Below are 40,650 nucleotides of genomic sequence, written 5' to 3'. Positions count from 1 at the left end.
CAACAGAATGAAATATTTTATAGTTTTACAATACAAAATGAGGGTATAATTCTGTCCAACGTTTGGGGAGACTTACAATTAAGCAAATTATTTAAACAAATCTTTAACTTAATAGCATGTATCACAAATCAAATTACTTAAAATAACTATAAAGCATTAATTCTGTTAGTCATATTAGAGTTAGTTTTAGAAACCAAAATAATTCAAAAATTAAAATCATAATATAATTCAACAAAAAAATCCGACTTCGAAAGAAGTCGGATTGTAGTATTTAAGAACCAATTAAATTAGTCTTTAATTACCTTATTAGAAGTTGTTGTACCGTCATTCATTTTGATAGTTACAACATAAACACCTTTTTTAAGATCTCCTAACTGTAATTCTTCTGCTGCAGCTAATGTTTTAACAGTTCTACCTGAAAGATCTGTAACAGTAACAGAATTTACATTCTTAACATCAGAAATTTTCAATACATCTTTGAATGGATTAGGATAAACAGATACTTTAGACTTGTTAACATCATTAACAGCTAATTCCCCGAAAGCAATCATATAATCCTCAGCTTGTCCATTACCCATCTCACTACAAGCACTAACTAATGCTGGATGCATAGAAGTAGAAGATCCAGACATAAAGTTATACTTTACTCTCATTGTTTTATAACCTGCTGAAGTTCCTGGAGGTACTGTAATATTACCTGTTAAAATCATTGGATTATCTGCAACGTTAAACTTATGTACTTTCGTAGCTATTGTATTGAAGTAAGACTCACCTGCATCAGTGAAGTCACCATCGTTATTCCAGTCAATAAACACAGTTGTAGCCCAGCCATTACCAGGATTACCATTTGTTGCTCCTTGTACTGTAATTGGTAATGAAGTTGTACCAGCAGGAACTGGAATAATCGTACTTCTAAAGTCTTCATAAGGCGTTACCGCTCCAGCAGTTGGTGATGAAGTTTTCGTAACCCCAGCAAATGTAACGGAAGAAATCGGGAATACATTAGTAGGCTGATTAGTTGTAAGTGGTCCACATACATTAACTCCAGAGTTTGTAGTAAATGTAATCTCTTGACATCCTGTAGCCTCTCCAATAGGATTAACAGGTACTACTTTCGCATAATAAGTTTTGTTTGCTAACAATGATACGTTAACCGTATTACCAGCAGCCGATACATTTTGATTATAAACATCCACTCCTCCAGGCGTAGTACCAACTGTAACCTTATAAGAAGCAGTGTTGGCTGTCGGTGTCCATTTTAATGTATTTGTTCCAGAAGGAATTACTGCTCCAGATGTAGGAGAAACAAAAGTAGTACAGCTTGGAACTGTTGTCGCAACCTCTTGTACAATTTTAATATCATCCACAAAAAAATTACCAGCACCTGATGTTCTTTGTACCCATACTCCCACTGCATTAATACCATCTGGTGCTAAAACACCTGATGGAATAGTAGCAGTAACAGTTGTACATGATGTCATAGCATCTGTTGCTAAGGCAATAGGATCACCAATATACGAGATATTCCATAAACCACTATCAACATCTTGAACAAAATATGCTAAACGAGCTGTACCAACTAGGCCTGCAGACTTTTTATAGCTAAAGCTTAAAGTGCCGCCCATTCCATTACTTATTTGGCCAGTCTCATCCAACTGTACCATCCATCCAGTACTAGTTCGAGCAGCAGACAATGCCAACTGACCTCCAAAATCGCCATTACAAGCTGCAGCAGCCGTAACAGTACCATCACCGAATTGGCCATAATAACCATCAGCTGCATCTTCGAACGTTCCTGTGAAGTTGTATTGAGCATTTGCGCCAATACCTAATGCCAAAAGGCAAGGAAATAGAATTTTTTTCATATTAATATAATATTTATCAGTTCAACAAAACTATATATTTAATTTCAATCAAGCAAACAATATTTTATTTTATTCTTAAATAATAGGCATATATATAATTATATTTAATAAAAAAGTATTTGATACACACCCTTATAAAACAATAAAAAGCCGACTTCTTTCGAAATCGGCTCATAATATTTAAGTCTTACAAAATTATTCTTTAATAACTTTAGTTGCTTTCACTTCACCATTAGAATACTTAATGTTAACAATATAAACACCTTTATTCAAATGTGATAAGTTAAGCTCTGTTGCTGGCTTAAGCTCTGCAACCGTTCTTCCTGAGATATCGGAAACGATTACAGAAGTCGCATCTTTAACATCAGAAATTTTCAACACATCTTTGAATGGATTAGGATACACTGAAACATTTAACTTGTTGATATCATTAACTGCCATTGTAGGAGACTTGTAGTTGATAGTATAATCTTCAACTTGACCATTTGACATATCAGCACAAGCAGTAGTTAAAGGACTATTTATAGTTATTCCAGAAAAATTATACTTGACTCTCATTCTCTTAGTACCCAACGAAGTACCACTTGGAATCGCAATATTTCCTGTCAACGTAACTATTCCATTAGCATCAGGTGTGGTCGATCTTATCATGGTAGACGTTGTATTAAAGTAAGATTCTCCAGCATCTCCAAAATCACCATCATTGTTCCAATCTATAAACACAGACATCGCCCAACCATTTGTAGTACCTCCATTTGTCATACCACGAACTGTTATTGGCAATGCTGTAACAGTATTTTCCACAGGAATAATAACACTGGTAAAATCTTCATTCACCGCAAAAGATCCAATGTTAGTTGCTGATGCATCAGAAGCATTATTTACAGTACTTAGAGCAACAGATTTAATAGGTGCTATTGCAGTTGGTGAATTAGAAAAAAATGGTCCACAATAAGGAGCATAAGGATTTGCCCCAGTTGTAAACATAGTCTCTGTACAACCTGTCGCAGACCCAACATCATTTAGAGGCACAATTTTAAGATAATAAGGCGTATTAGCATTTAATGGTGGATTGTTCCCTAACGAAGCGCCAGAGTTAGCCGTAACACCGTTCAATATGTCATATGATCCACTAGATGTACCTAAATATACCTTATAACCAGACGCACCAGCGGCATCAGGCCATGTAAAAGTAGGTCGCACAGAATATCCTGTTGCACCATCTGCTGGTGTTGTTGCTGTAACACAATTTGGAACGGTAGTTGGTGCAGTATCATTAACAATCGTATCGAACATCAAGTACCATTGATTAGTATCCGTAGCTCTAAACCCAACATATATCGTCTGTCCAACGTAAGGTGTTAAGTCCAAAGTCACTTTTGTCCATGCACTAGTCGCCTTGGATGTCGCTTTCAAAGTTGTGGTAAATGCTGCTGCTGTTGCGGTAGTATTAGACAGCATTACGCTGTAATCTTCTGTAAAAGCAGACGAAAAACTTGCAACATAATAACTAATCCTATCATTAACACCTGCCTGTACCGTAATAGCTGGTGTAACCAAATAATCATCGTGCGCAGTAGAACCATATGTTATTCGTGCAACATTGCTTCCAGATTGTGCAGCAGTAACATTTCCACCTGCAGGAACTGCTCCTATAACAAAACCATTAGCATCACCACCATTAATAACAGTCCATCCTGAAGGTAAAGTAGCGCTATTATCAAAATTCTGAATCCATTGTGCATTTGCCCCAAGTCCTAAAACAAGTAAGCTAGAAAGTAAAATTTTTTTCATAATTATTTAATTTAAATTGTCATTTCAAAAATATTACTTTACACAACAAAAACAATATTTAACTAATAAAAAAACATATTAAATATTAAAAAATTCAACACAAACCAATGATACTCGCATTTTAACACTTATTAAAAAAAAATTAAATAATATAAAATCTACAACAAAAATATATAACAGATAAATAATTCTTAAAAAATACAATATTATACAAAAAATATCTCACTCATTTTCAGAACTTAATATCCAAAAACACCTTTAAGAAGATTTCGTGATTCAAAAAAAACACCATCCAACCCGAATTTACCCTTCTATGATCTATTTTTTCAACAAATACACACAACAAAGCAATTATAAAATGTGATACAAGACATTACAAATCGACAACACATTTTCCCCAAAAATAAAGCCAATACATGTAACAATTAAGAGACGGTCAAACCCACATCAAAGACTTTAAAAATGAAGAAAATCCTAACAAATACACCGCCAATACGATCAAAATAAAGAAAACAAATCTCGATTCTAAAACCTAGAAGACAAATATCATCAACAAAAAAAGCCGACTTCCAAGGAAGTCAGCTCATAACATTTAAGTCTTATAAAATTATTCTTTAATAACTTTAGTAGATTTTACTTCACCATGAGAATACTTAACGTTTACAATATAAACACCTTTATTCAAATGTGATAAGTTAAGCTCTGCAGCTGGCTTAAGCTCTGCAACCATTCTTCCTGAAAGATCAGAAACAATTACAGATACTGCATCTTTAACATCAGAAATCTTTAAAACATCTTTGAAAGGATTAGGATATACTGACAGATTAGCTTTGTTAATGTCGTTAACAGCCAAAGTACCTGGCTGTACAACTTTAATAGTATAATCTTCCGCTTGTCCATAAGTCACACCTGTATTACCACAAGCATTTGACATGTTAGCTAAAGCCGAAGCTGATGGCGCCGAAGCAGAACCATATACCGCCTTTATTCTCATACGCGTATTACCTAAAGCAGCGTTAGCAGGCACAACAAAATTTGTCGTGACAATCTTAGATGCATCTATTCCGTTACTACCTGGATTAGCAAAGTAAGGAGCTGCTGTAAAATATTTTTCTCCAGCATCATCAAAATCTCCATCTTGATTCCAATCTACAAATACAGTATAATAATGCTTAAGACCCGTAGAATTTGAGTTTACACTAATAGTAGATGTAGCACCTTGTTCTACTAAGAATACTTTCGATACAAAATTCTCATGTCCTTGTGCTGTTGTTGCAGCTGTTGAGCTGTTTTCTGTATTATATTTAAAGTTCACATATGTAATAGGCTCCACTGTGTAACCTCCAACAGCACCACAATATGGATTAAGAGATGCCATAGTTTTAAATGATCTCACTTCACAATTAGCAGCAGAACCATCAGTATTCTTTGGTACAATCTTCCAATAATAAGTTGTGTCAGCAGTAGTGCCAGTAATATTAATACTTGTTGCAGTTGCCGTAGCAGTACCTAAAAGTTGTAAACTACTTGCACTAGCTCCTAAATATACATCATAACCAGTTACGGTACCAGCTGGCTTAGTCCACTTAATCGGTGTCGTGCCGTAAATGATATCTGTAGCTTCATTAATTGGACTAACCAAAGGTGCACAATCTAGCATTACTGGTGCTTTCGTGGTAAACGAAAACTCTGTACAAGCTGTAGCCTCTCCAATTGCATTCTTAGAAACAACTCTCCAATAATAAGTCGTTAATGGCGTTAAACCAGTAAGAGCTACCGAGGTTGACGTAACATTCTTATATAAAGTAGTCGGATTAGGCGTAGTACCCATATAAACATCATAACTATCAGCAGAAGCACCAACTCCAGCCGTCCAAGATAATGTAGGATTAACTGCAACACCAGTACTAGCATTAGCAGGCGCTGTAAGTGTCGGACAATTAGGTGCCACAGTATCAGGTGATTTAACAACAACATCATCAATCAAGATAAAATCCATGTCTGTTGAATTATGGTGTCTAAACGCAACATAAACAACCTGACCAGCTAAACTACTAAGATCCAATGTTCGAGTATATTGAGTTCCTAGATTGGCAGGATCATCATAGGTCTCAGAAAACGTAACTGGTGATGCACTTAATGCGGCAATCGTTTTATCGGTCGCAGCATATACTGAGTAATGCTCTTTATCCCAACTTTCTGCAGCTGCTCTAACAGTCCACTTTAAGGTTACTGTACCTGTTACATTAGTTAAGTCAATCGCCGGTGTAACAGCCCAGTTATCTGGTGTTAAAGGATTTGTTTGCCAAGATCTAGAAATTAACCCATAAGGTGTCGCAGGATTACCAGAACTATCATTAATCACAAATGTATCACCCCAATTTTTGCCGTCGCCGTCAGCATCATAACGCGTCCAGTCAGTAATATTTGAGTTGTTAAAATCGGCAGAGAAGTACGTTTGCGCGTTCGCTCCCAGTCCTAGCGCTAGAAAACTCGAAAGTAAAATTTTCTTCATAAAATATAAATTAAGTTATCGCCCCTAAAATATCATTTTAATAACAAAAACCAAATATTTATTAATTGAAAAACCTCCACACAACACAAAAAACAATCTTACAACAACTTAAAATAAAGATATTAACAATTTTATAAAAATAAAGCAATAATATTAAATCTATATAATTAAAACATTATTAGTGAAAATATCTCAAAAACAGGACATACAAAGTGAAACAATCTGCTGATTTTATGGCTTAATTTTTAAATTTTACCAAAAATTCAAGGCAAAAGCTATACTTTTAAAAATTTCGAAAGTTTTTATTCAGAATTTGGATAAAAAACACCCATCCTAAAATTTGGATTAGTAATTGACTTTCTGCGCGGAATCTCGCGTGAGGGATCGACGTGGAAATCCTTTGGCTTGGAGTGAGGCGGCGGAGCGTAGCGGAGCCGTCCGAGCGACAAGCTCAAAGATTGCAACAAAGAGCCCGACCCGAGGATTTTGAGAAAAGAAAAAGCCTCATAGGTTTCTAAGAACCTATGAGGCTTTAGTCAAGGCAAAATACGAGGGGCACGCCCAAATATTTTTAACCGAGATTTATGCTTTAGTTTAGGAAAACTTCGTAATTGTTGACATCGTGGATAATGCTGAGCAATTCGTCGTTAATCTTGATGCGATGCTGCATAGACACCAATTCTATAACGCTATTATCTTCGGGATTTTTGACACAGAAGCTTAACTTTTGGTCACCATAATCGTGTCCCAAAAACGAATTTTTGAAAAAGTCTATATCAGTCTGACGAAGACTGTCGAGACTCACAACCACAGACATACTTTTTGCAAACTTGTCGAAAGCTTCCTTCAATTCGATAACATCATTAACATTGACGAAAACTCGACCGTCTTTAACTTGCGCAAATTTTATCTTTAAAATGACAAAACGTTGAACTTCTAACTTCTCTTTTAACTTCATATAATCGCGGTCGCCCAAACGGAAAGAATACGATCCGGTGTAATCTTCCAACGTGACAAACGCAACCTTCTCACCACTTCTAAAACCTTCCTGCACACGATATTCGGTGATTAATCCAGCAACTGAATATTCTTTACCAGTATCTTTATCACGGTTGCGCCAATCTTTTTTGTCTTGTTCTGGCTTTGCTAGTTTTGGAAAAACATTGTCTTTAAAATAATCCAACTCATCCAGATTAAAGAAGTTAAAACTTCCTTTTGGTTCGGCATTTTTAGTTGAAGCTTCAACCAATTCGGATTCGCCATCGTGATCTTCAACATCGATTTCAAAATCGATTTCTTCAACCTCATCTTTGTCATCTTCTGCAGCCAACAAAGCTGGATTCTCTTGCGGAACATCGTCATTTTGACTTTCCAACACTGCTTTTTTCGACAACACACCTTTGATAAACTGAAACTGATATTTGAATTCGTCCAAAGGATGCGCCGACAGATAGAATCCAATACTTTCTTTTTCCTTATTCAGCGTGTGCATATTTGGCCACTCCGCACAAGGAAGAAGCTTTGGTTGTTCTATTTTAACCTCATCTGCAAAATCCGCAAATAAGGAATTTTCCATTTCGTTTTGACTTTCTTGGAAGCTTTGTCCATAACGCAATAACTTTTCAAGATTTGTTTTTCCTGCTTGGTCAATATCAAAATATTGTCCACGATGATAATTGTCAACACCATCAAAAGCACCTGCAATTACCAAACTTTCTGCCACTCTTTTGTTAATTTGTGACGCTGGTACACGCTCGAAAAAGTCATATATATTTTTGAATTTTCCTTCTTGTCGCGTTGCACAAATAGCTTCACTTGGCCCTTCTCCAATTCCTTTAATAGCACCTAGACCAAAACGAATTTGCCCCTTTTCGTTTACCGCAAATTTGTATTGCGATTCGTTAACATCTGGTCCCAAAACATCAACACCCATCGCCTTACAATCTTCCATGAACATCGTGATTTGCTCGGTATTGTTAATGTTATTACTCATTACACTCGCCATATATTCAGCGGGATAATTAGCTTTAAGATAAGCCGTTTGATAAGCGATAAAGGCATAACAAGTTGAGTGCGATTTGTTAAAAGCATACTCAGCAAAGGCTTTCCAGTCATTCCATATTTTCTCCAAACGTCCTTCATCAAGATTATTCTTGCGTCCACCTTCGATAAATTTTGGATACATCTTATTAAGAACATCGATTTGTTTTTTACCCATCGCCTTTCTCAAAGTATCAGCTTCACCTTTAGTAAAATTCGCCAACTTCTGTGACAGCAACATTACCTGTTCTTGGTAAACAGTAATTCCGTAGGTTTCCTTTAAGTATTCTTCGGTTTCGGGTAAATCATAAACAATCTCCTCAATACCGTGTTTACGGTTTATAAAGTTTGGGATGTATTTAATAGGACCTGGACGATACAAGGCGTTCATTGCGATAAGATCGGCAAAAACTGTAGGTTTCAGCTCGCGCATATATTTTTGCATCCCTGGACTTTCGTATTGGAAAATCCCAATCGTTCGACCTTCCTTAAATAGTTGATAAGTTTTGGCATCATCCAACGGAATCAAATCTGGATCGATATCGATATCATAACGTTGTTTCACCAACTTAAGGGCATCTTTAATAATCGTCAAGGTTCGAAGTCCTAAGAAGTCCATCTTCAAAAGTCCTGCACTTTCCGCAACGGAGTTGTCAAACTGAGATACCAAAATATCAGCGTCTTTCGCGGCAATGGTCACTGGCACAAGGTTACTAACATCTTCTGGCGTAATAATTACCCCACAAGCGTGAATTCCCGTGTTACGAACGCAACCTTCCATCTTTTTGGCACTCGCTAAAACTTGGTAACGATCATCATTAGGATCATCCAAAACCATTTTCATCTCGTCCACCAAAAGTTGTTCTTCTGGTTTCAGTTTATCATATTTTGAAAGGGCTTTTGCAATGTTCATCCCTGGTATTGACGGAATTAATTTTGCAATATTATTGGTATCTGGAATTGGTAAATCCAAAACTCTTCCAGCATCTTTAATCGCAGACTTCCCTCCCAAAATGGAATACGTGATAATCTGTGCAACCTGCGTTTTACCATATTTTTCAACAACCCATTTGATAATTTTATCTCGACCTTCATCATCAAAGTCAATATCAATATCGGGCATCGAAACCCTTTCTGGATTTAGGAAACGCTCAAAAAGCAAATCATATTTAATCGGGTCAACATTGGTGATTCCAATACAATAAGCTACTGCTGAACCTGCTGCTGAACCACGACCAGGACCAACCCAAACGCCCATATTTCGAGCTTCGTTACAGAAATCTTGTACAATCAAAAAGTAACCTGGATAACCCGTATTTGCAATAACATCCAATTCAAAATCGAGACGTTCTTTAATCTCGTCGGTAATGCCTGTTTCGACATAACGTTTTTTAGCCCCTTCATAAGTTAAATGCGTCAAATACGCCATCTCACCACGTTTGCCGCCATCTACATCATCTTCAGCATGGATAAACTGCTCAGGAATATCAAACTTCGGAAGCAAAACATCACGCTTCAATCGATAAGGTTTGAACTTAGCTAAAAACTCTTCATAAGCTTCAAAAGCATCAGGATAGGCCATAAATGCCTTCTTAACATCATCGCTATTTTTGATGTAATATTCTTGTGTACTAAGACCTTTTCTTTTTCCAAAACCCTTACCAACAGGCGTTGACAACTTTTCGCCATCTTTGATACACATCAAAATATCTTGAATATTTGCATCTTCTTTGTTAGTGTAATAGGTTTCGTTTTGAGCTAAAATTTTAACCTCATATTTTTCTGCTAATTGTAAAAGGACTTCGTTAAGATGCTCTTCTTCTGGCAATTCGTGGTTCTGGAGCTGAACATAAAAATCATCTCCAAATTCTTCTTTCCACCATTTGAAAAGCTCCTCCCCTTTCTGCTCACCGATGTTAAGAATCGCATCAGGAATATCACCATTAATGCCCGAAGTTAATGCGATAACACCTTCTTTGTATTGCGAAATCAACTCGCGGCTAATTCTAGGAACACCAAAATAAAAACCTTTAATAAAACCAATACTCGATAGTTTTGCTAAATTTTTATAACCTTCAAAATCCTTTGCTAGAAGCACAACTTGTGTTCTTTTATCAGGATCATCTTTAGTAAATTGTTTTTGCTCGTAACGGTCAGAGATAAAAAACTCACAACCCAAAACTGGTATCAACGGTTCTTTCGGAGGCTCAGCTTCATTAAATTCCTCACCTTTTTCTTCCGCCTCTTGTTTCTTTTCAAGATAAGATTTATAAGCTTTTTCGCGAGCGCTGTTAACATCTTCCATTGCCGAAACAAATTTGAAAGCGCCCATCATGTTCCCGATATCTACCATCCCAACGGCCGGAAAATCGTTATCCACCGCTTTTTTAATCAAATCATTAATACTTGACGACGCTTGCAATATCGAGTAAACACTGTGGTTATTAAAATGGAAATACTTGCCAAGGTCGATCTCGTCAAGACTTCCAAAATCTTTTTTCTTGTTTTTATTATTAAATCCAGCAACCTGACGACGGATAACAATGTCGAAAGGTGCAATTGGATTAGGATGTAATTCTTGATAAAGTCGAAGTTGGTCTTCAGAAATTTTAAGTAAATCCGCAGGAATAATGCCGATTCTCATCATTTCGAAAAAGACTTGCGCCGTCGCATTAACGTCCGCCGCCGCATTATGCGCTTCATCGAAACTTGTACCGTATAATTTCTCATACAGTTCACCAAGTTTTGGTGATTTGTAACGACCATTTCGTCCACCGCCTAACTTACAAAAATCGGTTCCCAAATGCATTGTATCAGCCTTTGGAAGCGCCTGCAATTTGTCCTCGATTTCTTTACGATAAAACTCCGCGCCAACAATATTGTAATCGAACTCCACATTATGTCCAGCACCCACTTTCGACCTTTCTAAAACCGCTTTGAATTCTTCTAAAACTTCCTTCAAATCCCGACCTTCTTCTTGCGCCATTTTGGTAGAAATCCCGTGAATTCTTGTTGCATTAAACGGAATATCATAACCTTCTGGCTTTATAATATAGTCTTGATTTTCAATAAGATTACCTTCTTCATCATGCAACTGCCAAGCAATCTGCACCATACGCGGCCAGTTGTCCGAGTCTGATAAAGGGGCATTAAAGTTCTTTGGTAAACCAGTGGTTTCGGTATCGAAAACTAAGTACATTAATTTGAAATTTTTGCGCTAATTGAGTGTAAAGTTAAGACATAATTCGTCAGAAAAAAAGTAGCAAAAATTTGATTTTATAAAAAAAATATAAAAGTGTTAATGTCGGTTAAATATCACTTAAGTTTTAGTTTTAAATTTAATTTTAACAAAAAATATTGCGTGAAAAAAATTCTACTTTTTTGTTTATTACTAAGTTTTATAATTCACAAAGCACAAAACATTTTCGGAACTATTAAGCTCAATAATTATCCAGTTGCTGGTGCTTTAATCATTAATCTGTCGGACGAGCGACGCACAACATCGACTGCAGTTGGTTTTTACAGTATAAATGCTAAAATTGGTGATAAAATAAGAATTGTTCGCGAAGGTTATGAGAATATAAATTTCTCTGTGCAGGAGCTTAATTCATCTTATGATTTTAATCTAATCCCAGTACCAAAAGAAATTGAAGAAGTCGTGGTTACCGCTACGCCAACTGGTGATTTAACCAAAGACAGCGAAGCTTTTGGACGTAGTTTAAAAGATAGACGTGTGAATGACGGTATCCGAAAAACTGTGAAACTTAGATCCGAATTCTATGTTGAAAGCCTAAGAAAACCTGGCGATTTTGTACAACCAGTTGGTCCTGGATTTAGTATGGGAAGTATTAATAATAAATGGACTAAAGTCGAAAGCATTGAATGGCTCCATAATGAACTAACCGACGAATACTTTGCAGAATTCGGTCTCGAAAGTCAAGACGTTAATCGTTTTATCTCATTTTCATTAATGACTATGGACAAAAAAACTTATGCTGAAATCCTAAAATATGGTTATATAAGTCCTTTTAACATGGGACAAATAAAGCAAATTTTCGAAAAAACAATTTTAACTTTTAAGAAAAATCCAACACAAAAAAAGCCTTAGACCCCGCCAATACTCAGAGAATCTTGTCTCTTCTTTTCAGCTTTTTCTATTAAAACCTGAGCCGCAACCTTATCGCGATTATCTTGTTCTTTAAGAATTTTGTCAAGTTCTGGCTGGATAACTTTAGTAATATCATCTACCGACATATCGTTAGCCTTTGGGTCGTCCATCAAGTTATACCAAGGCTTTCTACCGCCCCATTTGTAATCGCCGTAGACATAGACTGGCGTCCCATTAGCACGAACTGTCGCACCTCCTTTGTTGAGAATCCATGTATCCGCAAAGCTGTACATCCACTTGGCATCTTCCTCTAACATCCTAAGACAAGAGTGCGACGCTGGATAACCTGGCATTTCGTATTGATGCCAACCAATACCTTTGAAGTTGCTGATATTAAAATTCCATCTTAGTTTCCACTCATCGCTAACTGTTGAAATCGAAACTTCCTTTTTCCAATTAGCAAAATGTAAACCTCTATCCGTTTGAGAGGCTTTTTTCCCCATCGATGTTGGTCCCCATTTAACAAGGTTTCCGTATTCGTAAACACCAAAAGCTTGGATAGGATATGAGAAAAACACGAACTTTTTAACATCCTGTAAAACAGGAACATTTCCTGGAAAAGGCGAATATTTTAGAAAATCTTTTTCAATAACACTAGGCACAACTAAGGTATCGGGACGCGTCATATTTTTACGATCCAGTCTATTAATTGCCAAAATCGTATAAAGTTCGTCCGCCGAATATTTCTTTTTAAACTCTTTAACCAAAGAATCGTTTTTCTTCATGGCTAAAGCTGTATAATGAAAATCTTTGTTCGGAATAACAGTTTTAGGAATTTCTTTTTTAACCTCAACTGGCTTTCCATCGATAACAGTATCGACTTTTACGACCTGTTTGTTAGGATCGGTTGTAGTTGCTGTGTGTTTATTCGAATAATTATCTGTCGGGACTTGGTCTTTTTTACATTGGATCAATACAAAAATTGGTACTAAAAGCCATAATTTTCCATTAAAACTGAATTTCATAACGTATTTTTTAACGCTTTTTTAACTTTCAAAAACTAGACCAAATTTTCTAAAAACTACTTTGTATTAAGGATTTGTAATATGTTCTAGAATTTTTCTAGCATGAATTCTCGAATTCTCTATAAACCACAAATGTGTATTGCGACCACCACAAACAACCCCCGCTAAATAAAGACCTTTTACATTGGTTTCCATCGTTTCGGGATTATGAAGTGGAATTTCGGCGTCGCCTTCTAAAATAATTCCTGTATTTTTTAAAAATTGAAAATCTGGCAGATAGCCTGTTAATGCCAAAACAAAATCATTTTCGATTTGATGGATTTCATTTTTAGTTTTAAACAAAACATCAGAAGTTGTGATTTCTGTAATTTCAGCATTAAAATAAGCTTTGATACTACCTTCGGCAATTCTGTTTTCGATGTCAGGTTTCACCCAATATTTAACACGATTTCCTATTTCGGAACCGCGGATAATCATTGTAACATCGCCACCTTTTCTATAAATTTCTAAAGCCGCATCCACCGACGAATTGCTCGCGCCGACCACGACAACTTTTTGTTGCGCATAGGGATAAGGCTCGGTGTAATAATGATGGACTTTCGGGAGATTTTCGCCTTTAACATTCATCAAATTCGGAATATCATAAAATCCGGTAGCTATAATCACTTGTTTGGCCATATAACCCGCTTTCGAAGTGGTCACCGAAAATTCATTTTTATTTTTCTGAATCATCAAAACTTCCTCATACAAGCGAATATTGACTTGCCGTTGGCGCGTGATGCCTTGATAATATTCCAAAGCATCTTGACGACCCGGTTTGGGAGCGGTCGTTATAAACGGAATTTCGTCAATCTCCAAACGTTCTGCCGTGGAGAAAAACCGCATGTACAAAGGATAATTGTAAAGACTATTTGCAATCGTTCCTTTTTCTAAAATAACATAAGAAAGTTGGTGTTTTTCCGCTTCTATCGCACACGCAATACCAATCGGACCTCCACCAACTATGATTAAATCAAACATTTTTAGACTTTAGTTTAAAAAATTTAAAGAATCTCGTCACTTTCTTCCCAATCGAAACGTTTCACTTGGAGACGTTGCATTAGGTTTCTGTTTTGTGTTTGTAAATGTCGAACTTTTCGCAGCATATCATTGATAATTTCTATGCCTTGCAAGTTGACTTCCAAGTCGTAATGCCAATTCATAAATTTTTCAAAATCCGACAACTCGTCATGGATAATGTATCGAACGCTGTTCTCGGTCTGCGGATGCAACAACTCAGAGTCGATAAGCGCATTCACAAAACTTAAATCAACTTTATATATTCTAATGATTTCTTCTATGGATATTCTTTCGTTCATCTTAGCTGTTTTTTAATTGTTCTACCAATTCTTTTTGTTTGTCATTAAGCTCTTTCGGGAATTCCACTTTATAAGTCACAAATAAATCGCCGAATCGTCCTTCTTTTTTGTAAACAGGAAATCCTTTTCCTTTCAAACGAACTCTCGTATTGGGTTGTGTCACAGATTTCACCTTAAGTTTAACCTGACTATTAAGTGTTGGGATCATAACTTCTCCTCCCAAAAGTGCTGTATACAAATCGATAGTAACTTCTGTTTCGAGATCGTCGCCATTTCTTTTGAAAATAGCATCTTCTGCAATATTAAAGGTGATAAACAAATCACCATTTGGACCTCCATTCATTCCGGCATTTCCGTGACCTTTAAGCTTGATTTGTTGGCCATCGTAAACCCCAGCAGGAATTGTTATTCTTACTTTTCTGCCATTAATTTCAAAAATTTGTTGATGCGTTTCAGAAGCTTGTTTTAAAGTCAAACTAAGTTCTGCCGAGACATCTTGTCCCTTGAACTTACCAGAAGAACTTCCTCGACTGCTGCGACCAAATCCGCCAGCAGAACCGCCAAACATCGACTGAAAGAAATCTGAAAAATCTTCACCTTCCCCAAAATCAGCGCCCGAGAATCCCCCACCGCCGCCGTAATTTTGAGAATATGATCTTTGTTGCTGTTGAGCTTTCTCGTACTCTTCGCCATGCTTCCAATTTTCTCCATATTTATCGTATTTAGCACGATTTTCCGTGTTGGATAAGACTTCGTTGGCTTCATTCAATTCTTTGAATTTCTTTTCCGCTTCCTTGTCGTTAGGATTAAGGTCTGGATGGAGTTTTCGAGCGAGTTTTCGGTAAGCTTTTTTAATATCATCTTGGCTAGCATTTTTGTCGACACCAAGTATTTTATAGTAATCTATATAGGCCATATTGTTCTATAATTTTCTTAGATTTTAATAGCTATTGACGTGCAATAATTGTTCCTTACAAATCTTTTTCGATTATAAATTTAGTTAACATAGCTCAATTTTCAAAAACATATTTAACTTTACTTTTACAAAAAATTTGACTATGCCATTTTTTCAATCCACTTTTTGGAATAGCTATTCTAACATTATCCTTTTGTTAATCGGCATTAGCGTCGGTAGTTGTATTGGTATTTTCTTTCCGCAGACGATACATTTTCTAAAGCCTGTTGGCGATATTTTTCTCAACTTATTATTTGTGACGGTTATACCGTTGGTGTTTTTTGCCATTGTGACTGCCGTATCATCCATCGAACAAGAAAGTAAACTTGGGAAAATCTTATTCGCCATGATGTTTACTTTTTTAACATTTGTGCTAATTGCAGCGGTTTTTAGCTTGGTTGCAGTTTATCTTTTCCCGACCGAAAGACCAACCGGAACTACGGCTACAAAAGCGGTTGAAAATATTACAAACACCGAATCTTGGGGCGACAGAATTGTCCGCTTCTTCACCGTTGGCGAGTTTTATATGTTGTTATCACGTCAAAATATGTTGGCACTTTTAATATTTTCATTTTTATTAGGAATATCGATTCGAAAAAGTGATCCAAGCAAGGTTAAAACTTTTAAAAGCTTTGTTGAAGGTGGCAACGACATCATGAAAAACCTTCTACTTCTGGTTATGAAAGCCGCACCAATCGGACTTGGCGCTTATATTGCTTACCAAGTTGGGACTTTAGGTCCACAATTGGTTGGCTTTTACGCTAAACCTTTGGCTGTCTATTACGGTGCTGGCATCGTATATTTCTTTGTATTTTTTAGTCTTTTTGCTTTTATTGGTCGCGGTCCGCAAGGCGTTAAACTTTTTTGGAAAAACAACATTCTCCCAAGTTTTATTGCAATAAGTACTTGTAGCAGTCTTGCAACGATGCCTGTTAATTTAGAAGCAGCAAGAAAAATCGGAATACCAGCTTCGGTGGCGAACGTAGTAATCCCGATTGGGACAACGATTCATAAAAATGGTTCGTCTATCTCCTCGATTGTGAAAATATATGTTGCGTTTTTACTTTTAGGTTGGGACTTTTTTACGTTTAATAATATTATCATTGCGCTCGGCATCACAGTTTTCGTAAGTGTTGTTGCAGGTGGAATCCCCAATGGCGGTTATATTGGCGAAATGTTAATGATTTCGGCTTATCAATTACCACAAGAAGCCATCCCAGCGGTCATGATTATTGGGACTTTGGTAGATCCGCTGGCGACAGTTCTTAACTCCACTGGCGACACAGTTGCAGCAATGGTAACTGCTAGACTTATTGGCGAAAAGTATAATCTACCTCCCGAAGAATAGCGTTTATTTTTAAATTTAAATAAAAAAAATCCTTAAGATTAAAGTAAGCTGGTTAAGATTTTAATTCAAAAATTAAGTTGTCCTCGTTATTATCGTCTTTTCTGGCTTCGTGCAATCCAAAATTAAATCCCCATAGCAAAGCCATAGATGGCTTGTTTTTAAAACTTGTGAAAGCTTCAATTTGATTTATTTTTAAAACATTAAAAACATAATCCATCTCCGTTTTCATTGCTTCGGACATCAAACCTTTGCCATGCAATTCGTGTCTAAGATCATAGCCAACTTCTGCCGTTTTTCGATCTTCAGAAAACTGCCAAAGACAAATAGAACCCAACAATTCGCCAACGTCTTCATAAGGCAAAGCCCAAGTTATCGATTGATCATTTTGGAATTGTTCAAAGTTCATATTAATAAAGTCAACAGCTTGTGAAACATCGCTATAAGGCGCTCTTTAGATATATTGCATCACTTCATGGCTCGAACGCTGCAAAAAAACAATGGGCGCGTCGTCTAAAGTGTAGGGCGACATTATTAATCAATCAGTTTTTAAAACAGGAAAAATTTTCATATCCAAGAAAAATATTCGTTAAAAATACAAATTCATTTAAAATAAAAAGCAATCGTTACAAACTTTGTAAGCTCACTTTATATCCTTAACTTGAAAGCTTAAATGTATAAAAGAAAAGTGTATGAAACTTAACATGAAAATGACACTTGCGGCTCTGCTTCTTTCTTCACAAGTTGTAGTAGCACAGCAAAGTAATGCAACGGAAAAACTTGATCCAATTGTCCAAAGTATCGTTAACGAAACCAACAACAATTCGCAATTAGAAAACCTTGCTTTTGAGTTACTTGACGTTATTGGACCACGATTGGTCGGTACGCCAGAAATGGAACAAGCTAATGATTGGACGATCGACAAATTCAAATCTTGGGGCATCGATGCTAAAAAACAACAATTCGGAGAATGGGCATCTTGGCAACGTGGCATCACGCAAGTGGAAATGACTTCTCCTCGTGTAAAAAGCCTAGAATCTATGCAACTGGCTTGGTCACCCGCAACTAAAAAAGCCATAGAGGCAGAAGTAGTCGTTCTTCCAAACGTTAATAATCCTGCCGAATTCACCAATTGGTTAAAAAGCATTAAAGGAAAAATCGTACTGATGTCGCAATACCAACGTACAGGTCGACCAGATTATCAGGTTAAAGAATTTGCACTTCCCGAAAATTACGAAGCTTATAAAAAACAAAAAGAAGAAGATACTGAAGCTTTCAAAACGTTAGTAAAAAATACAGGTTATGATAACACAACGCTTCCCGAAGCTTTAGAAAAGGCTGGCGCAGCTGGTATTGCTATTTCTAACTGGACTGGCATTATGGGTGCTAACAGAATTTTTGGAGCTAAAACCAAAAACATCCCGATGATCGACATCGCTTTAGAAGATTATGGCATGCTTTACAGATTGGCTAAAAATGGGAAAGCCCCAAAAGTGAAAATCAACACACAATCTAAATCTCTAGGGACAGCGAAATCATTTAACACCATTGCAACAATTCCTGGAAAAGAAAAACCAAATGAGTATGTGATTCTTTCGGCACATCTAGATTCTTGGGACGGCGCACAAGGTGCAACAGATAACGGAACAGGGACTATTACAATGATGGAAGCTGCTCGTATCCTCAAAAAATACTATCCAAACAATAAAAGAACAATCATTATTGGACTTTGGGGAAGTGAAGAACAAGGTCTTAATGGTTCGCGCAGTTTCGTATATGACAATCCCGAAATCATCAAAAATACACAAGCTGCTTTCAACCAAGATAACGGAACTGGTCGTGTTGTAAGCATCCAAGGTCAAGGTTTTGTAGATTCTTACGATTACTTGACAAGATGGATGGCAGCACTTCCGAAAAAGGTTTCAAAAAATATTGAAACGTCCTTCCCTGGAATGCCTGGCGGTGGTGGATCCGATCATGCTTCTTTTGTAGCTGCAGGAATACCGGGTATTTCTTTAAGTTCAAACAGCTGGGGTTATGGTGGTTACACTTGGCACACCAACAGAGATACTTATGACAAAATTATGTTTGACGAAGTTAGAAACAATGTTATCGCAGCAGCTGTAATGGCGTACATGGCTTCGGAAGATCCCGAATTGGTAAGTCGTAAAAAACGTGTTCTTCCTGATGGACAAAATTGGCCAGAGGTGAAAGAACCAAAACGTAAAGGAACTAACTAAACAATACGCAATGCAAATCTTCGGGTTTGCATTGTTTGTTTCTAAATATTTTTAAAATTAAATTAGCTTAATAAAACCCCAAAAAGTGAAAAAGGAAATCCTAATTGACGGATCAAAAATTGTGGACAAAACCAGCTTGTATACAGAATTAAACAACAAACTAATGCCAAACGAAAACTGGAAACTAGGAGAAAGTCTTGATGCTTTGAATGACCTATTATATGGTGGTTTTGGAGAAATAAATGGCAATGAGCCCATTCGGTTAATTTGGAAAGATTTCCTTAGAATGAAAGAACTTTTCGGACATGACTTTACATTAAATTTTTATCACGAAAAACTAAAATACCCTAATAGTTACAATAAAAATCTTATTAAAAATTCAATTAAAGAGTTAAATGCAGGAACAGGAAAAACTTACTTTGAAATTATTTTAGAAATCATCGCAGACCATCCTAATATTGAATTGGTTGAAGAGTAAATTAAACTTTTAGAAATTCAAAATGTACGAGTGGATAAGGTTTTCCCATACCATCAAGTTGACTACGTCCAACTTTCTTATATCCCACTTTCTCATAAAAACCTATGGCTTGAGGATTTTGCTCGTTAACATCTACTTTCAAAATTATCAAAATATAGACAACATAAGTCACAGCTTGCTTGCCTAGGCCTTTTCCACGCACTTTATCATGAACAAAAAGCATTTCTAAATTATCATCAGAAACACTAAAAAAAGCATCGATTTGTCTATTTTGCTCCAAAACAAAAACTTGTAAATGTGGTAAAAACTCCGATGGAATTAATTGTTTAAACAACTCAAAATCTTGCTTTTTCAAAAAATCATGTGTTGCCAAAACCGCACTTTCCCAAATTTCCATAATTCGTGGATAGTCATGCAGAGTTGCTCGTTTTATATTATACATTTTTTATTGGTATAACTTGCTATTTTACTAACTTCCTTGCAATAAAAAATAAAACGGAACGCCAGAAAAATCGGGATGATCCTCCTTCCATAATTCTAAACCTTCAAAAAAAATATGATCATCATTAACAAGACTTTCACAAACTTCGTTATGAATTTTGAAAAGCAACTCGCCTGTCGTAAAATTAGACGCATTATTCGCTTCCACAAGAAAATCAGGCTCGATATCATCATCTTCCTCCTCATCCCAATAAGAATATTGAACCACAATTTTAGGACAATTAAGCATAATTTCCGACAAATCTATATTCTCTTTTTCTTTTGAAATCAATTCGTTATAATTGACCAATTCGTTCTCAAAATCCTGTTGAGATGAAAATTTATCTTGATTAAAATTCCAAAAAAGATTTTTTAAAAGTTGTTGCGGTGGATTCATTTTTTTAATTTCTAATTTGGCTTAAATATAAAAATTATTTCATAAAACTGTCCGTGAAGGATGTTGTTTTCAATTAACTTTAAAAAGGAAATATGATTTCTAAAAAGCTTAATTTTGCAACTTAAAATAGTCGTTAAATAATAATGAAATCAAAGTTTGATCATCTTAATCAAATAAAAACTGTATCGTCTTTTCCAGAGTTGGTGGACACAAAATTTTCTGGTAAAAATAATGCACTTTGTTGGCAAAGACCTATGGATGGTGATTTTGAGGAAATTGTCGATCTATTGGAATTAAAAGAAAATATAACAGTGGTTTCGGAAGCTGATTTATTAAACTTAAACCTATCAAAGCAAGGTCTTCTTGCTCGAGAAATTATCTTAAACGACATTAAATTATTAAAAGAATTCGGCGCTTCGCCGACGCTCAACCTTCTGAAATGTTATGAGCGAGATGATGAATTTGTTTACATCTCAACCGACGTTTATTCGTTTCATGTAGACCGCTCTCCTATTGCAACAGACACGTTTTTGTGTACTTATTTTGGAGCCTCTAGCGATATTGTTGCTAATGAAGAGGTCACTCAAAAAATCCAAATTCCTGAAGTTAGAGAAAAGTTAAAAGCGCTGCACGATCCTCGAGACGGTAATTTTGAAAGCTTTCTGGAAGATAATTTTTTTGATCTTCATTATCAACCCAACGCGGATGCAAAACCCATCAATCTAGAAAATGGATACCTTTGGCGATTAGCCGTTGACCATCCCAAGCAGCAAGTCCTGCCCTGTGTTCATCGTGCTCCAGAAGAAAATGGACAATTACGCCTTTTATTAATTTGTTGATTTTTTAAAATTAAATATTGAGAGTTTTAACCGCACCTGTAAACAAAAATTTTTCACGTGCGGCTTTATCATATTTTTTCTTCAAAAATAATGTTTTTAAAATATATTAATCTTACCCGTTGTGCATTTTGAAACATTTTAATATTTGATTCGTCAATTCGAGTGTTTTTTCGTAACAGAGTGGAGAAAAAATGTATCGAGAATAGATTTATCTTCAAAATTACAAACTTCTCGATACGATTTTTTTAAAAAAATCTACTCGAAGTGACGAAAACACCTCAAAATGCACAACGGGTATTAATCTTATTTAAAACAAAAACTGTATGCAAACTTTCTAGGCTAGTATATTGATTTTTTCAAAAAATTATTTCATTTGATAAGTATACACATTATACGGAAGTAGCTTCCCAGCAAAATACCTTGAAATAAAACTCGCCATTAAAAGTGGAAAAAAAAGAACATAGGCATTCGGTGCTAAATTACAAACCAAAAAAAAAGCTGTTAATGGAGCGTAAATAGAGGCTGATAAAGTTGCCACAGCGCCAACCAACATAAAGTTATGGTAGATTAAAGAAGTTCCTAAATAATTATTGCAAACATAAGCAAACAAAAAGCCCAAAAAGCCACCTACCACAATACTTGGAGCGAAAACACCACCATCTCCTCCTGCTCCCAAAGTTAGTGCGGATGCTAAAGGTTTTAGAACCACCAATGACAATAAAAACAACATCGAATATCGTGTAGGATGCTGCAACAATGGTGCTAAGGCGTGGTAACTATCGCCATACAAAAACGGAAACTCCAATATCATCAAGCCTACAGTAATTGCACCAAGGTTAACACGGAAAAAATTGTTATTAATACCCGAAAAAAAGTTTTTTAGTCGTGTCACCAACAAGGTGAAGTAGACCGACAAAGTACCACCTAACAAACTTAATACAATAAAAAATGGAAAGGACGACCATTTCCAATCTGTAATTCGATAGTCAAGAAAAATATCTGGCTTCATTACTAATAAAAATCCCCACGCCACCATCGCCGACATCGTGCAACTCACAAAAATACTTTTGTTAAGCTTTTTTGCAATGACTTCAACCGCAAATAACCAACCGACAATAGGACTTCCAAAAAGAATTGAAACGCCCGCCACAACGCCTGCACAAACCAATTCCACTTTATAAAGATTTGGTGAAAATCGATTTTGATAAATATCGTTCCCGATTGTTGCGCTCGCCACCACAGTAGAAACTTCGATACCCGTGGAACCACCAAAAATTACAGTCAAAAAACCATTAATAAAATGCGATGGAATTTTAAACAAAGGTAAATGATCTTTTCTTTGATCGACAGTTTTGTAGATTTCGGTGATACCTTTATTTTTTCTATTTTTAAAAAAGTACTTTCTTAAAAAGTAAATACCCGTTATCCCAATCGTTGGAAAAATGACAAACAGAAAATTCTTTTCAAGCGCTTTTTCGTATAAAAAGTCTTGACAAAATATGGTAATCGTTTTTAATAACAAAGCCAGTATTGACGCTAATCCACCAACAAACGCACTTGCGATTATTAATCTAATATAGAAATGTCGTTTTACTTTTTGTCTATTCATTATTCATTTTCCTACAACAAATTTAGTTGATTGCCAGTACTTTTCATAATTTTTATTTTAAAAAATGAAAACACCAAAATCTGTACACGATATTTTTTTTAAGATACAACACAACTTAATTCTTAGAAAAGCCACGCAGAACAGAGTTGTGAATTGCTTTCAAACTTTACTATCTTTGGGATACAACACAACATTAATGTAGTAGGGTCAATACTAAAACCAGTTGTGAATTGCTTTCAAACTTTAGTATCTTTGGGATACAACACAACCCAACCGTAGCGCCAGCGAATGCATCAATCGTTGTGAATTGCTTTCAAACTTTAGTATCTTTGGGATACAACACAACACTAACATCCAATATATTTTCGGCAGTTACGTTGTGAATTGCTTTCAAACTTTAGTATCTTTGGGATACAACACAACTTTGGAGAGTAATAAACGGGGGAAATACCTGTTGTGAATTGCTTTCAAACTTTAGTATCTTTGGGATACAACACAACTAACAATGCTGCATTAATCCATTCGACTCAGTTGTGAATTGCTTTCAAACTTTAGTATCTTTGGGATACAACACAACAAAAAGCATTTTTGGGACGCATAATATCTAGTTGTGAATTGCTTTCAAACTTTAGTATCTTTGGGATACAACACAACTACAACGGCGTAGATGTAGATAATTTGTATGTTGTGAATTGCTTTCAAACTTTAGTATCTTTGGGATACAACACAACCCACCCTAAAGATGAGCTTTATCTTTCGGTGTTGTGAATTGCTTTCAAACTTTAGTATCTTTGGGATACAACACAACATTGCAAATCCAAACTTACAACTAGCTTTCGTTGTGAATTGCTTTCAAACTTTAGTATCTTTGGGATACAACACAACGAAGTGATTGAATTTACTGATGAAAAAGTGGTTGTGAATTGCTTTCAAACTTTAGTATCTTTGGGATACAACACAACAATGCTTGAGGATATTTTCTCCTATCTACCGTTGTGAATTGCTTTCAAACTTTAGTATCTTTGGGATACAACACAACGAACGACAAAAAGAAGAAGTAAAGGTAATTGTTGTGAATTGCTTTCAAACTTTAGTATCTTTGGGATACAACACAACAGTGAACACCAACGCCAACAGAAGTTTGTTGTTGTGAATTGCTTTCAAACTTTAGTATCTTTGGGATACAACACAACGATTCGCATTGATTTTAGATTAGGATTCCGGTTGTGAATTGCTTTCAAACTTTAGTATCTTTGGGATACAACACAACCCTTCAGCAAAACTGGTGCTGATGATTTCTGTTGTGAATTGCTTTCAAACTTTAGTATCTTTGGGATACAACACAACGTCACCGCTGCCAGCCAGGCTGATTGCGCCGTTGTGAATTGCTTTCAAACTTTAGTATCTTTGGGATACAACACAACTTATCCTTTTCGCCCCTTTCCTTTTCGTATGTTGTGAATTGCTTTCAAACTTTAGTATCTTTGGGATACAACACAACTGGTCAAATGTATCTTTGCTAATTTTATAAGTTGTGAATTGCTTTCAAACTTTAGTATCTTTGGGATACAACACAACAAATAGCACTTCTAATTATCGGATTCTTTGGTTGTGAATTGCTTTCAAACTTTAGTATCTTTGGGATACAACACAACAAGATGGAGTTTATTCCAGTTTTTGTTGATGTTGTGAATTGCTTTCAAACTTTAGTATCTTTGGGATACAACACAACCAAGCGATAAGAAAATAACCAAGTGCCAATGTTGTGAATTGCTTTCAAACTTTAGTATCTTTGGGATACAACACAACCCACAGCGCATGACATTGCGGAAAGTGGCGGTTGTGAATTGCTTTCAAACTTTAGTATCTTTGGGATACAACACAACTATGATCCAAAACAGACTGTGATGCAGATTGTTGTGAATTGCTTTCAAACTTTAGTATCTTTGGGATACAACACAACTGGGTTAGGTAATGGTTATAGTTTATTATCGTTGTGAATTGCTTTCAAACTTTAGTATCTTTGGGATACAACACAACCCAGTATAATAATAATGCTGCGCTTCAGCTGTTGTGAATTGCTTTCAAACTTTAGTATCTTTGGGATACAACACAACGCGCCAGCTTCAAAGCCTGCCACTTTTAGCGTTGTGAATTGCTTTCAAACTTTAGTATCTTTGGGATACAACACAACTCAGGGCATTGCAGCGCAGCGCTGCGTCCTGTTGTGAATTGCTTTCAAACTTTAGTATCTTTGGGATACAACACAACCGCCCAGTTTCCCATCTTATAATCTGGTCTGTTGTGAATTGCTTTCAAACTTTAGTATCTTTGGGATACAACACAACCGCCGCGGTCCTCATGTGCTATGAAAAAGAGTTGTGAATTGCTTTCAAACTTTAGTATCTTTGGGATACAACACAACCTTTCTTGTCGTTTTTAATTCCAATATGCTGTTGTGAATTGCTTTCAAACTTTAGTATCTTTGGGATACAACACAACGATGGCACAAGAAGTCCAAAACAAGGTTATGTTGTGAATTGCTTTCAAACTTTAGTATCTTTGGGATACAACACAACAATGCAGATTTCTTAAATGCTTCTTGTGCTGTTGTGAATTGCTTTCAAACTTTAGTATCTTTGGGATACAACACAACCCTGTATTTAACTTTTCGTTATCTCTTTTAGTTGTGAATTGCTTTCAAACTTTAGTATCTTTGGGATACAACACAACCAACCTTCTTAATGGAAGCATTAGCCCATTGTTGTGAATTGCTTTCAAACTTTAGTATCTTTGGGATACAACACAACGCGAAAAGACGTTGAAATGTTTACCGCATAGTTGTGAATTGCTTTCAAACTTTAGTATCTTTGGGATACAACACAACTTTCATAATTAAGAGTTTTGAAGTTGGTTTGTTGTGAATTGCTTTCAAACTTTAGTATCTTTGGGATACAACACAACCTTAACGGTTATGAGACTATTGATTATATTGTTGTGAATTGCTTTCAAACTTTAGTATCTTTGGGATACAACACAACGAAATTACATTTGTTTGTTTATATTCTTTGGTTGTGAATTGCTTTCAAACTTTAGTATCTTTGGGATACAACACAACATGCAATACATGGATATTGACGTAGCTATGGTTGTGAATTGCTTTCAAACTTTAGTATCTTTGGGATACAACACAACCATAAAAAAAGTATTTCTCCGTCGCCACCTGTTGTGAATTGCTTTCAAACTTTAGTATCTTTGGGATACAACACAACTTAATAATTCTTGTAGCTCGTTTAATTCCTGTTGTGAATTGCTTTCAAACTTTAGTATCTTTGGGATACAACACAACGTGTGTCTTACTGTTTGAGTTGCTGTTTCAGTTGTGAATTGCTTTCAAACTTTAGTATCTTTGGGATACAACACAACCATCGTAAAAGAATATAGGAAATGTTAAAAGTTGTGAATTGCTTTCAAACTTTAGTATCTTTGGGATACAACACAACAAAATATGATTAACACTTCTAAAAAATACGGTTGTGAATTGCTTTCAAACTTTAGTATCTTTGGGATACAACACAACTATGCTTAATTTAGGATTTGACGATATGCTGTTGTGAATTGCTTTCAAACTTTAGTATCTTTGGGATACAACACAACAACTAAAGCAATTTATATAAAAGACGCAGTGTTGTGAATTGCTTTCAAACTTTAGTATCTTTGGGATACAACACAACTCTTCAAGTTCATTGTTAATATCGTTCCCCGTTGTGAATTGCTTTCAAACTTTAGTATCTTTGGGATACAACACAACTATGCTTAATTTAGGATTTGACGATATGCTGTTGTGAATTGCTTTCAAACTTTAGTATCTTTGGGATACAACACAACAACTAAAGCAATTTATATAAAAGACGCAGTGTTGTGAATTGCTTTCAAACTTTAGTATCTTTGGGATACAACACAACTCTTCAAGTTCATTGTTAATATCGTTCCCCGTTGTGAATTGCTTTCAAACTTTAGTATCTTTGGGATACAACACAACGGTAAGTTAAACGCAAAGTAGGTGCGCTCAGTTGTGAATTGCTTTCAAACTTTAGTATCTTTGGGATACAACACAACCTCAAATTAAAAATCCCCTATTTTACAGGGGATTTTTGTGGTTTTTAGGATTGGAAAAATTAAAATAATTCGAGTTGTTGAAAGGTCGGTGGTGGTTCTTCTTTGTTTCTGGCAAAAAAGATTTCGATATCGCCAAATTGCTTGTCTGTGATACACATAATGGCAACTTTTCCTGCTTTTGGAAGCATGAGTTTTACGCGTTTGATATGTACTTCGGCGTTTTCGCGACTGGGGCAATGCCTAACGTACATTGAAAATTGAAACAAGGTGAATCCATCGTCTATTAATCCTTTTCGGAATTGGTTGGCCGCTCGCATATTGGCTTTGGTCTCGGTTGGCAAATCATACAATACTAAAACCCACATAATTCTATAGGCATTAAAACGGTCTTGTTTCATACGCGAATGTGGATTGGGAGCGGTAAACTTTCGCGTGAGGGCGTAGTGCATTGTTGGAGCTCTTTCTTGTAGCGGCTGAGCGAAGCCGAAGCCCCATAAGAAAAGCGACTGCACAAAGACCGCCCCTTGATGGCGGCTGGAAAGAAAACCCATTAGGTTTGGAAGCGAAGGAAATTAAGGGGCACGCCCAAATTAGTTTTGTTTTCATGGTATTCTGGGATATGCTATCAATCTTTTTTCGCCCGTGTAGCATTTATACAAAGAGCTTGCACTGGTTTTGACCGCTACCATTAGCGGACGGATTTTGTCCTCAATTCTCACATCCATTGTGGCAATTTTGAGGATATGTGCCTTGAATTCTTTGTTTAAATCCTCTGTATCGGGATGCAAAGTGAGCCATTGCATGACGAGCAAATCCACAAACGGTCGATAAGGCTCCATGAGGTCGTCAGCAAGGCAATATGGATTGTATTTATTCTTGTGGAAAATCCCTAAAACTGGTAGTAAACCCGTTTCCACAATGGATCTGGCGACCATGGAACGCAACACAGAATAACCAAAATTGAAAAACTGATTGGGAGAATCTCCGAAACGTTGTCTCAAAAAATCGTGACTGATAAGGTATTTCCAATAGTGCTGCGCCGCAATGCCTTCCATATTGGTGATATCGCCACTTTTTACTTGTTGCTGATAATCTAGCATGGGTTCGAAATAGTTGCCCAAGCGATGCAGAACTTCTTTTTGATTTTCGATTTTGCATTCTACAGTTTGCTTCCACAATTGCTTTTTGAGCGGTTCGCTGGCTTCGAGTTGGTCTTTTATTCGGTCCGAATGTTCGGTGTGTCCATGCAAAGGCAACATCATCCCATGCGGTAAATGATGTGCATCGCAACTGATGACCACAACATTATTCCCCATCATTTTCTGAACCAATTGATGCGAAATGGTTATCTGAAAATGATCCAACATCAACAATCCCAAATCCTCAACGGGGACTTTACCTTTGGTTTCTTTGGTTTCGGGACAAAGAATGTGCATTTGCTCGTCTTTTAGCTTGAGATAGGCGGGATTGCCAATGTAAATGGAGCGGGTGATCATAGTTATTAGTTTTTAGTATTCGCCGATGTGAACTATTTTCCCTAAATGGTTTAATCTTACTTTGAGGATATTTTTAATTCCATTAATTCCTTCTCTTCTCCATGTTATCCCTTTAGTTTTAGAGTTATCTTCAACCGTAGTTTCTAAATGATGTCTAAATGAGTAATCTTTTGTTGCAATCTTCTGCACCCTAAACATATTTTTAGAAATCAAAATCAAGTTCTTTTCATCAAATAAATCTATTTCCTTTGGATTAAAATCTTCTGATGGAAACAAAAACATTTCATTTTGTTTCATTGAAAAAAGGAACTTCCAACCCAAACCTTGATTATACTCTTTATCGATAACGGATAAATTTTGATTTACTCGTTCAACAGCTTCATAAAAACTTACTACTTTTTCTTGGAGGCTTCCGTTTTCATCTTCATATATCGCTACATGATGATTATTACCGGTACTCACAAAATCGACGGCAATTCTTTTTCCGTTTTCATCCAAAATCTCTTTTCCTAAATGGTCTTTTTTGTAATGTAGCGCTTCAGCATTGCTTATTCCAGTTATCGTAACTGTTTTAATAGCAATTCCTTTTGATTTATTAAGCCAAATTGGATTCTTTTCTAAATCAGAAAAAGCTTCTTTAGCATTTCCATTAAACTCCTTCAATCGTTGTGTAAGTTTCTCTCTAATTCCTTTATCCACTATTTTTTCTAACATTTTTCCTTCAGGAATAATTTGTTTAGAAGTAGGATTAGAACCAACGATTTCTTTTCTAATTGTATACCCTACTTCGTACCAAGCCAATGCTACGCTTTCTGGAATTTGCTCGGTCTTTTCAGAGTTAAGATAAACTGGCGTTTTTGTAATCACATTTTTCCCTGAAAATGCTTTTTTAGAATCTCCATCATTTTCCTGTAATCGCTCTAACAACGCAGTCCTATATTTTTCATTTTGTACCTTATTGATGGTTTCAACATCAAACTTTGCGGAGATTTTTTCTTCTTTTGTTTTCAGAAATTTTGCGCTTCCATAGATGGTTTCTTTATGCAACTGTCCTCTCGGCGTCAATTCTGTTTTTGCGATAACACCTCCTTTTTTCTTTATTTTATTGATGTTCTTAGTGACAACCTTATTCTTTGCTTTGTGAGAAATCAACACTTCTTCAAGATGTTTTTTGGCTTCTTTTCTGAAGTTTTTCAGAGGTTCAACAAAAATTCGTTCTTTTTTACCGTTGCTTTTTTCTATAACTTTTGTTATCGAATTTTCAATGCCAAAAATATTTTTGTGTTCTTTATGTTTTTCATCATTCCTAGCATTCAAATAATTCAAATACTGAATATGATTGTGTGTTGTAAAAGCAACCGTAAGTGCATCCATTGCGTGATGACGATGGTCGTTTCTTTTTGTCCAATTAACAATTCGTTCCTTCTCCTCTCCTTTTGAATTTTTGATGATTTCTGTTAAACCTAATTTTTTGTATTTATCTAGGTTTAATTCTTTCATAGTATTTACAAGGTTCCATTCTTCTCGCAATTTATCGGTTATTCTACCTGAAGTTGAAACTACAGAATTGGTAATTCCAAAAAGAATTTCTTTAGCTTTTTTTGCAATATATTGTGTATCTCGCAAATCTCTTTCAATAAAACCCTCTCCAATATCAGCCGCTTTTTTCTGTAATTTTTCAAATTTGGCTTTAGAAATTTCTTTTTTATCATAAAGTTCATTAATGACATTCAGAAATTTTTCTAATTGATTTTTTCCTTCATTTTCCAAATAATCGTAAGCTGTTGAATTTCCTTTTTTCAAATTGGCACCTCGCGGAACAACAACTTTATTAGAAAAACTATCATCAAAAAAACGAGATTGTGGTATAATATGGTCTATATCGTACTTATCAGTGAATAATTCTTCTTTTTTAATCTGTGTATCCGTATATAAATCTTTGAAAAGGTTCTTCTCTAATTCCAAATACAATTTGTAACGGATAATATCATTTCTGGATGGTGATTTTATTCCAAATTTATTTTGTAAAACCGATGCATATTTTTGATGAAGAAGCGTTGCTTTATTAATTTCGGAAGTCATATCTGCACGTTCCGCAGCATTCTTTTTCAGTTCGCGAGCCAATTCTATTCGGATTTCGTCAGGTTTTCCGTATTCTTTACTCACTTCATTTACAAGGTTTATCATTTGATTGAGAATCTTTTCTACCACAGGATTCCGAAGTGAATTTTTAGGAAGAATATCCAACTGCTCTTTCAAAACTCTATTTGCTAAATCTTCTTTAGTTAAAGAATTTTTAGAATGATTGTATCCTGCATAAGCACAAGCATCACTGTATTTATGCTCTTTAATGTAAGGATAAATTTTTCGCATGGCTTTGGAACTCAAACTTACATAATCTGGAACAAAACCAATTTCTGCCAACAATTGTGAATGCTCTTTTTTGAAACCGTATTTTTCATGTAAAAGTCTATACAAAGTCTCGTTTCCAGATGGAGAATCGTCGCCTTCATAAGAATACAATAAATGCCAAAGTTGGTAAGAATCTTGTTTTTCGAAATTTTTTCCATCGAGTTGAGCGTCAAAATCTAATATTGTAGTTTTAATTCCAAGTTCTTCAAACCCTTTATTTACAAACTCTTTAATCGCAAAAGCAGAGGAAGAAATTTTGGAAACTTAGATATCATCTTCTGCGCTTAATTTAAACTCTTTTGGAAAGTCAATACCTTCATTAGCTAAAATCTTTAAATAGACATCATACAAACTTTCGTTGGTTTTGTTCCCTTCAATATTTTTGAATTTTGATTTCCATTCTTTTCCAGAATATCCAATTAAATCTAAAATCTCTTTTGGAGAAAGATTTCCTTTGATATTGACTTCGTTGAAAAGTGCTTCTTTCATTTCTAAATCCAATGGAAGTTCTTCCTTGGTTTCAATATTTTGGAAGCTGATATTATTGAGAACTTGCCAAATTTTGAATTCTTGAAATAATGGCGAAGAGCGTGGCGCAACCTTAGAACCTACAGTTTTCTTTTTGATTTTTCCATTTTCGGTAACTTCTCTTTCTCGATTTTCGAATTCGCAAATGGTAATTAATCCTTTCTGTGATTTTAATTTTCTTTGATAAAAAATAATAATATCACGAATTTCTTCCTTTAAATCTTTCGTTAATATTGGATGAAACTTAGCTTGAGTTTCCCAAACTTTCTCAAACTCATCCAAATAATCTTGTCGGTAAAATACCTGATTTTTAAGCTTGGTGTGGGGATTTGCTTTTAATTGATTGTATAAATATTCCCCAACAGTCTGATTATTAAAATATAACTCTTTGCTTCTATCACTGATTGCGCCAAGATAACCGCTTGAATTATTGAGATTACTATTGATTTCTTGAAAAACAACAGCAAGCTCTTCTCCATCCAATTGGTTTTTAACTGCTTTTGCTCTCCATTGGTATTTCTCAATTTTCTTCTCTTGTTGTGTACCAATTTGCTTTACTCCAACCAATGAAAAGGGAATCTCTAAAATTTTCCAAGTTGCATTTTTATTCTTTCCTTGTAGTTCTTTATAAAGTTCAGTGGTTAAAATTTCTGAATAAAACTGTTGTTGAAACTTCCAAATACTGTCAAACTCTGCTTGTAAATCTGAACGATAAAAATCGGGTAATTGCTTTTTACCTTCTTGCAATAGTTGAAAAGAATATTCACCGGGTGTTAACTTTTCGTCATAGAGTTTTTTAGCAACAGACATTCCATCAATAATTTGTCCTTCATCTTCATTTTTCGCTTTTCTACTGCTTCTATAACCACGTTTTTTGTTGAGCAAGAGCAAAACTCGAGCAAACTCGGAAAGCTCTATTTTGTCATTTGCTGATTTCGCACGCATCTTCTGAGTTTGAAAAGTAGAGTTTTTTCCTATTTCTGTAAGTAAATCCCCTTCTTTCAAGATAGAATTCTTTTTCAATACATCAATGAGATTTTCTCTACGCTGCTTGTATCTTTGCAAATTTCTGCGTGCATTTCTTGCAAGAGTTCTTCCTGCATTTGTTGTGATAGGCTTTCCTTTTTCGAAATTAATTTGCTCATCCACTGTCAATGGATTTACACGTACTCCTAATTTGATAATTTTATTATTTTCAGAATTTTTGGAATCTTCCTGTATAACAGCCCATCCAATAGATGAAACTCCCAAATCCAATCCAAGTATATTTTTAGTCATAGTTTAGTTTTTTCGTTAAAAAATAAAACTAAGCATTTTTTTATTTAAAAGAAAAAAATTATTGTATTTCGTTTTTTTTACTATATTTAAGACTTGAAAGCAATTCATAATAAGGATTATTCCGTTGTGAAAACATTTGGGTTACCTCTTGTCCATAATCAGGAGGTTTTTTTATCCTCAAAAAATTGAGCATTAATTTTAAAAAAAATCTAACGTATAACCTATTATCTAAAATTTAAATACACCCAATAGTCACAACAGCCGACGGCTAAGAAACGGTCAAAAGAAGTTAAACTATAACTCTAAAATAGCGCCATTAATAAAACAAATAGCTAAGTGGCATTAAACCAATGATCGCCAATCCTGGTAAAGTCCATATTAATACTAATTGTTTTGTATCGCTAAGATTTCGGAACCAAGCCATATACTAAAAGTTATTCATTTCTTTTGACAGGTTCTAGATCTGCGAGTTCGTCGGTTGAGAAAAGTCGATAATGTACTTTAAAAGTCTTTCCCAAAGGTGTTTCCAGCGAAAAGCCACCAGGACCAAAACCGTCGAGCACATCTAAGGTAAAATGCGAATACTGCCAATATTCGAAGAGATCGCGGTCTATCCAAAACTCGTAATGTTTGATATGCCCAAGAAGAACATCATTCATGCGCGGAAAAAATCCGCCTTTCTCAAAACATTGTGGTTGAGTGCCTTCGCAACAGCCTCCTGCTTGATAAAACATCAACGGTCCGTGTTGTGCTTCCAAAGTACTAATGACTTCCAAAGCTTTATTTGTAACATCTAATCGAGATATCATCTTCTTTAATTTACTTAAAGTTAAACATTATTTCTGGGAACAAAAAAACCTGGCTCTATTAAAGTCAGGCTAAAAACACAAATTATAAAAACTACATATACAATTAATAAAAATTAGTTTTGTCCTGCTATATCAAGAACAATTCTTCCGTCAATTTGACCCGCCTTCATTTTATCAAATACCTCATTAATATCTTCTAGTTTCGCGGAAGTAACTGTTGCTTTTACTAAGCCTTCATTTGCAAAATCCAATGCTTCTTGCATATCTTTTCTTGTACCAACAATAGAACCTCTAACGGTGATTCTCTTAAGAACGGTTTCAAAAATCGGTAACTCAAAAGAACCTGGAGGAAGACCATTAAGAGCAATTGTTCCTTTTCTTCTAAGAACATCAATTCCTTGTTTAAAAGCAATAGGCGAAACCGCCGTGATCAACGCTCCATGCATACCGCCAACCTCTTTATGTAAGTAAGCTCCAGGATCTGTTTCTTTAGCATTAACAACCAAGTCTGCACCCAGTTTTTTTGCTAATTCTAATTTATCATCGGCAACATCAATAGCGGCAACGTGCATTCCCATTGCTTTTGCATACTGAACAGCAACGTGACCTAATCCTCCAACTCCAGAAATAGCAACCCATTCTCCAGGTTTTGTTTCCGTCTCCTTCAGTCCTTTATACACTGTAACCCCTGCACACAAAATAGGTGCAATCTCCAAGAAATTAACGTTACTCTTAAGATGCCCTACGTATCTAGAATCTGCAATAACATATTCTGCAAAACCTCCATCTACACTATATCCTCCATTTTGTTGAGCTTCACAAAGAGTTTCCCATCCAGTGATACAATAATCACAACCTCCACAAGCGGAATACAACCACGGAACTCCAACTGCATCACCTTCTTTTACTTGAGCTTCTGGTCCGCAAGCCACCACAATTCCTACACCTTCATGTCCTGGAATAAGTGGCATTTTTGGTTTTGCAGGCCAATCTCCATCTACGGCATGCAAGTCTGTATGACAAACACCACAAGCAATAACTTTTACCAATACCTCATATCGTCCTGGTTCTCTTACCGGAACCTCCATAATTTTTAATGGTTGTCCATACCCTTGCACTACCGCAGCTTTCATTGTTTTAGGAATCATAACTCTCTATTTTATTAGTTTTTAATTTAAAATTTTGCATGGTGAATTTTATGGATTAAGCGAAACTCAACCCTAAAAGCCTGTCCGTTGTCCGGGGCTACCCTAAGACAACGGGCACGCTAAAAAGTGTTTTATTATTCTAGAAGAAACCTAACTTATTTTTATTATATGAGATTAACATATTTTTTGTCTGACGATAATGATCGAGCATCATCTTGTGGTTTTCGCGACCGATACCCGATTGCTTGTAACCTCCAAACGGCGCGCCAGCTGGATAAGAGTGGTATTGATTAACCCAAACTCTTCCCGCCTGAATTGCTCTTGGAACCGTGTACAATTGATGTGCATCTCTTGTCCAAACTCCTGCCCCTAAACCATAAATCGTATCATTTGCAATTGCGATAGCTTCTGCTTCGTCTTTGAAAGTTGTCACCGCTAACACTGGTCCAAAAATTTCTTCTTGGAAAATTCTCATTTTGTTATGTCCTTTGAACAAAGTCGGCTGAATGTAGTATCCGTCCTCGATATCGCCACCCAAATGGTTAGCGTCGCCACCAGTTAATACTTCTGCACCTTCTTCTTTTCCTAATTTGATGTAAGACAAAATTTTATCTTTCTGGATTTGAGAAGCTTGTGCACCCATCATCACCGTTGGATCTAACGGATGACCAACTTTAATTGCGTTAACTCTTTCTACAACTCTTGCGATAAATGCATCGTAAATATCTTCTTGAATCAACAATCTTGAAGGACAAGTACAAATTTCACCTTGATTTAAAGCAAATAAAACCGCTCCTTCAATCGCTTTGTCCAAAAACTCATCATCTTCGTCCATCACCGAACTAAAGAATACATTCGGAGATTTTCCTCCTAATTCTAGTGTTACTGGGATGATATTTTCGGTTGCATATTGCATGACCAAACGTCCTGTTGCTGTAGATCCTGTGAAAGCCGCTTTTGCCACTTTTGGATTAGTTACTAAAGCTCTTCCTAACTCAGCACCGAAACCATTAACGATATTAATAACTCCCGCTGGAATTAAATCTCCAATAAGTTCCATAAGAACTATGATAGAAATCGGTGTGCTTTCTGCTGGTTTTAGAACCACACAGTTACCTGCAGCCAAAGCTGGCGCTAGCTTCCAAACCGCCATAAGGATTGGGAAATTCCAAGGGATAATTTGCGCCACAACACCCAAAGGTTCGTTAACGATTAAAGAAACCGTTTCTTTATCCAGCTCATTAAGTGATCCTTCTTCTGCACGGATAACGCTTGCAAAATATCTGAAATGGTCAATCGCTAACGGAATATCTGCCGCCAAAGTCTCACGAACTGCTTTACCGTTATCCATCGTCTCTACAGACGCAATGTATTGTAAATTTTCCTCGATACGGTCTGCGATTTTATTAAGCATAATGCTACGTTCTGTAGCAGACGTATTTTTCCAAGTTTCGAAAGCTTTAGCAGCTGCATCAACAGCCAACTCCAAATCTTCTTTAGTCGAATGTGCAGCTTGTGTGAAAACTTTACCATCTACTGGTGAAACGACATCAAAATATTTTCCTAAAACTGGTGCAACGAATTTGCCACCGATGTAATTATCATATTTAGACTTAAAGTCAGGTCTTTGTATAACATTTGTACTCATAATATATATGGTTTTAAAATTTATTTTAATTAAACTTATAATCAATAACATTAAAACTTGTTTAGTTTTTTTTGTTATTGATAATTCGAAATTAATTTTATAAAATCCAAACTAATAGCACAATCCTACACATTTATAGTAAAATCCTCTTTATGTTGCAAACTTTAGAATTTCCTTAACAAAATATTAGAAGTTTATTAAAAGATTATTCCTTATTTTTAACAAAATCCATTTTAAAAGAAGGTTAATATGTCGCTAGAAAAATCATACATACATCAACCTGCATTACTAAACGAAAAGCAACTTGGTAGCATGGTAGAAAATAAAACCTCTTACACACTAAAAAACTGTGAATTTAATATCTATGAAACCCATCGCAGTGCTTTTGATGTTAAATTACATTTTAACGATGTGGCTTTTACAGCAATGTTACGCGGCAAAAAAAAATTAAAACTAGATGGTAAAACGGATTACTTCGACTATCTACCTGGCGAAAGCGTATTGGTAGCACCTGGCGAAACGATGGTCATCGACTTTCCAGAAGCTGACGAAGCGCCTTCGCAATGTTTGTCATTAAGTCTAAATTCGGACTTTATTGAGAATACACTCAATTATCTTAATCTCCATGAAACAAAAGTTGACGACACAAGCTGTTGGCAACTTCAAAATCCAGAATATTATCTTTTCAATACAGAATCGTTGACCTCGGCAACCAACAATATTATGCGGATTGCGATGGATAATAACACGCACAAAGATCTGATGGCAGATTTTGCGCTTAAAGAGTTATTGATAAGATTAATGCAAACCCAAGCGAGCACCATGATACAATTGCAACTTTCTAAAAACCAATCGCGACTCGGTTACATTATAGATTTTATTAAAAAAAATCTCCATCAAAAACTGAATATCGATCAAATGGCGAAAATGGCTTATGTCAGTAAGTCTAATTTTTTCAAAATGTTTAAAGAAGAACTTGGCATTTCGCCCAACGATTTTATTTTAAAAGAACGTATTAACCTTGCTAAAGATTTATTAAAAAAACGAGAAAGCATCAAAGAAGTCGCCTACCGAACGGGTTTCACAGACACCAATTATTTCACAAGGGTTTTTAAACAACATGAAGGGACAACGCCTAAGTCATTCCAAAATGATAGTTTGATAATACAATAAGATTGCGATAATTCAATAACAAAATCCTCGTTAATGAGGCTTTTTATAGGTCAATTTCTGTAACAAATTCTTTCAAAAAAATTATAAAAAACTTCCTACATCATTTTATAAAGCCTAGCACCTTTCAAAACTGGATTTTCTTGTTCAATATGTTTTAAAGCAAAATAACCAATTCTTGGGCTAATAGAATCTTCAAGCTGCTTGCGATGTAGTTTTTCATAAGTTTTGAAGTCGATGGCTTTGCGCTGCTCTAGAGTTTCGAAAAGTTTCCACTTTGCCACGACAGACTTCCAAACTTGTCCAATAGTTGCTTCAAATACTTTAGATTTCGAACTACTTCCGTAAGCAAAAAATCCAATTTTAGAACCCGCTAATTCTTCTTTTTCATTAAATGAAACTTGAAGTGCTGACATCAAAGCCATAAAAACCGAAGCGGTGTACATATAAGCCAATCCGTTTTATATTGCAAATAATTCGGTAAAAACACGCTTTCCATGAAATGCGTATGGCAAATGAAATATCAAATAACGCCAATCTTTTGTAAGATCTTCGTGACTATTTTTTTCTAGTTTAAAATGTTCATAAGCCTCTCTAATTCGCGCTTTGAAACACTCATTAGAATATTGTACATCGAAAACTGGCTCGTCAGAGAAGACTTCAATCTTGTTTGGATAAGAGTCTGGAGCATTCTTCAAATCAGATTTATCAAAAGACCTTCTAGGTTTAAAAAAATCAAAAACACTATCCGTAGCAACACCCCATACATTTTCAATCTTAAGAAGATTTGGTTTAGAAGAAATTAATAATGCAATTGCGCCGGCACCTTGCGTATACTCGCCAGATGCCAACTCATATTTAGCATAATCAGCAGCGATAACGATTACTTTTTTGGTAGGATTAACTCGTACAAAATCTAACGCATTATGAAGTGCGTCTGTAAGCTCCCCCGAAAACAGTACGGTTTAAAAGTATAAAATAATTAACTTTAAATCGTAATTAAGACAATGAAAAAGAGCACAAGAAGCTAGTGAACTCAAACGGGTGAAAGAGCTGGAAGAAGAAAATGCCCGGCTCAAGCGGATGTACGCAAACCTCGCATGGAACTTGACGTTACAAAATACATTATCGAACTTAGCGAAGCTAAATCATGAAGTCATTTAGAAAGCATTAATTATTTCTGAATAAAAAAAGCTCTAAAGCCTTGTCGGAAACGGGAGATTGTCATGGAGATCCATGAGCTCCGTCCGAAGGATTCAGGCAAGGCTTTACGTGTACGTAAATTAAGCAGAAGCAGTTTTCATTACCGCTCACTGAAAGATGATTCTACGGTGATGATGGAGCTTGAACAACTTACACAGAGCCATCCGAGAGAAGGTTTCTGGAAGTACTATTACCGGCTGCGCAACCGTGGCAAAAAAATCAATCATAAGTGGCTACACAGGATTTATAAGGAAATGAAACTTCCTTTGCGGCGCAAGGTAAAGAAACGGCTCCCTGCCAGAGTAAAATCGCCCGTGGAGGTTCCGGAAACATTTACTCACACGTGGAGTATAGATTTTATGAGTGACGTACTTACCAGTGGCAGAAAGTTCCGCAGTTTTAATGGGATTAATGATTACAACAGGGAAATTCTTCACATTGAGGCAGATTACAGTTTGAAAAGTTCGCGGGTAATCTGGATACTGAACCATCTGGTGAACCGCTACGGCAAGCCTGAGAAAATCCGCATATAAAATGGATCGGAATTTATAGCAAATATTGCTGAAGTTTGGAGCAGGGTAAATGAGATCAACTTTGATTATATCCAACCGGGGAAACCTACACAGAATGCCTACATTGAACGCTTTAACAAAACCTACAGGAATCAGATCCTGGATGCATATATTTTTGAAAGTTTAGATGAAGTAAGAAGTGTTACTCAGGAATGTGTAAGAGATTACAAACACGAACGCCTCCATGACTCATTGGGTGGTTTATCGCCGGTGATGTGGAAATATGGACAGCAAGCCCAGGCTAAGGCCAGCACTTTTCCTGCCCACTTTTCTAAATCCGACAACAACAGCAGTAAAAAATCAAGAAAAAATTCTACTTTTGAAGTGTACTGAAAATGGGGAGCTTACAAAAAGGGAAAGTGGTAGAAATCGATTTGGGTAATGTGAAGCTACAAGCCAAACCTACTAAAGCAATAACGGATGAAACTGAATTCCTTCCTTTAGCAAATATTGAAAGAGAATCTATTCAAAAAGCTTTAAAAACTAATTACCTTACAGTTCCCATAAAATTAAATGAAGCTGAAGATTTTATTTTATACATATCTGTCCCATATGGTTACAATAATAAAAATACGAATATGGGCTTTGAACATGTTAAATTAATTGGGGATAAAAAAGAAACTGTTGCAATTGATGATATATTTACTGAAAACGATTATTTTGATATCGGAAGCTCTAATAGTTCCGAAAACTTACGAGCAGTCCGATTTTCTCCAAAAACTATGAAACCGACCAAAATTATAGGAGACATAGATTTCGGAATCACAAATTATTATGATAAAGAATATCCAATTAATCGATTACCAAAAGGCCTGAGTATTGCTCCAGATGACGTGACATTAACCATTCTTAAAAACGAACCAAGTCAAGATGATGTTTCTGCGATCTATGCATTTACCAAAGAAGACAAAAAACACGCATTATCAATCGTAAGAATAGAGAATTACGACTATGAGAGTGAAAATTCACCTTTACAATATATGAAGAAACCTGCTTATATTATAGTTCGATACAAAAAAGATAAAGACAAACGAGTAGAAGAAAAAGTTTCGTTTAAGCTAAATATTCCCAAATCTAAAAAAAAATAGTAAGAGAACTATTTTTAATATAAAACGAAAAAAGCTTTCAGAAATCTGAAAGCTTTTTTGCGATCCGGACGGGACTCGAACCCGCGACCTCCGCCGTGACAGGGCGGCATTCTAACCAGCTGAACTACCGG

27 protein-coding genes, 1 tRNA gene, 2 pseudogenes and 1 CRISPR repeat array are annotated in these 40,650 nt (G+C 35.8%); of the genes and pseudogenes, 9 read left to right on the top strand and 21 right to left on the bottom strand.

The window, feature by feature from the left end; translation table 11 throughout:
* Window positions 1–287 precede the first annotated feature (287 nt).
* From AC23MB_RS09315 to dnaE, 4 genes are all read right to left on the bottom strand, one after another.
* Entirely contained in the window at window positions 288–1,865 is a 1,578-nt protein-coding gene (locus AC23MB_RS09315; RefSeq protein WP_313031167.1) for a T9SS type A sorting domain-containing protein, read from the bottom strand.
* Between the two features lie 195 nt (window positions 1,866–2,060).
* Window positions 2,061–3,659 (bottom strand): choice-of-anchor J domain-containing protein, encoded by a 1,599-nt coding sequence (locus AC23MB_RS09310; protein WP_487787080.1) that lies wholly within the window; start codon window positions 3,657–3,659, stop codon window positions 2,061–2,063.
* 607 nt (window positions 3,660–4,266) lie between these two features.
* Complete coding sequence (locus tag AC23MB_RS09305; protein ID WP_487787079.1) at window positions 4,267–6,174, bottom strand: choice-of-anchor J domain-containing protein; 1,908 nt, start codon at window positions 6,172–6,174, stop codon at window positions 4,267–4,269.
* A 589-nt stretch (window positions 6,175–6,763) separates the two neighbouring features.
* On the bottom strand, window positions 6,764–11,413 hold the full coding sequence (gene dnaE / locus AC23MB_RS09300; RefSeq protein WP_487787078.1) for a DNA polymerase III subunit alpha: 4,650 nt from the start codon (window positions 11,411–11,413) through the stop codon (window positions 6,764–6,766).
* A 162-nt stretch (window positions 11,414–11,575) separates the two neighbouring features.
* Here dnaE and AC23MB_RS09295 point away from each other — a divergent pair, with 162 nt between their 5' ends.
* Window positions 11,576–12,322 carry a hypothetical protein gene (locus AC23MB_RS09295; protein WP_487787077.1) on the top strand — a complete coding sequence of 249 codons (747 nt, stop codon included), beginning with the start codon at window positions 11,576–11,578 and terminating at the stop codon, window positions 12,320–12,322.
* Here the strand turns inward: AC23MB_RS09295 and AC23MB_RS09290 are convergent.
* The 4 genes from AC23MB_RS09290 to AC23MB_RS09275 all read right to left on the bottom strand — a co-directional run bounded on the left by AC23MB_RS09290 (window position 12,319) and on the right by AC23MB_RS09275 (window position 15,621).
* Window positions 12,319–13,347 (bottom strand): L,D-transpeptidase, encoded by a 1,029-nt coding sequence (locus tag AC23MB_RS09290; protein ID WP_312324438.1) that lies wholly within the window; start codon window positions 13,345–13,347, stop codon window positions 12,319–12,321. The genes AC23MB_RS09295 and AC23MB_RS09290 overlap by 4 nt on opposite strands.
* Window positions 13,348–13,413: 66 nt before the next feature.
* The gene (locus AC23MB_RS09285; RefSeq protein ID WP_487787076.1) at window positions 13,414–14,367 is read right to left on the bottom strand and encodes a YpdA family putative bacillithiol disulfide reductase; all 954 of its coding nucleotides are present in this window, start codon (window positions 14,365–14,367) and stop codon (window positions 13,414–13,416) included.
* Between the two features lie 23 nt (window positions 14,368–14,390).
* Window positions 14,391–14,705, bottom strand: a complete 315-nt coding sequence (locus tag AC23MB_RS09280; protein WP_487787075.1) for a chaperone modulator CbpM — start codon at window positions 14,703–14,705, stop codon at window positions 14,391–14,393.
* 1 nt (window position 14,706) lies between these two features.
* The gene (locus tag AC23MB_RS09275; RefSeq protein ID WP_487787074.1) at window positions 14,707–15,621 is read right to left on the bottom strand and encodes a DnaJ C-terminal domain-containing protein; all 915 of its coding nucleotides are present in this window, start codon (window positions 15,619–15,621) and stop codon (window positions 14,707–14,709) included.
* 142 nt (window positions 15,622–15,763) lie between these two features.
* Between AC23MB_RS09275 and AC23MB_RS09270 the strand changes: the two genes are divergently transcribed.
* Window positions 15,764–17,008, top strand: coding sequence for a dicarboxylate/amino acid:cation symporter (locus AC23MB_RS09270; protein WP_374330847.1), 1,245 nt, complete (start codon window positions 15,764–15,766; stop codon window positions 17,006–17,008).
* Window positions 17,009–17,060: 52 nt separating this feature from the next.
* Here AC23MB_RS09270 and AC23MB_RS09265 read toward each other — a convergent pair.
* Window positions 17,061–17,432: pseudogene (locus AC23MB_RS09265) on the bottom strand (GNAT family N-acetyltransferase); the annotation flags it as partial.
* Window positions 17,433–17,697: 265 nt separating this feature from the next.
* Here AC23MB_RS09265 and AC23MB_RS09260 point away from each other — a divergent pair.
* Window positions 17,698–19,245 carry a M28 family peptidase gene (locus tag AC23MB_RS09260; protein ID WP_487787073.1) on the top strand — a complete coding sequence of 516 codons (1,548 nt, stop codon included), beginning with the start codon at window positions 17,698–17,700 and terminating at the stop codon, window positions 19,243–19,245.
* An 85-nt stretch (window positions 19,246–19,330) separates the two neighbouring features.
* Window positions 19,331–19,723, top strand: a complete 393-nt coding sequence (locus tag AC23MB_RS09255) for a barstar family protein (protein WP_313031193.1) — start codon at window positions 19,331–19,333, stop codon at window positions 19,721–19,723.
* Window position 19,724: 1 nt separating this feature from the next.
* On the opposite strand, the gene AC23MB_RS09250 is transcribed toward AC23MB_RS09255, so the two are convergent.
* Both AC23MB_RS09250 and AC23MB_RS09245 read right to left on the bottom strand, forming a co-directional pair.
* Window positions 19,725–20,165, bottom strand: a complete 441-nt coding sequence (locus tag AC23MB_RS09250; RefSeq protein ID WP_487787072.1) for a GNAT family N-acetyltransferase — start codon at window positions 20,163–20,165, stop codon at window positions 19,725–19,727.
* Window positions 20,166–20,192: 27 nt separating this feature from the next.
* On the bottom strand, window positions 20,193–20,600 hold the full coding sequence (locus AC23MB_RS09245) for a hypothetical protein (protein WP_487787071.1): 408 nt from the start codon (window positions 20,598–20,600) through the stop codon (window positions 20,193–20,195).
* A gap of 143 nt (window positions 20,601–20,743) precedes the next feature.
* On the opposite strand from AC23MB_RS09245, the gene AC23MB_RS09240 reads away from it, so the two are divergent.
* Window positions 20,744–21,439 (top strand): DUF1826 domain-containing protein, encoded by a 696-nt coding sequence (locus AC23MB_RS09240; protein ID WP_487787070.1) that lies wholly within the window; start codon window positions 20,744–20,746, stop codon window positions 21,437–21,439.
* Window positions 21,440–21,803: 364 nt separating this feature from the next.
* Here the strand turns inward: AC23MB_RS09240 and AC23MB_RS09235 are convergent, their stop codons facing one another.
* From AC23MB_RS09235 to AC23MB_RS09205, 7 genes and pseudogenes are all read right to left on the bottom strand, one after another.
* Window positions 21,804–23,048 (bottom strand): chloride channel protein, encoded by a 1,245-nt coding sequence (locus AC23MB_RS09235; protein WP_487787069.1) that lies wholly within the window; start codon window positions 23,046–23,048, stop codon window positions 21,804–21,806.
* A 145-nt stretch (window positions 23,049–23,193) separates the two neighbouring features.
* Window positions 23,194–27,167: a CRISPR direct-repeat array (repeat unit 47 nt; unit sequence GTTGTGAATTGCTTTCAAACTTTAGTATCTTTGGGATACAACACAAC).
* 59 nt (window positions 27,168–27,226) lie between these two features.
* Entirely contained in the window at window positions 27,227–27,565 is a 339-nt protein-coding gene (gene cas2, locus AC23MB_RS09230) for a CRISPR-associated endonuclease Cas2 (RefSeq protein ID WP_312322603.1), read from the bottom strand.
* A gap of 204 nt (window positions 27,566–27,769) precedes the next feature.
* Window positions 27,770–28,663, bottom strand: a complete 894-nt coding sequence (gene cas1, locus AC23MB_RS09225) for a type II CRISPR-associated endonuclease Cas1 (RefSeq protein ID WP_487787068.1) — start codon at window positions 28,661–28,663, stop codon at window positions 27,770–27,772.
* Window positions 28,664–28,675: 12 nt separating this feature from the next.
* Window positions 28,676–32,881: pseudogene (cas9, locus tag AC23MB_RS09220) on the bottom strand (type II CRISPR RNA-guided endonuclease Cas9).
* A 434-nt stretch (window positions 32,882–33,315) separates the two neighbouring features.
* Window positions 33,316–33,690: a DUF779 domain-containing protein gene (locus AC23MB_RS09215; RefSeq protein WP_487787067.1), complete on the bottom strand. Its 375-nt coding sequence runs from the start codon at window positions 33,688–33,690 to the stop codon at window positions 33,316–33,318.
* 113 nt (window positions 33,691–33,803) lie between these two features.
* Window positions 33,804–34,838 carry an alcohol dehydrogenase AdhP gene (gene adhP / locus AC23MB_RS09210; protein ID WP_313031209.1) on the bottom strand — a complete coding sequence of 345 codons (1,035 nt, stop codon included), beginning with the start codon at window positions 34,836–34,838 and terminating at the stop codon, window positions 33,804–33,806.
* 139 nt (window positions 34,839–34,977) lie between these two features.
* On the bottom strand, window positions 34,978–36,486 hold the full coding sequence (locus AC23MB_RS09205) for an aldehyde dehydrogenase family protein (RefSeq protein WP_487787066.1): 1,509 nt from the start codon (window positions 36,484–36,486) through the stop codon (window positions 34,978–34,980).
* Between the two features lie 249 nt (window positions 36,487–36,735).
* Between AC23MB_RS09205 and AC23MB_RS09200 the strand changes: the two genes are divergently transcribed.
* Window positions 36,736–37,659, top strand: coding sequence for a helix-turn-helix transcriptional regulator (locus tag AC23MB_RS09200; protein WP_487787065.1), 924 nt, complete (start codon window positions 36,736–36,738; stop codon window positions 37,657–37,659).
* 95 nt (window positions 37,660–37,754) lie between these two features.
* On the opposite strand, the gene AC23MB_RS09195 is transcribed toward AC23MB_RS09200, so the two are convergent.
* A complete protein-coding gene (locus AC23MB_RS09195; protein ID WP_487787082.1) occupies window positions 37,755–38,102 on the bottom strand; it encodes a hydroxymethylglutaryl-CoA synthase in 348 nt (115 codons plus the stop codon).
* A gap of 15 nt (window positions 38,103–38,117) precedes the next feature.
* Window positions 38,118–38,507, bottom strand: a complete 390-nt coding sequence (locus tag AC23MB_RS09190; RefSeq protein ID WP_374329782.1) for a hypothetical protein — start codon at window positions 38,505–38,507, stop codon at window positions 38,118–38,120.
* A 375-nt stretch (window positions 38,508–38,882) separates the two neighbouring features.
* On the opposite strand from AC23MB_RS09190, the gene AC23MB_RS09185 reads away from it, so the two are divergent.
* Genes AC23MB_RS09185 through AC23MB_RS09175 form a run of 3 tightly spaced genes read left to right on the top strand, consistent with a single transcriptional unit; the run spans window position 38,883 to window position 40,519 of the window.
* Entirely contained in the window at window positions 38,883–39,392 is a 510-nt protein-coding gene (locus AC23MB_RS09185) for a transposase family protein (protein WP_487787064.1), read from the top strand.
* Window positions 39,393–39,407: 15 nt separating this feature from the next.
* Entirely contained in the window at window positions 39,408–39,764 is a 357-nt protein-coding gene (locus AC23MB_RS09180; protein ID WP_487787081.1) for an integrase core domain-containing protein, read from the top strand.
* A 2-nt stretch (window positions 39,765–39,766) separates the two neighbouring features.
* Window positions 39,767–40,519, top strand: a complete 753-nt coding sequence (locus AC23MB_RS09175) for a hypothetical protein (RefSeq protein ID WP_313029165.1) — start codon at window positions 39,767–39,769, stop codon at window positions 40,517–40,519.
* 63 nt (window positions 40,520–40,582) lie between these two features.
* Here the strand turns inward: AC23MB_RS09175 and AC23MB_RS09170 are convergent.
* Window positions 40,583–40,650 (bottom strand) — tRNA-Asp (locus tag AC23MB_RS09170).

It is taken from the genome of Soonwooa sp. T0.1_25, assembly GCF_057652215.1.
Note: the sequence above shows the minus strand (reverse complement) of the source record. Positions and strands in the feature narration are given on the sequence as shown.

Excerpts from the sequence above, each read along its gene's own strand:
- AC23MB_RS09200 (WP_487787065.1), top strand. The coding sequence starts at position 36,736 with ATGTCGCTAGAAAAATCATACATACATCAACCTGCATTACTAAACGAA.
- AC23MB_RS09205 (WP_487787066.1), bottom strand. The coding sequence starts at position 36,486 with ATGAGTACAAATGTTATACAAAGACCTGACTTTAAGTCTAAATATGAT.
- AC23MB_RS09245 (WP_487787071.1), bottom strand. The coding sequence starts at position 20,600 with ATGAATCCACCGCAACAACTTTTAAAAAATCTTTTTTGGAATTTTAAT.
- cas2 (WP_312322603.1), bottom strand. The coding sequence starts at position 27,565 with ATGAAACAAGACCGTTTTAATGCCTATAGAATTATGTGGGTTTTAGTA.
- AC23MB_RS09285 (WP_487787076.1), bottom strand. The coding sequence starts at position 14,367 with ATGTTTGATTTAATCATAGTTGGTGGAGGTCCGATTGGTATTGCGTGT.
- AC23MB_RS09305 (WP_487787079.1), bottom strand. The coding sequence starts at position 6,174 with ATGAAGAAAATTTTACTTTCGAGTTTTCTAGCGCTAGGACTGGGAGCG.
- AC23MB_RS09315 (WP_313031167.1), bottom strand. The coding sequence starts at position 1,865 with ATGAAAAAAATTCTATTTCCTTGCCTTTTGGCATTAGGTATTGGCGCA.
- adhP (WP_313031209.1), bottom strand. The coding sequence starts at position 34,838 with ATGATTCCTAAAACAATGAAAGCTGCGGTAGTGCAAGGGTATGGACAA.
- AC23MB_RS09260 (WP_487787073.1), top strand. The coding sequence starts at position 17,698 with ATGAAACTTAACATGAAAATGACACTTGCGGCTCTGCTTCTTTCTTCA.
- AC23MB_RS09250 (WP_487787072.1), bottom strand. The coding sequence starts at position 20,165 with ATGTATAATATAAAACGAGCAACTCTGCATGACTATCCACGAATTATG.
- AC23MB_RS09215 (WP_487787067.1), bottom strand. The coding sequence starts at position 33,690 with ATGATATCTCGATTAGATGTTACAAATAAAGCTTTGGAAGTCATTAGT.
- AC23MB_RS09280 (WP_487787075.1), bottom strand. The coding sequence starts at position 14,705 with ATGAACGAAAGAATATCCATAGAAGAAATCATTAGAATATATAAAGTT.
- AC23MB_RS09185 (WP_487787064.1), top strand. The coding sequence starts at position 38,883 with ATGGAGATCCATGAGCTCCGTCCGAAGGATTCAGGCAAGGCTTTACGT.
- AC23MB_RS09235 (WP_487787069.1), bottom strand. The coding sequence starts at position 23,048 with ATGAATAGACAAAAAGTAAAACGACATTTCTATATTAGATTAATAATC.
- AC23MB_RS09290 (WP_312324438.1), bottom strand. The coding sequence starts at position 13,347 with ATGAAATTCAGTTTTAATGGAAAATTATGGCTTTTAGTACCAATTTTT.
- dnaE (WP_487787078.1), bottom strand. The coding sequence starts at position 11,413 with ATGTACTTAGTTTTCGATACCGAAACCACTGGTTTACCAAAGAACTTT.
- AC23MB_RS09240 (WP_487787070.1), top strand. The coding sequence starts at position 20,744 with ATGAAATCAAAGTTTGATCATCTTAATCAAATAAAAACTGTATCGTCT.
- AC23MB_RS09195 (WP_487787082.1), bottom strand. The coding sequence starts at position 38,102 with ATGTACACCGCTTCGGTTTTTATGGCTTTGATGTCAGCACTTCAAGTT.
- AC23MB_RS09275 (WP_487787074.1), bottom strand. The coding sequence starts at position 15,621 with ATGGCCTATATAGATTACTATAAAATACTTGGTGTCGACAAAAATGCT.
- cas1 (WP_487787068.1), bottom strand. The coding sequence starts at position 28,663 with ATGATCACCCGCTCCATTTACATTGGCAATCCCGCCTATCTCAAGCTA.
- AC23MB_RS09175 (WP_313029165.1), top strand. The coding sequence starts at position 39,767 with ATGGGGAGCTTACAAAAAGGGAAAGTGGTAGAAATCGATTTGGGTAAT.
- AC23MB_RS09310 (WP_487787080.1), bottom strand. The coding sequence starts at position 3,659 with ATGAAAAAAATTTTACTTTCTAGCTTACTTGTTTTAGGACTTGGGGCA.
- AC23MB_RS09270 (WP_374330847.1), top strand. The coding sequence starts at position 15,764 with ATGCCATTTTTTCAATCCACTTTTTGGAATAGCTATTCTAACATTATC.